The sequence below is a fragment of the Burkholderia savannae genome (assembly GCF_001524445.2).
Taxonomy (GTDB): Bacteria; Pseudomonadota; Gammaproteobacteria; order Burkholderiales; family Burkholderiaceae; genus Burkholderia; species Burkholderia savannae.
Genome location: NZ_CP013417.1, coordinates 3,601,739 through 3,659,409, shown reverse-complemented (window position 1 = coordinate 3,659,409; position 57,671 = coordinate 3,601,739). Strand labels below are relative to the sequence as shown.

The window sequence follows — 57,671 nt, the reverse complement described above, 5'->3', positions numbered from 1 at the left end:
GGCGTGCGGCAATGACATAGCCCAGTAGACTCGCGCCGATGAAGTACGGATAGGCGACGGAAAACGGGAGCAGCGCCAACGGCGTGACCATGAGCAGATACGTGGGCGGATACAGCCAAGCGATGAAATTCTCGCGTTGAAAATCCGAAAGCCGCGTCAGCACGAGGTCCGCGAGAAGATGAAGGTCGTACGCTTGCCAGGGCGAGCCGTGCAGCGCGAGGTACGACGCGGACCAGAACACGGCGAAGTCCGGGCCCGGCCGCACCACGTCGAACTCGGGGAAGCGGCGGTTGATGCCGGTCCAGGCGACGAAGAACAGCCCGTAAAGCGCGAGCGTCACGCTACTGTAGAGAACGATCCGCCGCTGCGTCAGCCACGCGTTCACGGGAGGGCGGCTCACGGGCATGCGCGGGCGCGGAACGTACATGATCCGGGCGGCGCGCTATTCGGTGAACTGGTGCGTGGGGACTGGGCGCGCCGAGCCGGGTGCGCCCGCCCGACGTCTTGCCGCGGCGGCGCGCTTGGCCGGCGAATCGATCCGCGCGGAAGGCGGATGCGCATGATCGTGCAGCACGAATGCCGCGCTATCGCGGCTTTCCGCGCGATACCGCTGCCTGATCAGATAGATCGGGCGTTGCTTCGATTCATGGTAAATGCGCCCGATGTACTCCCCGACGACGCCGATGCCGACCAACTCGATCCCGCTCATGAAAAGGATGATGGAAATGAGCGATGCATATCCCGGCACTGGATTTCCGAACAGAAGGGTGCGGAAGACGATGAACGCGCCGTACGCAAACGCGAATAATGCGATGGCGAGCCCGACGTAGGTCCAGCTGCGAAGCGGAATGGTGCTGAAGCTCGTGATGCCCTCGAGCGCGAAATTCCACAGCCGCCATCCGGAGAATTTCGAGCGGCCGGCCCGACGGGGCGCGCGCTGATATTCGATGATCACGGTCCGGAAGCCCACCCATGCGAACAGGCCTTTCATGAAACGCCGGCGCTCCGGCAGCCTTCGCAGCGCATCGATGACTTGCCGGTCCATCAGGCGGAAATCCCCGACGTTCGCCGGCATTTCGACTTCGGAAAGCGCGTTGTGCACGCGATAGTAGAGCGCCGATGCGATGCGCTGGGCGAACGAATCGCACGTCCTGTCGGTTCGCCGTGCCGCCACGACCTCGGCGCCGCGTCGCCAGTGATCGATCATTTGCGGAATCAGGCCGGGAGGATCTTGCAAGTCGGCGTCGATCGGAATGACGGCGGCGCCCGTCGCCTCGTCCATGCCGGCCGTCAGCGCGGCTTCCTTGCCGAAATGGCGCGTCAGATCGACGACGCGTATGCGCGAATCGCGGGAACTTGCGGCGATCAGCTTGTCGAGGGTGCCGTCGCTGCTGCCGTCGTTGACGCACACGATCTCGAAACGAGCCGAGTCAACCGAATCGAGAACCGGAATCGTCTCGGCGAAGAACAGGTCGACGGTGTCGTGTTCGTTGTAGAAAGGTACGACGAGCGAAATCAAAGGTTTTCTGCTTCGCATGAACGCGCTCCACTCGCCAATGTGGCGGAAGTTATAGCGCAGGCTGAAGCGCGCAGTTGAATAATGTAATTGGTTTTGATGAGTGGATTGTGCGTGCGATCATGGCGATAAAATGAATTAAATTCCTATCTTATAAATTGTAGGTCATTATCCGCGATGGAAAATGAATTTTGATTTTCCTGTTTGTCGGAGGGCCAATGAAGGCGTGGCCGTCGCGGGAGCGGCGCGCTGCATCGCCGAGGCGACGCAACGCGGGCGGCGCATGTCGAAGCGGCAATGCGCCGTGTGGATTGCGCCGTGACGCAGGAGCGGGCGCCGACGGGCCTGGCCGATTGCCGGCCGTTCGTCGCGGAACGCCGGTCCGATGGCCGGAAAACCGATGTGCGGAGAGCGCGAATGACGCATCGGCATACGCTTCGATTCGTGACTTATCTGGGCGTCGGCGTATCGGGAACCGCCGCGCAATATGTCATTTTATGGACGCTGGTTTCGACTGCGATCGCGGCCCCGGTATTTGCGTCGGCGGCCGGAGCGGTGGTTGGCACGCTATTGAATTATGTTCTCAATTATCACATTACGTTCAAGCGTTCCCGGCCCCATGATCAAGCGGTTCCACGCTTTTTCTCCGTGGCGTTCGCCGGCATCGTCATCAACGTCATGGCGATGTTCGCGCTGATATGCTTGCATGTCCCGTTCATGCCGGCTCAAGTCGTTGCGACCGGATGCGTGTTGGGAGCGACTTACCTCGCCAACTCCGCGTGGTCGTTCAAGCGGTAGTTTGCGAGCGAGCCCTTTCTGCGGCGCCATACGAGGATTGATGATTTTTCTCGGGCGCAACCGGTGTCCGCCATGCGGCGAGATCGTACTTTTCGTCGAAGCGTTGTCATGCGTTGCGTTGCGTTGCGTTGCGTTGCGGTGCGGTGCGGCTGCGGGCAAGCTACGCACGCGCGGAATACGTCGCGGAATACGTCGACCCCGTCGACCCCGTCGACGCATCGGTCGCGCCGCCGCACCGTGGCCGGTGCCGATGTCTCGCTGCGCTTTCACGATATCGGGGCGAGCCCGTCAGCCGGCTCGCCGGCGATTTTGCCGGATCTCCAGGAACGGTTTCGCCGCTCGCCCCCGGATTTGCATTCGAATCGGAAGTGGGGCGCGCGGCGTGGCGGAGTATCGGCGAATCCCGGCCAACGCATTTCAGCAGCCGGAGCGAAGCGGCACTCCGCTCACCGCCTCGAACCTGCCGGACCGCTCGACCGCTCGACCGCCCGACCGCCCGACCGCCCGACCGCCCGACCGCCCGACCGCTCGACCGCTCGACCGCTCGACCGCTCGACCGCTCGACCGCTCGACCGCTCGACCGCTCGACCGCTCGATCACTCGATCACTCGATCGCCGCCCGCCGAACGTTCAACCCCGCCAGAGCCAAATCAGCATTCGTGCATCGCTATCCACGACGGATTGGCTCGCGTCGCGACGATCGCCGCTAGAATCGTCGCTTGCGAAAACCTGACGAATCACCTCGAACCACCAGCGGAGCACCAACGATGAAGCACAACCAAGGGATCGGCCGCCGGCTCGCCGCCGGCATCGCAGCGGCGCTGCTCGCAACGGCCGCGCATGCCGACACGTCGCTGCTGAACGTGTCCTACGACGTCACGCGCGAACTGTACAAGGACATCAACGCGAGCTTCGCCGCCGCCTACAAGCAGAAGACGGGCGAGACGGTGTCGATCCGGCAATCGCACGGCGCGTCGAGCGCGCAGGCGCTGTCGGTGCTGCAGGGGCTGCAGGCCGACGTCGTGACGATGAACCAGCCGAACGATATCGATCTGCTCGCCGAGCGCGGCCAACTGCTGCCGAAGGACTGGCGCACGCGCTTGCCGAACAACAGCTCGCCGTACTCGACGACGATGGTGTTCCTCGTGCGCCACGGCAACCCGAAGGGGATCAAGGACTGGAGCGATCTCGCGAAGCCGGGCGTGCAGGTGATCATCGCGAATCCGAAGACGTCGGGCAACGGCCGCTATGCGTATCTCGCCGCATGGGGGTATCAGAAGCTGAAGGGCGCGACCGATCAGCAGGCGCTCGACTTCGAGAAGGCGATCTTCCGCAACGTGCCGGTGCTCGACTCCGGCGGCCGAGGCGCGACGACGACGTTCACGCAGCGCGGCATCGGCGACGTGCTCGTCACGTTCGAGAACGAGGTCGCGCTGATCGACACGGGCGCGGCGGGCGCGAGCTTCGACGCCGTCTATCCGTCGGCGAGCATTCTCGCGGAGCCGCCCGTGGCGATCGTCGACAAGGTCGTCGACAAGAAGGGCACGCGCCGCGCGGCGCAGGCGTATCTCGAGTACCTGTACTCGCCCGCCGCGCAGGAGATCGTCGCGCAGCACCATCTGCGCCCGCGCGACGCGAACGTGCTGAAGAAGCATGCGAGCGAGTTCAAGCCGCTCAAGACGTTCAGCGTCGAGCAGATCTTCGGCAACTGGGCGAACGCGCAGAAGACGCATTTCGCGGACGGCGGCACGTTCGACAAGATCATCGTCGATCGAAAGTAAGCGCCGGCCCGGCGGCGAAGCGAGCGCGCCGCCGGGCATCCGTGCGGGCCGTCGTCGCCGGGCGGCCGGGGCATGCTTCGCCGGCCGCGCGAACCTTACATTTTCCGTTCGCGGATTCGCGGGCGTATTCCATCGAACCGGAATGCGCCCGTTTTCGTTTTCTTTATCCGATTCGGATGCCGAATTCATTCGCGATTTTCGGCATTTCCGGGTGTGTTCCGGCTTCACCCGATCGCGTTCCCGTCGCAATCCGCCGGTTTGTTGCGCGCGCAACAAATGTTCACATTCTGGGCATCCTGTATGCACGCGGAGCCTATCGGGCCGCGTGATTGCTTTCGGCGGCGAGGCAAAAGCGGCCGTATCACGTGCATTGTCGATCGATTAATGAATGGATAGGCCGGGTGGTTGACGCGCCATTTTTTCATTATTAGGATGCGCGGAAATTGAATAAATCAATTGAGACATTATCGAGGAAGGCATTGCACTGCAATACCTTACGTCTTTGAAATAAATAGAAAGCGAAAATGAATAAATCGATGGATGGAGGGAACGCCGGATCGGCGGGATGGCGCGGCCGGCTCTCGGCGGCGGCGGTCGTCGCGACGATGCTGGCCCTGGCAGGGTGCGGCGACGATCTGCAGAGCAGCACGACGCCCGCGCAGCTCAATCAGCCGTACACGGACACGGCCGCCTACTCGCCGAACGCGGGCGACGGGCTCGCCGCGTCGCAGGTGTCCGAACGCGCCGCGGTGATGAGCCACCAGTGGTCGTCGAACGGCGCGACGCTCGATTACCTGAGCACGACCGGGCATCTGACGGCCTACGATTCGAACGGCAACGCGGAAGCGACGATGTCGTATGTCGCGTACACCGTGCCGACGCAGGACGGCTCGCCGCGGCCCGTCACGTTCTTCTACAACGGCGGCCCCGGCTCGTCGTCGGTGTGGCTGCGGCTCGGCTCGTTCGCGCCGACGCGCGTCGCGACGCCCGATCCGCTGATGACGAACTGGCCGAATTTCCCGCTCGTCGACAATCCGGACAGCCTGATCGCGACCACCGACATGGTGTTCATCGATCCGCCCGGCACCGGCCTGTCGGAAGCCATCCAGCCGAACACGAACCAGACGTTCTGGGGCGCGGACGCCGACGTGAAGGTGATGCGCGATTTCATCCGCCGCTATCTGTCGGTCAACGGCCGCGGCGGATCGCCGATCTACCTGTACGGCGAATCGTACGGCACGCCGCGCACGGACATGCTCGCGCTCGCGCTCGAATCGGCGGGCGTGCAGCTGACTGGCATCGTGCTGCAGTCGTCGATCCTGAACTACATGGCGGCGAACGGGGATCAGGCGGTCGGCACCTTCCCGTCGTATGCGCAGGTGGCGGCGTATTACAACCTGGTGTCGCCGTCGCCGACGAATCTCGGCGCGTACGCGCAGCGCATTCAGGATTTCACGACCGCGCAGTACACGCCGATCGTCCATTACGCGACGGCCTCGTCGCCCGTGTCGCCGGACGCCGCGACGCTCGCCGCCTGGTCGACGCAGACGAGCATGACGACGGCGTCGCTCGGCGCGTACTTCCAGTACTTCTACGACACCGAAGCCTCCCCCGGCCAGACGACGCTCGTGCCCGGCTATACGATCGGCCGCTACGACGGCCGCGTGTCGCTGCCGAACGGCGATTCGCGTCTCGCGAGCGACGACGATCCGTCCGACATCCTGATCTCGCAGCCGTTCACGAAGGCGCTCGCTTCGCAGATGCCGAACTATCTCGGCTACACGGCGCCGAACGCGACGTATCAGACGCTGAACCCGAACATCATCGGCGTGTGGAACTTCAGCCATGCGGGCCAGCCGTATCCGGACACGATCCCGGATCTGCTCGCCGCGCTGCAGCTCAATCCGAAGCTGAAGGTGCTGTCTTCGAACGGCTACCATGACCTCGCGACGCCGTACTTCGAGACGGAAAAAGAGCTCGCGCGGCTGCAGACGGTGTCCGGCCTCAATCCGAACCTGCAGGTCACGTTCTATCAGGGCGGCCACATGATCTATCTCGACGACGTCGCGAGGCCGCAGATGAAGTCGGATCTCGTCGCGTTCTATCAGAACCAGCCGGTGGCGAACGCGCTGACGCTCGCGGCGCTGCCGCCCGCGTGGCCCGACGAAAGCCCGGCGAACACGCCGACGGCGAAGATCGCGCGGGCCGCCGCGGCCCGCTGAGATTGCGGCGAGCGGGCCGCGCGATGAGCGGCCCGCTCCGTTGAACCCCGATATTGCGAGTTACGTCATGTCCCAGATTTTTCAGTTGCGACGCATCATTCCGGCGATCGCGTTCGCGGTTGCCGCGGCGTTCACGATCGGCGCATCCGCCGAGACCTTGCAGGCCGTTTCGTCCGCTGCGCCGCAGCACGGCGGCGTCGACGGCCCGTTCTTCCCGAAGGCCGCCTCCGCCGCGCCCGCGTCGGCTTCGGCGACGACGGGCGCGCAGTTGCAGCAGCAGGCGCAAAGCCGGCTCGCCGCGAGCCTCGGCGCGAGCGGCGCGCTCGGCAACGGCGCGGCGCTCACGAAAGCGCAGGCGCAAGCGAGCGGCCTCGGCTACGTCGCGCAGCATTTCGACGAAATCGACACCGCGCACACCGGCAAGGTCACGCTCAAGCAGGTTCAGCAGTTCATCGAGCAGCAGCGTCAGTGACGGACTGACGCGAGCGCGGCGCGCGGCCCGCCGAGGGTTGGGCGCGCCGCGCGGATCGCGCGCGGCGCGCGGGCCCGGCCGCGCGACGAACGCATCGCAAGTGCCGCGTGCTACGCTCGCCGCACCGACTCCGGCGAGACTGCGATGAACGTCGATTCCTCTTCCCCGCACCCCCCCGATCCTTTCGCGGACGGCGGCGCCCGCGCGCGCAAGCCGCCGCGCGGCGGCCGCCGGATCTGGTCCGGCACGCGCGAGGTGATCGCGTACGGCATGCCGGCGTCCGTGTGGCGCGATCTCTATTACTGGGCGCTCAAGGTGAGCTGGCCCGTATTCTTCGCGACGCTCGCCGCGCTGTTCGTCGTCAACAACACGCTGTTCGCGCTGCTGTACCTGCTCGGCCGCACGCCGATCGCGAACCAGTCGCCGCCCGGCTTCATGGGCGCGTTCTTCTTCAGCGTCGAGACGCTCGCGACGGTCGGCTACGGCGACATGCATCCGCAGACCATCTACGCGCACGCGGTCGCGACGCTCGAGATCTTCGTCGGGATGTCGGGGATCGCGCTGTCGACAGGGCTCGTGTTCGCGCGCTTCGCGCGGCCGCGCTCGAAGATCATGTTCGCGCGCCACGCGATCGTGCGCTCGCTCAACGGCCGGATGACGCTGATGGTGCGCGCGGCGAACGCGCGGCAGAACGTGATCGCCGAGGCGCGCGCGAAGATGCGGCTGATGCGGCGCGAGCATTCGTCGGAGGGATATTCGCTGATGAAGATCCACGATCTGAAGCTCGTGCGCAGCGAGCACCCGATCTTCCTGCTCGGCTGGAACATGATGCACGTGATCGACGAATCGAGCCCGCTGTTCGGCGAGACGCCGGAGTCGCTCGCGCAGCGCAGCGCGATGCTGCTCGTGATGATCGAAGGCTCCGACGAAACCACCGCGCAGGTGATGCAGGCGCGCCATGCGTGGGAGCACGGCGACATCCGCTGGCATTACCGCTACGTCGACCTGATGAGCGAGGTCGACGGCATGACGCACATCGACTACACGCGTTTCAACGACGTCGAGCCGGTCGAGCCGCAGCCGGCGGCCGACGGGGGCGATTCGCCCGACGGGCCCGACGCGAGCGGCCCGGCCGCCACGCCGAATCCGCCGCCCGCCTGAGGCGGCGCGCGGCCCATCCGGCGAGCCGAGCGGGCCGGGAGTGAAATCTCTCTCAAATTGCAAGCAAAGCTTCAGCAGTCTTTCGCTGAAACGCTGATCGATATCAAGATAAGCAAAAAATTCTTCTATTGGCGTAAAAAAATAAAGTTCATTGAGTTGCGCGTCGAAACGCAGGGCCGCGCCTTGCCGGCGCGGGGCGACGCCGCAACGTCGAACAGCACATCGAGGAGACGACAATGAACGTACGCCTGCCGGTCGGCGGCCCGCCCGCGTTGGCCGACTATCGCCTGACCGACAACCTCCGCGCGACGCGCGGCCGCATATTCCTGACGGGCACGCAGGCGCTCGTGCGCCTGCTGCTGATGCAGCGCGCGCTGGACGACGCGCAGGGCCTGAACACCGCGGGCTTCGTCAGCGGCTATCGCGGCTCGCCGCTCGGGATGGTCGACCAGCAGCTGTGGAAGGCGAAGAAGCAGCTCGACGCGAGCGGCGTGCGCTTCCTGCCCGCGATCAACGAAGAGCTCGGCTGCACCGCGGTGCTCGGCACGCAGCGCGTCGAGGCCGATCCGGAGCGCACCGTCGACGGCGTGTTCGCGATGTGGTACGGCAAGGGGCCGGGCGTCGATCGCGCGGGCGACGCGCTCAAGCACGGCAACGCGTACGGCTCGTCGCCGCACGGCGGCGTGCTCGTGGTGGCGGGCGACGATCACGGCTGCGTGTCGTCGTCGATGCCGCATCAGAGCGACTTCGCGATGATCGCGTGGCATATGCCGGTCGTGAATCCGTCGAACATCGCCGACATGCTCGAGTTCGGCGTGTACGGCTGGGCGCTGTCGCGCTTCTCCGGCGCGTGGGTCGGCTTCAAGGCGATTTCGGAGACGGTCGAATCCGGCTCGAGCGTCGATCTCGATGCGCTGACGACGCGCTGGCCCGCGCCCGAAGGCTTCGCGCCGCCCGCAGACGGCCTGCACAACCGCTGGCCGGACCTGCCGAGCCTCGCGATCGAGGCGCGCCTCGCCGCGAAGCTCGACGCGGTGCGCCACTTCGCGCGCGCGAACAGCATCGACAAGTGGATCGCGAAGAGCGCGCACGCGAACGTCGGCATCGTCACGTGCGGCAAGGCGCATCTGGACCTGATGGAGGCGCTGCGCCGGCTCGATCTGACGGTCGCCGATCTCGACGCGGCCGGCGTGCGGATCTACAAGGTCGGCCTGTCGTTCCCGCTCGAGATGACGCGCATCGACACGTTCGTCGAAGGCCTGACCGAAGTGCTCGTGATCGAGGAGAAGGGCCCCATGATCGAGCAGCAGATCAAGGATCATCTTTACAACCGCGCGTCGGGCGCGCGGCCCGTCGTGCTCGGCAAGCACGACGCGGCGCACGCGCCGCTGTTGTCCGAGCTCGGCGAGCTGCGCCCGTCGCGCATCCTGCCCGTGTTCGCCGACTGGCTCGCGCGGCACAAGCGCGCGCTCGACCGCCGCGCGCGCGTCGTCGATCTCGTCGCGCCGACGATCCTGTCGAACGAGGCGGACGCGGTGCGGCGCACGCCGTACTTCTGCTCGGGCTGCCCGCACAACACGTCGACGAAGGTGCCGCAAGGCTCGATCGCGCAGGCGGGAATCGGCTGCCACTTCATGGCGTCGTGGATGGAGCGCGACACGACGGGCCTGATCCAGATGGGCGGCGAGGGCGTCGACTGGGCCGCGCACGCGATGTTCACGAGCACGCGCCACGTGTTCCAGAATCTCGGCGACGGCACCTACTTTCATTCGGGAATCCTGGCGATCCGGCAGGCGGTGGCCGCGCGCGCGAACATCACCTACAAGATCCTCTACAACGACGCGGTCGCGATGACGGGCGGGCAGCCCGTCGACGGCAGCATCTCGGTGCCGCAGATCGCGCGGCAGGTCGAGGCGGAAGGCGTGTCGCGCTTCGTCGTCGTGTCCGACGAGCCCGAGAAGTACGACGGCCATCATGCGCTGTTCCCGACGGGCACCACGTTCCATCACCGCCGCGAGCTCGATGCGGTGCAGCGCGAGCTGCGCGACACGCCGGGCGTCACCGTGCTGATCTACGACCAGACGTGCGCGGCCGAGAAGCGCCGCCGCCGCAAGAAGGGCGAATTCCCCGATCCGGACAAGCGGCTGTTCATCAACGAAGCGGTCTGCGAAGGCTGCGGCGATTGCGGCGTGCAGTCGAACTGCCTGTCGGTCGAGCCCGTCGAGACCGCGCTCGGCCGCAAGCGGCGCATCGATCAATCGTCGTGCAACAAGGATTTTTCGTGCGTGAACGGCTTTTGCCCGAGCTTCGTGACGGTCGAGGGCGCGAAGCTGAAGAAGGCGGCGGGCGCCGCGTTCGACGAGGCCGCGCTCGCCGCGCGCGTCGACGCGCTGCCGCGCCCGGCGACGCATCTGGCCGACGCGCCGTACGACATGCTGGTGACGGGCGTCGGCGGCACGGGCGTCGTGACGGTGGGCGCGCTCGTCAGCATGGCCGCGCATCTGGAGGGCAAGAGCGCATCGGTGCTCGACTTCATGGGCTTCGCGCAGAAGGGCGGCTCGGTGCTGTCGTTCGTGCGGGTCGCGTCGTCGGACGCGTGGCTCAATCAGGTGCGCATCGACACGCAGCAGGCCGACTTGCTGCTCGCGTGCGACATGGTCGTCGGCGCGAGCGCCGACGCGCTGCAGACGGTGCGCCGCGAGCGCACGCGCATCGTCGTGAACACGCACGCGATTCCGAACGCCGCGTTCGTGCGCGATCCGGACGCGAGCCTGCACGCGGACGCGCTCGTCGAGAAGATGCGGCACGCGGCGGGCGACGGCTTCCTGTCGCGTTGCGACGCGCAGGCGCTCGCGACGAAGTTTCTCGGCGACACGATCGGCGCGAACATCCTGATGCTCGGCTTCGCATGGCAGCAGGGGCTCGTGCCCGTGTCGCTCGACGCGTTGATGCGCGCGATCGAGCTGAACGACGTCGCGGTGCCGATGAACAAGCTCGCATTCGCGATCGGCCGGATGGCGGCCGCCGACGCGGCGGGGCTCGACGCGCTGTGGGACGCGCGCCATCCGGCGCACGCGCCGCTGCCGCCGCAGACGCTCGACGCGGTCGTCGCCGATCGCGAGGCGCGGCTCGCCGAATATGGCGGCGCGCGCTACGTCGAGCGCTATCGCGCGCTCGTCGGCGCGGCGCGCAAGGCGGGCGACGAACGCGTCGCGCGCGCGGTCGCGACGACGTTCTACCGGCTGCTCGCGGTGAAGGACGAATACGAAGTGGCGCGGCTCCACACGCACGGCGCATTCCGCGCGGCGCTCGAAGCGCAGTTCGAGGGCACCGCGGGCAAGGACTTCCGCGTGAAGTTCAACCTCGCGCCGCCCGCGACCGCGAAGGCGGGCAGGGACGGCTCGGCGCCGGGAAAGCAGGTGTTCGGGCAGTGGCTGTGGCCGGTGCTCGGCGTGCTCGCGCGCGTGCGCGGCCTGCGCGGCACGCGGCTCGATCCGTTCGGCGGCACCGTCGAGCGCAAGATGGAGCGCGCGCTCGCCGACGACTACGAGGCGACGATGCGCCGCGCGCTCGCGGCGTTGACGCCCGGGACGGCCGACGCGGTCGCGCGGCTCGCCGAGCTGCACGCGAAGGCGCGCGGCTACGGGCACGTGAAGCTCGCGAACGTCGCGAGCGTGAAGCGCGCCGAGCGCGAGCTCGCCGCGCGTATCGCGATCGATGCGGCGACGAGCGCGGCCGTGCAGCGCGCGCTCGACGAGATGAAGGGCGCGGGCGCGTTGCGCGGGATTCCGGTCGTCGTCGCGAAATCGTGAGCGCGGCGCGAGCGCCGGACGTCGAATGACGAGCAGTGGGCAGTGGGCAGCGGGCAGTGGGCAGCGGGCGGCGAGCGGCGAGCGACGGGCAGCGGCCGGTTGCGCGCGGCATGGCGCAGCGGTCCTCCGCCGTCGCGTTCCAGCGTTGCGCGCGCTGCGTGTCTGTCGCGTGCTGCGTACGTCGTGAGCGCCTCGAGTGTCTCGCGCGACGCCCGCCCGTCACTGCGCCGCCCGCTCGCCGAGCGCCGAGAACGCGCACCGGCGAGCGCGCGTCGTCAGACGATGCCCTTCTTGCGCGTCGACAGCGCCGTCTCCGACAGATCGACTTCGCGCATCAGCTTCGCGAGCGTCTCGTCGTTGATCTTCTGCTCGCCGCGCAGCCGGTAGAGCACCGCGCGCTCCGCGCGGATCGCCGCGATCTTCAGCGCCAGTTCCATCTTCTCGGTCTGCCGCGCTTCTTCGCGCGGCGTCGCGCCGTCGGCGGCGAGGCCCGCGAGCCGGCGGCGGTACAGGTCCATCACGCGCGCCGTCACGTCCGCGCAGCGCGCGGCGGCCGTCTCGTCGAGATCGACGGCAAGCGCGTCGTGCGCCGCGTCGACCGCGCGGATCGCCGCTTGCGCCGCCGCCGCGCGCGCGATGCGCTCTTCCTCCGCGTGCGGATTGCGCATCGGGCGCATGCCGCGCAGCAGGAGCGGCAAGCCGATCACCGCGACGACGAGCGAGCCGAGAATCACGCCCGACGCAACGAAGATCGCCGTGTCGCGGCCCGCGAGCGGCGTGCCGTCGCCGAGCGCGACCGGAATCGACAGCACGCCCGCGAGCGTGACCGCGCCGCGCACGCCGCCCACCGTCATCACGGCGATCGTGCGCACGCCCGCCATCGTGCCGACGAGACCCTGCCTCGCCGCGCGGCGGCTCGCGATCCAGCGCAGCAGCCAGACCCACGCGAAGCGGATCGCGTAGAGCGCGGCGAGCATCGCGGCGATGTAGCCGAGCATCGCGCCGACGAGCGCGTCGCTCGTATGGTGTGCGTCGAGGAGCGCGCGGCCGATGATGTGCGGCAGCTGCAGGCCGAGCATGATGAACACCATGCCGTTGAACACGAACTCGATCATCGCCCACGTGCTTTCCGCGCGCACTCGCGCGGCGACCGTGCTGCTCTTCGAGAAGCTCGTGTAGTTCATCATCATCCCGGACGCGACGGCCGACAGGATTCCTGACAATCCCAAATGCTCGGCGATCAGGTACGACGCGAACGGCACGAGCAGCGTCATCACGATGCCGGGCGCGGGATCGCCTTCCTGCGAGGCGTTCAGGAAGCGCGTCGACAGCGCGCTGAACAGCCACGCGAGAGCCGCGCCCGCCACGAGGCCGCCCGATGCGACGATCACGAAGCTGATCGACGCGTCGCGCAGCGAGAACATGCCGGTCAGCGCGGCGGCGATCGCGAACTTGAGCGCGACGAGGCCCGATGCGTCGTTCATCAGCGCCTCGCCCTCGAGGATGTGCATCAGCTGCGGCGGGATGCGACCCTTGCCCGCGATGCCGGACAGTGCGACCGCATCGGTCGGCGACAGCACGGCGGCGAGCGCGAACGCGATGGGCAGCGGCAGGCCGGGAATCAACCAATGCGCGAAGTAGCCGACCGCGAGTACCGTCATGAACACGAGGCCGAACGCGAGCATCAGGATCGCGCGCCGTTGCAGATACAGCTCGCGCTTCGGAATGCGCCAGCCGTCCGCGAACAGCAGCGGCGGGATGAACAGCAGCATGAAGATTTCGGGATCGAACGTGACGTGCAGATTGAACTTCGGCCACGCAAGCACGGCGCCGATCGCGATCTGCATCAGCGGCAACGGCAGGCGCAGCGGCAGCACGCGCGTCGCGACGCCCGACAGCGCGACCGCGAGCAACAAAATCAAAACAGTGAAGACGATTGCCATCGATGATTGAAACGGGGAAGAAACGACGGTACGCAGTGTAGCGTGCGCGCGAAATGCGCGACGGGAAGCGACGTGCGAGCATCGGCGCACTGTGATGGTGCGCACAATCCCCATCGCCATGCATGCGCGGCGCGGCGCGATCGACGCATCCGCACCGGGGATGGCGCGACTGGGCGTGGTGTCGTGCGAGTGAGCACGGAGCTTGCTTGAGGCTTGCAGACAACTACGATCGAACAACCGAGGACCACCGATGAAAACCCGCGAGCCGCACGTTTCGCCTGCCGACGTTTTCGTCATGAGGAGGGCCGCCGCATGACCACGACCGTTCAGCAGGAGCGTCCCGTCGCCGCGTCGCCGTATCGCTTCGAGCCGGAGATGACGTCCGGCCTCGAGCGCGTCGCCGCGCATCACCACGATCTCACCCTGACGACGGTGTTTCAGCCGATCTTCAGCCTGTCGCACATGCGCGCGGTCGGCTACGAGGCGCTGTTGCGCGCGCACGATGCGCTCGACCGCCCGGTGTCGCCGCTCGACGTGTTCGGTGAAGCCGCGCGCCACGGCGAGGCGACGCAGGTCGACCGCCTCGCGCAGGCGCTGCATCTCGAAAACTTCGCGCGATTCGGCGCGGAGCGCGAATGGCTGTTTCTCAACGTGCACCCCGGTGTGCTCACCGATCCGTTTCAGGCCGCCGCGCTGTTCGCGAACCTGAAGCGGCTCGACATCCCGCCGCGGCGCATCGTGCTCGAGGTGCTCGAGCAGCGCGCCGACGACATCGAGCGGCTCGCCGACGCGGTGCGCGAATTCCGCGAGCAGGGCTTTCTGATCGCGCTCGACGATTTCGGCGCGGGTCATTCGAACATCGAACGAATCTGGCAACTGAGCCCGGACATCGTGAAGCTCGACCGGATCATGCTGTCGCATGCGCAGCATCGCACCGGACTCACCGCGATCCTGCACGGGCTCGTCACGCTGCTGCACGAGGCGGGCAAGCTCGTGCTGATCGAAGGGATCGAGACCGAGCACGAGGCGCAGATCGCGCTGTCGTGCGATGCGGATTTCGTGCAGGGCTATTTCTTCGGACGTCCGGCGCCGGGGCTGCCCGACAGCGCCGCGGCGTCCGCCTGCATCGGCGAGCTCACCGAGCGCTATCGCAAGCAGACCGAAGCGGCCGAGCGGCGCGACGCGCAGCGGCTCGCGCCGTACCAGCGCGCGTTCGAGCGCGCGGCCGAGCGCCTCGCGGCGGGCGAGCCGCTCGACGAGGTCTGCTGGAACTTCCTCGCGCTCGATCACGCGGCGCGCTGCTTCCTGCTCGACGAGCGCGGGCGGCAGGCGGGCCGCAACGTCGTGCTGCGTGCGGACCGCGCGTCGCACGAGACGCGCTTTCTGCCGCTCGCCGACGCGCAGGGCGCGAACTGGCTGCGGCGTCCGTATTTCCGCTCGGCGATCGCCGAGCCGGAGCGCGTGCAGGTGACGCGGCCGTATCTGTCGATCAACGAGGCGCTGCCGTGCGTGACGTTGTCGATCGCGGTGCGCGTGAACGATGCGCTGTGCGTGCTCTGCGGCGACATCGACTGGATCGACGGCGAGACGCCGCCCGGCGCTTGATCGTCGGCGGGCCCGCGGGCCGCTCTGTTGAGTGGCGGTGCGCGCGGGCGTTGCTGCGGCACACGCGGGTTCGCTATGTGTCCGCGGAATTAACTGCAATCTTGGTTGAGTTTTTGATTCGATGCGAATGCATCGCGCGTTGCGTGCAGTTGCGCCTCGCGATACGCGGCGAGCACGTTGCCTTGCCTCGGTTCGTGCGTACGGCTTTCCAAGGCCGCGAGCGGTGCGCGTACGGCCGCGGGTTCCTGCGCGCGTCGCCGCGGGCGCGATTGGCGACGGCGCGCGTTGCATTTTGCGAACGCGAGGCCGAGAATGCTCCGAGGATTGCGGCGCCGGGCCGGCTTCGCGCGATCCCGCCATCGGCACTACGCGAAGAAAATCATGAAAAGACCGCTTTCGCTGACTGTCCTAGCGTGGTTCGTCATCGTCTCGAACCTGATCGGGCTGATCTCGCTGCCGTTTTCTCTTCACGATCCCCTTTCGCTCGCCGTCCTGCGCCGCTCGCCGCTGCCGATCGAGGCGACCGTCGCGATCGCCGTCGCCAGCGAGGCGCTGCATCTCGTCGCCGGCGTCGCGATCCTGAAGCGGAAAATCTGGGGGCGCACCCTGTACGCGGTCGTTGCGCTCGTCGGATTCGCGATCTCCGCATTCACGACGCCGTTCAAGGGCATGCTGATCGTCGTCGCCGCGCTGATCGCGCTGTTCCTGTTCATCCTGTATCGCCCGGCCGCAACCGCATACTTCAGACGGGCAGCCGCATGAACGCGCTGCGCAACGTGGTTGCGGTGCTGTTCCATGTGCTCGGCAGCTTCGTCGCGGTCGGCACGATGGCGTGCGTCGTCTGGTTGCGGCCGGCGACGCCGCGGCGGCTCGCGTGCGGCGCGGCGCTGCTCGTCGGCGCGGGCGCGCCGTATGCGGTCGGCGCGGCGATCGGCGCGTTTCGGCCGCGGCTGCGGCCGGTCGGCGCCGCGCTTGTCGTGTCGTCCGGGCTCGTGCTGCTCGACGTGTTCGCGATGGTCGGACTGCGGCCGTCGCCGGATCTGCTCGCGATGGCGATCGCGCGGCGCCCCGGGGCTCGCGTTCCCGCTCGAAGGGCTCGCGTGGGCTGAGCTCGTCGCGCTCGCGATCGGCGTCGCGGGGTGACGGTTCGCCGCGCACGGCGCGGATTGACGGGCGCTCGCCGGGCGGCGGACATTTGTCTTGCGACGGCTTTGCCGCGGCTACTGCCGGGGCAGGACTTCGAGGCCAAGATCGCCGCCAACGCCGCCAACGCCGCCAACGCCAACGACGCCAACGACGCCAACGACGCCAACGACGCCAACGACGCCAACGACGCCAACGACGCCAACGACGCCAACAACGCCAACAACGCCAACAACGCCAACGACGCCAACAACGCCAACAACGCCAACAACGCCAACAACGCCAACAATCCCGACGCACGACCAAGATCCCGACATGGCCGGCCAAACGGTCCGACACGTCGGCAAGCGACGCCGCCCGCCTCCGCCCCCGCCCCCGCTTCCGCTTCGCTCATCCATTCGATTTCCATTCCATAAACTTTCAAAAGCATTCACATTCGCGTCATATCGCCCTCGTATCTTTCTTGCGTTTTTGAAAGAAACCACATCAACGGGAAGCCGAAAACATGAAGCGAGTGAGACTGGCGGCGCTCCTTTGCGCGAGCGTTTTCGCGGCGGCGGGCTGCGGCAGCGACGAGCCGAAGACCCCCGCCGCAACGGACGACGGCGCGCAAACCACCGCCGCGCGCAACGTGATCTTCTTTCTGGGCGACGGAATGGGGATGACGACGCTGACGGCCGCGCGGATCTACGCGGTCGGCGAGGACGGCGCGCTCACGCTCGACACGCTGCCCGAAACCGCGTTCGTGAAAACCTATTCGAACGACGCGCAGGTGACGGACAGCGCGCCGTCGATGTCCGCGTACATGACGGGCGTGAAGACGAACAACGAAGTGATCTCGATGACGCCCGACACGAAGGCGATCGAGCCGACCGCGAACCTCACCGGCAATTGCGGCGCGGACAACGGCAAATCGGTGCCCACGCTGCTCGAGATCGCGAAGGCGAAGGGGCTCGCGACGGGCGTCGTGACGACCACCCGCGTCACGCACGCGACGCCCGCGGCCACCTACGCGCACGTGTGCCATCGCGACGCCGAGAACGACATCGCCGCGCAGCTCGTGCCGGGCGGCGCGGGCTACAACGCGGCGCTCGGCAGCGGCGTCGACGTCGTGTTCGGTGGCGGCACGCAATTCTTCGTACCGAAGGACGCGGGCGGCAAGCGCGCGGACGGCCGCAATCTCGTGAACGAGCTGAAGGCGAAGGGCTACGCGATCGCGCAGAACCGCGACGAGCTCCTCGCCGCCGACGCGACGAAGAGCGGCAAGCTCGCCGGCCTCTTCGCGTCGAGCCACATGAGCTACGACCTCGATCGCGGCGCGACGAAGGAGCCGAGCCTGGCCGACATGGCGACGCGCGCGCTCGACGTGCTGCAGAGGAATCCGAACGGCTACTTCCTGATGATCGAGGGCGGCCGCATCGATCACGCGCTGCACGACACGAATGCGAAGCGCGCGCTGCAGGACACGCTCGCATTCGACAACGCGATCAAGGCGACGCTCGACAAGGTTCGCCAGAGCGATCCGGATCTGAAGAACACGCTCGTCGTCGTGACGGCCGATCACGATCACACGCTCGTGCTGAACGGCTACGCGGCGCGCACGGGCAAGACGGAGGCGGGCAAGCCGGGCGTGCTCGGCGTGCTGCGCAACTATCAGACGGGCGCGATCGCGAAGGACGCCGACGGCGCGCCGTACACGATCATCGGCTTCGGCAACGGCGAGAACCGCGTGCAGGGCAGCCGCGCGGGCACGGGCCTCACCGACGCGGTGACGGGCGCGGACGATTACCGGCAGGAAGCGGTCGTGCGGATGGCGAAGGGCGGCGAGACGCACGGCGGCACCGACGTGTTTCTCGGCGCGATCGGCCGCGGCGCGGACGGCTTTCACGGCGTGATCGAGAACAACAAGGTGTTCGAGCTCGTGCGCAGCGCGGCGCAGCTTTGAGCGCGGCCTTGACGGAACAGGGGAATACAGGATGTCGACTATGAAGCGCATCGCGGCGGCGACGCTCGCCGCGGCGGCCCTCTCGGGCGGGTTCGGCCACGCGGCGCACGCCGCGGGCCAGGCGAAGAACGTGATTTTCTTCCTCGGCGACGGAATGGGGCCGACCACCGTGACCGCGAGCCGCATCTACAAGGTCGGCGAGGCCGGCCAGCTCACGATGGAGAAGCTGCCGCGCACCGCGCGCATCAAGACCTTCTCGAACGACGCGCAGACGACGGACAGCGCGCCGTCGATGGCCGCGTACATGACGGGCGTGAAGATGAACAACGAGGTGCTGTCGATGTCGTCCGACACGCGCGCGTTCGCGCCGGGCTCCGACGCGAACGGCAACAAGACGGTGAACAATTGCGGCGCGACCAACGGCAAGGCCGTGCCGACGCTGCTCGAGCTCGCGAAGGCGCGCGGCAAGGCGGTGGGCGCGATCACGACGACCGAGCTCACGCACGCGACGCCCGCCGCGACTTACTCGCACATCTGCCATCGCGACGCGCAATACGACATCGCCGCGCAAGCGGTGCCGGGCGGCGCGGGCTACAACGCGGCGCTCGGCGACGGCGTCGACGTGCTGATGGGCGGCGGGCGCAATCACTGGACGCCGTTCGATCCGGTCGCGAACAGGCGCGGCCGCGCGGACGGGCGCAACCTGCTCGCCGAGCTGCAGGCGAAGGGCTACGCGCTCGCCGCGACGAAGGATCAGCTCGCACAGGCGGGCGGCGGCAAGCTGATCGGACTCTTCAGCACGACGAGCCATCTCGAGTATGAACTCGATCGCGTCGCCGGCAAGGGCGAAGGAGCGACGCAGCCGAGCCTCGCGGAGATGACGGCCAAGGCGATCGATGTGTTGTCGAAGAATCCAAACGGCTATTTCCTGATGGTCGAAGGCGGGCGCATCGATCACGCGCTGCACGGCACGAACGCCAAGCGCGCGCTCGAGGATACCGTCGCGTTCGACGAGGCGATCCGCACGGCGCTCGCGAAAGTGGATCTGTCGAACACGCTCGTCGTCGTGACGGCCGACCACGACCACACGATGACGATCAACGGCTATTCGAAGCGCGGCAATCCGATTCTCGACATCAGCCGCGGCTATCGCGACGGCCAGCCGAACAAGGATGCGGACGGCAACACGTACACGACGCTCGTGTTCGGCAACGGCGCGAACCGGCCGAACGCGCGGGCCTCGGTGGATTCGGCGAGCGCGACGAACGAAGCGTACTTGCAGGAAGTGGGCGTGCGGATGGGCGGTGCGGGCTCCGAGACGCACGGCGGCGGCGACGTGATGCTGTTCGCCGACGGCGCCGATGCGAAGGCATTCAAGGGCACGCTCGACAACACGAAGGTGTTCGGCCTCGTGAAGTCGGCGTTCGGGTTCTGAGCGGGAGGGTTGCGATGCGCACCTTCGCGATGCAAACGCGCGGGGAAAGACGCGCCGGAAGGCTCGTCGCGCGGCGCGTGCGCGCGGCGCTCGGCGCGACGGCCATGTTCGCCGCCGCGCCAGCGTTCGCCGCGCCCGATCTCGACGCGGTGCTGTTGCACGAGAGCGCGTCGGTGAGCGCGGACGGCGTGACGCGCACCGTCACGTATCGCGAGCGGATGGTGCGCCGCGACGGGCACGTGTGGATCGAGCGCGTGCTGCCCGCGAGCGCGAAGCACGGGCAAGCGAGCGACGGACACGCGCACGACGCCGCGCACGCACCGCAGTCGCGCGGCGGCGTGCGCGCGGCCGCCGCTTCGACGGACGCGCACGCAGGCCACAAGCACTTCGACTTCGATGCGGCCGCGCGGCACGTGACGAACGAAGGCGGGAAGGTTCGCATCGAGTACGTCGATGCGGCGCAGCGTACCGTCGTCGCGGTGCCGCCCGCCGAGTACGAGACGACGGGCTTCGACGGCTCGTGGGACAACGCGTTCTACATCACGCCGCCGTCGCGGTTGAAGCGGCTCGCGGCGAAGTCGACGCCCGGGCCTGTGTCCGGCACGCGCTGGTACGAGCAGACGGTCGGCGCGCAGGGCGTCAATCGCATTCTCTGGAGCGACACGCTGCAGGCGCCGCTCGTCGTCGAATATCGCAGCGCGGACGGCCATGCGTCGCGCAAGCTGACGCTCACGCCGGCGTCGCGCGCGAAGGTGCCGCCCTGGCAGCAATTGCAGCCGTATGCGCGCAAGGAGTATGCGGACTATCTCGATTGACGCGTGATGCGTGATGCGTGGCGCGTTCGCGCCCGCGTGCGATGCCGGGACAAGCCGAGCAACGCAACGCAACGTAACGCGAGACGGCGCGGAGCAACACAAGCGAAGCGATGCGATGCGGGCGATGGCCGCACGGAGCAACGTCGCGCGCGGCGCAGCGAGCAAACGCAGGCAAGCAAGGCGAAGGCGGCGCAAGGCCGGGCGACATGGCGCAGCGCGTTGCCCGTCGTCCGTCATCCATTGTCCGTCGCCGCCCGCATTCCGCCCGCCATGCGCGCGCGTTCGCGCCGTCGGTTACGATGCGGGCTGGTTCAACTCGACCCGAGCCGCCTCCATGCCAGCTTCCTCGATCCTTCTCGAAGTCATCGCGACGACGATCGGCGATGCGAAAGCCGCCGCCCGCGCGGGCGCCGATCGCCTCGAACTCGTGACCGCCATCAGCGAAGGCGGATTGACGCCGAGCGTCGGCGTGATCGAAGCCGTTGTCGCCGCGGTGCCGATTCCCGTCAACGTGATCGTGCGGCCGCACAGCCGCTCGTTCCATTACGACGCGAGCGAGCTCGCGGCGATCGCGCGCGACGTGCGCGCGGCTGTCGCCGCGGGCGCGAACGGCGTCGTGTTCGGGATGCTCGACGCGCACGGCGACGTCGATCTTGCCGCGTTGCAGCGCGTCGCCGACGCGGCCGACGGACGCGATCTCACGTTCCATCGCGCATTCGACGTCGCGCGCGATCTGAATACCGCGCTCGATACGCTGCTGCGCGTGCCGTCGGTCACGTCGGTGCTGACGTCGGGCGGGCATGCGTCGGTGCTCGACGCGCGCGACGTGGTCGCGCGGATGGTGCGCCGCGCCGAGGGCTCGACGTGCGCGGTGCTCGCGGGCGCGGGGCTCACCGTCGACGCGGTCGGCGATTTCGTGCGCGCGACAGGCGTGCGGGCCGTGCATTTCGGCTCGGGCGTGCGCGAGCGCGGCGAGGTGCTCGCGCCGATCGACGAGCGGCTCGTCGCGAAGGCGCGCGCGACGCTCGATGCGGCGGCGCGAGGGTAGCGCGTCGAAGGCATGTGCTCGCACGCGTGGGCAGGTGCTGCGCGACGATAAAAAAGCCGGGACATCGTCCCGGCTTTTTGCTTGACTATTGAAGGCGTTCGGCGTTCGGCGTTCGGCGTTCGGCGTTCGGCGTTCGGCGTTCGGCGTTCGGCGTTCGGCGTTCGGCGTTCGGCGTTCGGCACCGATTGTTTGATATTCGACAACCCGACACCCGACACCCGACATCGCACATCGCACATCGCGCATTCGACACCCGACGTTACCCGCCGAACCTCGGACGTCCGGCGTTCGACGCCCGACGTTCGAAATCCGACATCCGACGCCCGGCTTCTCTTTCAGCGCTCGAGCTTCAAACGAAAAGCATCGCGCCGGGAGCGCTCGGCCGTCACCGGCGAATGTTCGCGAGCGCGCGGCCGCCGTTCGCCACGCGCGGCGGCGCGCTCAGGCACTCAAGCGTTCAAGCGTTCAAGCACTCAATTGCGTCGCTTCGCTCGCCGACATCCCGAGCCGCGCCAGCAGCTTGCGGTCGGCTTCCGCGCGCGGATTGCCGGTCGTGAGCAGCACGTCGCCGTAGAACATCGAGTTCGCGCCGGCGAGGAAGCACAGCGCCTGCATCGAATCGTCGAGCTGCTCGCGGCCCGCCGACAAGCGCACCATCGCCTTCGGCATCGTGATTCGAGCGATCGCGATCGTGCGCACGAATTCGAACGGATCGAGCGCCTGCGCGTTCTCGAGCGGCGTGCCTTCGATCGCGACGAGATTGTTGATCGGCACCGACTCCGGATACGGGTTCATGTTCGCGAGCTGCGCGATGAGGCCCGCGCGCTCGCGGCGCGATTCGCCCATGCCGATGATCCCGCCGCAGCACACGTTGATGCCCGCCTCGCGCACGCGCTCGAGCGTGTCGAGCCGATCCTGGTACGTGCGCGTCGAAATGACCTGGCCGTAAAACTCGGGTGACGTATCGAGGTTGTGGTTGTAGTAGTCGAGGCCCGCTTCGGCGAGCGCCTTCGCCTGATGCTCCTCGAGCATGCCGAGCGTCACGCACGTTTCGAGGCCCATTTCCTTCACGCCGCGGATCATGTCCTTGATCGGTTCGATGTGCCGATCTTTCGGGCTGCGCCACGCCGCGCCCATGCAGAAGCGCGTCGCGCCGTTTTCCTTCGCGGTGCGCGCGGCGGCGAGCACCGCGTCCACTTCCATCAGCTTCTCCGCCTTCAGGCCGGTCTCGTGATGCGCGGATTGCGAGCAGTAGCCGCAATCCTCCTCGCAGCCGCCCGTCTTGATCGACAGCAGCGTCGACAGCTGGATCGCGTTCGCGTCGAAGTGCTCGCGATGCACCTGCTGCGCGCGGAACAGCAGATCGTTGAACGGCAGCTCGTAGAGCGCGATCACGTCGGCGACGCGCCAGCGCGGCGCGACGGGCGCGGTCACCGGCGTTTCGGTCGTCGCGCGAGCGGTTTGGGCTTGAGTCATGTCGGTCATCCTTCGGAACGGGGATCGATTCGGAAATGCTTCGATAAGCGGGTAAAACGTCAGCGCGGCGCGGCGGCGCGCAACGCTTTCAGCAACAGGTTCACGTCGAGCGCCGCCGACGCCGCCTCGGGCGACGGCGGGCTCATGTGCGCGACGTCGCCGACGAGCGGCGCGCCGTGCTCGCGGTCGAGCCACGCGCGCAGCGTGTCGACGTTTTCGTCGGCGAAGTTCATCGCGGCGTCGATGCGGTTCGCGACCCAGCCGGCGATGCTCAGGCCGCGCGCGGCAATCGCGTCGGCGGTGAGCAGCGCGTGGCTGATGCAGCCGAGCCGCACGCCGACGACGAGCACGACGGGCAGGCCCAGCGCGACCGCGAGATCGGCGGTGTCGCGCGTGCCGGTCAGCGGCACGCGAAAGCCGCCGACGCCTTCGACGACGACGACGTCCGCCGCCTCGCATGCACGGCGATGCGCGGCGACGATCGCGTCGATGTCGAGCGCGACGCCTTCGCGCGCGGCGGCGATGTGCGGCGCGGCGGGCGCCTTCAGCAGGAACGGCGTGCGGATCTCGGCGGGCAGCGCGACGTTCGCGGCGGCGTCGAGCTGGTCCGCGTCGTCGTTGCGCCACATGCCGTCGCGCTCGTATGCGCCCGCGGCGATCGGCTTCATCGCCGCCGCGCGCAGCCCCGCGCGCGCGAAGCCGCGCAGCAGCGCGGCCGACACGAAGGTCTTGCCGATCTCGGTGTCGGTGCCCGTCACGAACAGCGAAAGCGGCGCGCTCATGCGGCGGCCTCGGCCCGCGTGACGAGCGCCGCTTCGAGGCGCGCGAGGTCGTCGAACGAATGCGCGGCCGACAGCGAGATCCGCAGCCGCGACGTGCCGGCCGGCACCGTCGGCGGCCGGATCGCGGGCACCCAGAGGTTCTGCGCGTCGAGCGCGGCCATGGCGGCGAGCGTCGCTTCGTTGCTGCCGATCACGAGCGGCTGCACGGCCGTGTGCGAATCGACGGGCCGCCACGGCGTCGCGCGCAGGATCGCGCGCGTGCGCTCGATCAGCGCGGCGAGATGCGCGCGTCGCGCGTCGCCTTCGTCGCTCGCGATCACGCCGAGGCTCGCGGACACCGCGCACGCGACGGACGGCGGCGCGGCCGTCGTGAAGATGTAGCTGCGCGCGCGCTGCACGAGCCATTCGATCACGGTCTCGTGCGCGACGACGAACGCGCCCGCGACGCCCGCCGCCTTGCCGAGCGTGCCGACATAGACGAGGTTCGGCGAGCGCAGCCCGTGCGCGGCGAGCGCGCCGCGGCCTTGCGGGCCGAGCACGCCGAAGCCGTGCGCGTCGTCGACGACGAGCCATGCGCCGTGCGCTTGCGCGAGCGCGACGAGGCGAGCGAGCGGCGCGACGTCGCCGTCCATGCTGAACACGGTGTCGGAGACGATCAGCTTCGTCGGCGCGTCGGACGCGGCGAGGAGCGCTTCGAGCGCGTCGGCGTCGGCGTGCGGATAGATGCGCACGTCGGCGCGCGACAGCCGCGCGCCGTCGATCAGCGAAGCGTGGTTCAGCGCGTCGGAGAAGATCGTCGCGCCGCGGCCCGCGAGCGCCGTCAGCGCGGCGAGATTCGCCATGTAGCCGGTGCTGAAGTAGAGCGCGCGCGGCGCGTCGCAGAAGCCGCCGGAGAATGCCGCGAGCTCGTCTTCGAGCGCCGCGTGCGCGCGCGAATGGCCGCCGAGCAGATGCGAGCCGCCGCTGCCGGAGCCGTAGCGGCGCGCGCCTTCGGCGAACGCTTCGATCAATCGCGGATGCGCGGCGAGGCCGAGATAGTCGTTGCTCGCGAAGCCGACGATCTCGCGGCCGTCGACCGTCATGTGCGCGCCGCATGCGGTGTCCGCGATGCGGCGGCGGCGGCGCAGCCCTTGCGCGTCGATGTCGGCGAGGCCGCGTTCGAGCGTGGCGAGCAGGTTCATGCGCGTGCCTCCGTGAGCGTTGCGTCGAGCGTCGCGCGCGTGCGCGACGCGAGCCATTCGATTTCGCCGTCGTCGAGGATGTACGGCGGCATCAGGTAGACCGTCGTGCCGATCGGGCGCAGCAGCGTCTCGCGTGCAAGCGCGTGCTCGAAGAAGCGGCGCGGGAATGTGCGGGCCGCGTCGCCTTCGAGCGCGACGTCGAACGCGAAGATCGTGCCGCGCTCGCGCAGGTGGCGCACCTGCGGATGCGATGCGAGCGGCGCGAGCGCGGCGCGCATCAGCGCGGACTTGCGCGCGTTCTCGGCGAGCACGTCGTCGGTGTCGAACAGATCGAGCGTCGCGACGGCCGCGCGGCACGCGAGCGGATTGCCCGTGTACGAATGCGAATGCAGGAAGCCGCGCGTCACGTCGTCGTCGTAGAACGCCTCGAAGATCGCGTCGCGCGACAGCACGAGCGACAGCGGCAGATAGCCGCCGCTGATGCCCTTCGACAGGCACAGGAAATCGGGCCACACGTTCGCCTGCTCGCACGCGAAGAACGTGCCGGTGCGCCCGCATCCCACCGCGATCTCGTCGGCGATCAGATGCACGTCGTGCGCGTCGCACAGCGCGCGCAGGCCGCGCACGTACGACGGATCGTGCATCGCGAAGCCGGCCGCGCACTGCACGAGCGGCTCGACGATCAGCGCGGCGATTTTCTCGCCGCGCTCGGCGAACAGGCGCTTCACGTCGTCGAGCGCGCGCGCGGCGACGTCGGCGGCGCTCTCGCCGGGTTGCGCGCCGCGCGCGTCCGGCGACGCGACGACGTGCGCCGTGCGAATCAGCGGATCGTATGCGTCCTTGAACAGCGCGACGTCGGTCACGCCGAGCGCGCCGATCGTCTCGCCGTGATAACCGTTCGCGATGCAGACGAATTCGCGTTTGTCGCCGCGGCCGCGGTTGCGCCACGCGTGGAAGCTCATCTTCAGCGCGATCTCGACGGCCGACGCGCCGTCCGACGCGAAGAACGCGTGGCCGAGCGTGTGCCGCGTGCGCGCGGCGAGCCGCTCGGCGAGCTCGATCGCGCTTTCGTGCGTGCAGCCGGCGAGCATCGCGTGCTCGAGCGTGTCGAGCTGCTGCTTGAGCGCCGCGTTGATGCGCGGGTTCGCGTGGCCGAACAGGTTCACCCACCACGAGCTGATCGCGTCGAGATAACGGTTGCCCGCGCGATCGAAGAGCCACGCGCGTTCGCCGCGCGCGACCGGGATGAGCGGCAGCCGCTCGTGGTGCTTCATCTGCGTGCAAGGATGCCAGACCGCGCGAAGGCTGCGCGCGACCCAATCGTCGGTTGCGTGTGTGCTCAAGACTGCTCCGGGACCAAAACGCGTCGAGGGCGTGCGAAGCGCCGCTTGCTCATGCGGGATCGATGGCGGAGAAAGCGCTCGATCGGATGGCGAAAAACGCGTGTGCAAAATCAAAACCGGGGCTGAGATTAGCGTGTTTTGCGCTTCGTTGCAGTACCCGTTACAAAACGCCGGAGCCTTTACGGACGCGGAGTTCGGCGCATTTCGCGGCCGCTCGCGACGGTTTGGGCCCGTTCGTTCGCATACGGCGCAGAAGACGACGGCAAAGAGCGGCTACCCGTCGGGCGGAAATCGGGCGGCGCGCGGCCGAAACAGCGCGAGCGCCGAAAAAAGGGCGCTTTCAGGCGAGATCGAATGGCTGCCCGCGTGCGTCGCCCGCGCCGGCAGGCGACGCGCGCGGACGGCGTGCGGTCATCGATGTGAGGAAAACGCAAGAACGCGGAAGAGGAGCCGGCCGCAGCGGTGCGCCGGCGTGCGGCCGAGAACGGCCAAGCGCGGGACGGATCGATTGCTCGGCGATCAGCGGCTTGCGAGTGCGCGCGCGGCGTTCGGCGAATCGTCAGCCGTTTGCGCGATCGCGTCGCGCCACACGACGCGATCGTCGACCGCGTACAGCTGGCACTGCCCCGCGCTCTGCTTGCGGCAGCCATCGAGCGCGAGCGCCATCGGATCGTCGCCGCCTTCGGCCCACGACCACGCGCCTTCGCTCGACACCGCGAACGCGCGGCTCGGATGCTGCGCGAGGAAGCGGCGATACGCGGCGCGCCCGGCCTCGTCGATGAACGGCACCGCTTCGACCGCGTCGATCGCCGCATAGCCGCTCGCTTTCGGCTCGTGCGGATTCGCGACCGCGTAGCGGACCGACGTCGGCAGATTCAGCTGCGCGAGGAACGACGCGACGGGCGGCCACCAGATCGGCACGCCGTCGCGATCGACGATGATCCGGTGCGCGTCGTCCTTATAGCGGCCGAAATCGACGAAGAGCGTGCTCGCGCCGTGCGACACGTACGCGTCGCGCAGTTGCGCGACGAGCGCGGGCGACCATACGGAATCGTTGTCGCCGTACAGCCACAGCGACGGCACATGCGTGCGCGAGCCGTACGTGTCGAACGCGTCGACGAGATTCTTCTGCCAGCCTTCGCAGAGATCCTGGCGCAGCCCGCCCGAGAAGTTGATGATCCCGCGCACGCCGCGCGCGGCCTCGGCGCCGTATGCGAGCGATACGAGCCCGCCGTGCGACGTGCCCGCGACGACGACGTGCTTCGCATCGACGTAAGGCAGCCTCGACATGTAGCCGATCGTCGCGGCGACGTCGCGCGCCTGCGCGACGCCGTTTCGCTCGACGTCGCAGCCTTCCTGGGCATACGCGCCGCCCGAGCCCGCGAAGCCTTCGCGGTTCGGCGCGACCACCGCATAGCCGCGCCGCACGAACTCGCGCGCGAACGACAGCGGCCGGCTGCGCGGCTGCGCGCGCAGGTCGCCGGGGTTCTTGCCGTGATTGAAGACGACGAGCGGGAAGGGGCCGGGGCCGTCCGGCTTGAACACCGTCGCCTCGAGCGTGATCGCGCCGGCCGCGTCGACCGGAATGCGGATGATCGTTTCGTTGAGATTCGCGGCGACGGGCGGCAGGCCCGAATTGCCGTAGTCGAAGCGCTCGGCGTTCGCGAGCGCGCCGGGGCGGGCGTTCGCGGCGGCAGGCGCGGACGGAATGTCGGGCGGCAGCGGGCCGGCCTGAGCGGCCGACAGCACGCATGCCGCGATCCATCCCGTCATCACCTTGCCGAATGCCATGCCAGAGCCCACCGACGCGAATTGCACCAAACGTCGGCCATCCTAGCCTGACAAATTCCGGTTGTGCAATGCCGGAATTACCCGGCATGGCGAGCTGCATCGCCAACCCGCGGTATCGGCTTGGGCCGCGTGGACTCAGCGCTCGCTTACATCGCCGTCGACGTAGCGCCACGCGCCTTGCGCGTCGCGCGTGAAACGGCTCGTTTCGTGCATCCGGTGCGCGCGGCCGCCGACTTTGTAGCGTGCGACGAATTCCACTTCGGCGTGCGTATCGTCGAGCTGCGCATGGCGCTTGATCGCAAGGCCGAGCCAGCGCGGCGCGTCCGCGCGGGCGGCGTCGGCGCCGAGATCGGGCGGGCAGGTGCGCGGGTCCCAGGTCGCGCGCAGATAATCGGTCGCGCCGAGCACGTACGCGCTATAGCGCGAACGCATCAGCTCGAGCGCCGTCGCGGCGCGCGCGTGCCCGTCGATCAGGCGCGCGCAGCAATCCGCGTAGCGCGGCGCGCGCGCGTTCGCCAACGCGCCGGGCGCGGCGCCGCCGCACGGACAGTCGAGCGGGCGCTCGGAGGCGGGCTTCGTGGCTTGCATCGTGATTCGAAAAAAAGGGGGCGGCTCGCCGGCTCACCAGCCGAGCTCGACGCCGTCGTATTGGAAGAAGCGGCCGTTCGCCTGCTCGCGGTCGCCCGCCGCCTGCGCGATCACGCGCCGCATGCCGGCGACGCTTGCCTGCGGCTCGAGCGCGGCCTGCGCGCCGCCCATGTCGGTGCGCACCCAGCCCGGGTGCAGCGCGATGCAGGCCGCATGCCGCGCCTGCAGCGACGCGATCCGCAGCGCGTCGTTCACCGCCGCCTTGCTCGCGCGATAGAGCCAGCCCGTCGTGCCGGTCGCCTCGCTGATGCTGCCCATCTTGCTCGACAGCACCGCGAGAACGCCGCGGCTCTCCTCGACGAGCGGCAGCAGGATCGGCATGAGCAGCATCGGGCCGAGCACGTTCGTGTGCATCACGTCGTCGAAGTCCTCCGCGCTGACGGGCTCGACGCCCGCCGTGCGCGGACCGTACACGCCCGACACGACGACGGCCGCGTCGAGCGCGACGTCGCCCAGTTGCCGGTCGAACGCCGCGACGTCGCCCGGCCGCGCGACGTCGAGCGCGATCGCGCGCGCGCCCGCCGACGCAAGCGACGCGAGCGATGCCTCGTCGCGCGCGGTGGCGATCACGCGCCAGCCGTCGTGCAGATATTGGCGCGCGAACTCGCGGCCGATGCCGCGCGATGCGCCGACGATCAATACGGTCTTCATCGGAGGACTCCTGTTCGAGTGCGCGTCGAATCGATCAGATCAGCTCGATGCCCATCGCGGTCGCCTCGCCGCCGCCGATGCACAGGCTCGCGACGCCGCGCTTGGCCGCGCGCGCGCGCAGCGCGCCGATCAGCGTGACGAGGATGCGGGCGCCCGACGCGCCGATCGGATGGCCGAGCGCGCACGCGCCGCCGTTCACGTTGACTTTGTCGTGCGGCAGGTCGTGCTCCTTCATCGCCGCCATCGCGACGACCGCGAACGCCTCGTTGATCTCGTACAGATCGACTTCGGCCGCGCGCCAGCCGTTCTTGTCGAAGAGGCGCCGGATCGCGCCGACGGGCGCCGTCGTGAACTTCGACGGCTGTTGCGCGAACGTCGAATGGCCGACGACGCGCGCGAGCGGCGTGACGCCGAGCCTGCTCGCCGTCGATGCGCGCATCATCACGAGCGCGGCCGCGCCGTCGGAGATCGACGACGAATTCGCGGCGGTCACGGTGCCCGTCTTGCTGAACGCCGGTTTGAGCGTCGGGATCTTCTCGGGGCTCGCCTTGAACGGCTGCTCGTCGCGCGCGATCACCGTCTCGCCCTTCTTGCCGGCCACCGTCACGGGCGCGATTTCCCACGCGAACGAGCCGTCTTCGTTCGCCCGCTTCGCGCGCGCGAGCGATTCGATCGCGAACGCGTCCTGCGCCTCGCGCGAAAACGCGTATTCGCCCGCGCATTCCTCGGCGAACGTGCCCATCAGGCGGCCCTTGTCGTATGCGTCCTCGAGGCCGTCGAGGAACATGTGGTCGAGCACCTGGCCGTGGCCCATGCGCATCCCCGCGCGCGCCTTCGGCAGCAGGTACGGCGCGTTCGTCATGCTTTCCATGCCGCCCGCGACGATCACGTCGGCCGAGCCCGCGACGAGCATGTCGTGCGCGAACATCGCCGCGCGCATGCCCGAGCCGCACATCTTGTTGATCGTCGTGCAGCCGACCGAAAGCGGCAGCTTCGCGCCGAGCGCCGCCTGCCGCGCCGGGGCCTGTCCCTGCCCCGCCGGCAGCACGCAGCCCATCACCGCTTCGTCGATCTGCTCGGGTTTCAGGCCCGCGCGCTCGAGCGCCGCGGCGATCGCGACCGCGCCGAGCTGCGGCGCGGCGAGCGACGCGAAATCGCCCTGGAAGCCCGCGATCGGCGTGCGCGCCGCCGATGCGATGACGATCGGGTCCTGATCAACAGCCGTCATGTTTCGTCTCCTTGATGGTTTGGGCAATGAGATCGACCGCGCCGGCGAGCTGCGCCGCGTCGGCCGCCACGACGTCATTGTCCGCCGAATGCGCGCCTCCTGCCGAGAGCGCGCCGACCGCGCGGCGGTACGTCGCATCGAGCTGTTCGGAGTGCGACACGGCCATTCCGAGATCGCGCATCCGGCCGTCGTGCACGCCGTAGACGAGCGCGTGCACGGTGAGCGGCTGGCCGCGCGCCCACGCGTCGTTGACGATCGTCGTGCGGCACACGTTGACGACCTGCTCGATCGCGTTGAGCTCGATCAGGCGCCGGTAGCGCGCTTCGCCGAGCGGCCATTCGTCGAGCAGCGCCGCGTGCTTCTCGCGCACGTCCTGCACGTGGTGCAGCCAGTTGTCCGCGAGCCCGACGCGGCGGTTGTGCAGCGCCGCGTTCACGCCCGAGCAGCCGTAGTGGCCGACGACCATGATGTGCTTGACCTTCAGCAGGTCGACCGCGAACTGGATCACCGACAGACAGTTCAGATCGGTGTGCACGACGACGTTCGCGATGTTGCGGTGGACGAACACTTCGCCGGGCGGCAGGCCGATGATCTGGTTCGCGGGCACGCGCGAATCGGAGCAGCCGATCCACAGATACTCGGGCGCCTGCTGGTCGGCGAGGCGCGAGAAGTATTGCGGGTCGCCGGCGAGCTTGCGCTTGACCCAGGCGTCGTTGTTGTCGAACAGATGGGAGAGCGGATGGTCGTTCGTGTTCATCTCAAGTGAGTTCCGTGGGATGAAAAAAAAGGGCTCACGCGGCGGCGCGCTTGCCGTCGTCGGCCGCGTCGCTCGGCGCGAAGCGCTCCGGATAGCGGATGCAAAAGCGCAGCGCCGGCTCGTACGCGTAGAAGTCGGGCAGCTCGCCGCGCAGCAGGCGGTCCTTGCTGTCCTGCCAGAGCTGCGGATCGAAGAAATCCGCGTGATGCCTGATGAAATGCTCGCGCACGCGCGGATCGCCGAGCAGGAACGGCGCGTAGGTTTCGGGGAAGATGTCGTGCGGGCCGACCGTGTACCACGGCTCGCCCGACATCTCGTCTTCCTCGTTGCGCGGCGGCGGCACGCGGCGCACGTTGCAGTCGGTCAGATATTCGATCTCGTCGTAGTCGTAGAACACGACGCGCCCGTGGCGCGTCACGCCGAAGTTCTTGTACAGCATGTCGCCGGGGAAGATGTTCGCCTGGATCAGCTCCTTCACCGCGTTGCCGTATTCGCGCACGCCGTGCTCGATCTCCGCGTCGCTGCCGTTCTGCAGGTACAGATTGAGCGGCACCATCCGGCGCTCGATGTACAGGTGCTTGATGACGAGGTTGCCGCCCTCGTATTCGATGAGCGACGGCACTTCCTTTTCGAGCTCGCGCACGAGCGCGTCGTCGAGCCGCGCGAGCGGCAGCGCGACGCTCGAGTATTCGAGCGTGTCGGCCATCCGGCCGAGACGGTCGTGACGCTTGACGAGCAGGTACTTGTCCATGATCTGCTCGCGCGTCGTTTCCTTCGGCGGCGGGAAGTGGTCCTTGATCATCTTGAACACGTACGGGAACGACGGCAGCGTGAACACGAGCATCACGAGCCCCTTGATGCCGGGCGCGACGATGAAGCGGTCGCTCGAATGCGACAGGTGATGCAGCAGATCGCGATAGAACAGGTTCTTGCCCTGCTTCTGCAGGCCCACCGACGTGTAGATCTCCGCCTTCGGCTTGCCCGGCATGATCGAGCGCAGGAACTGCACGTACGCGGACGGCACGTTCATGTCGACGAGGAAGTACGAGTGCGAGAAGCTGAAGATGATCTTCAGCTGGTCGCGCCGCAGCAGCACCGTGTCGAGCGCGAGGACGCCCGCGCGCGCGTGGCGGATCGGCACCGCGAACGGCAGCACGCGATCGCCGTTGATGATGCGGCCGACCACGTACGCGGTCTTGTTCCGGTAGAACAGCGACGAGAGCACGTGGATCTGGAAATTCACCGCTTCGTCGAATGCGCCGAACTCGTCGTGAATCGCCTGCATGATGCACGCGATGTCGCGCTCGAGATCCTCGAACGGCGGGTTCAGCTGGAAGTTCGTGACGATCCGCTCGAGCGTCGCCGCGAGCCCTTCGCTGCCCGGATAGTACGCGCGGTACGTCGGCTTCGCGGCGGGCTCGTCGTTCTCGATGTATTCGGTCGAGATCGCCGGGCGCACGAAGATGAAATCGTTGTTGAAGTACGCGCGGTGCAGGATCTTGCAGCACACCGAATTGAAGAACGTCTCCGCGCACTCGGGTTGACGGTGCGACGTCAGGAGACCGATGTAATGCAGCTTGATCTGCGGCCAGACTTCGCTGCCGATGTTCTCCGCGTCGTACTCGTCCTCGAGCAGCTCGACGCATTCGCGCACGCGATCGTCGTACGACGTGATGCGCTCGCGCGCGAGCCGCTGCAGCGCGTGCCAGTCCTCGCGCTCGAACAGGTCCTTCGCCTCGACGGCCGCTTCGCGGAAGATCCGGTAGTGGCGGTCGAAGTTCTCGAGGATCGTCTGCGCGACGTCGAAGCCGATCTGCGAGGACAGCAGTTTGGGAAAATGATTCATCGTGCGCGGGCTCACGGGCGGGAAGCTCACGCCATTTTAGCGCCCGGCGGGCGCGCTTTAGGCAACGCGGGGCGATTCGGCGCAGGCGGCCCGCGCGAACGGTTCAGCGACGTTCGCCGACGTTTCGCGGATCTTCCCGCAACGCTCGGGGTTCGCGCGGGATCGTGGCGCGATCTTTTTTTCAGGGGCGCGAAGGCTCGCGGCGCGCGGTTTCGCGTTGAGCGATAGAATCGGTTCCGGTTCGCGCCGCACCGCGGGCCCGACGACAACGCAACGAGACACCCCCGATGAACGCACTGGAACACCAACTCGATTATCCGTTCGCCGACACGCTGCCCGAGCCGGGCGGCTTCGTCGAGGTCGCGCCGGGCGTGCGCTGGCTGCGCATGCCGCTGCCGTTCGCGCTCGATCACATCAATCTTTGGCTGTTGCGCGACGAGATCGACGGGCAGGCGGGCTGGACGATCGTCGACTGCGGGATCGCGTCGGCGGACATCAAGGCGCACTGGGAGCGGATCTTCGACGCGCATCTGGACGGCCTGCCCGTGCTGCGCGTGATCGTCACGCACTGTCATCCGGATCATCTCGGACTCGCGAACTGGCTGTGCGAGGGCGGCGAGCGCGCGCGCTGGAACGTGCGGCTGTGGATGACGCTCGGCGAATACCTGTTCGGCTGCCTGATGGCGGCGGGCAACGGTTCGAACGCGGGCGGACCGGGCGCCGCCGACCATTTCGCGCGGCACGGCCTGACCGATCCGGCCTCGCTCGACAAGCTGCGCAGCCGCCGCAGCTACTTCTCGGATCTCGTGCCCGCGGTGCCGCCGCGCTACCGGCGGCTGCGCGAGAGCGACGCGGTCGCGATCGGCGGGCGCGAATGGCGCGTCGTCACGGGCTACGGCCATTCTCCAGAGCATTGCGCGCTCCACTGCGCGGCGGACGGCGTGCTGATCTCCGGCGACATGGTGTTGCCGCGGATCTCGACGAACGTGTCGGTATTCGATCTCGAGCCGGAGGCAAACCCGCTCGCGCTTTATCTGGGCTCGTTCGGCCGCTACGAAGCGATGGCGGCCGACACGCTCGTGCTGCCGTCGCACGGCAAGCCGTTTCGCGGGCTGCGCACGCGCATCGCGCAACTGCGCGCGCATCACGACGCTCGGCTCGCCGAGGTGCGCGCCGCGTGCCGCGAGCGGCCGATGAGCGCGGCCGACATCGTGCCGATCATGTTCAAGCGGGGCGGGCTCGACATTCATCAGATGACTTTCGCGCTCGGCGAAGCGATCGCTCACCTGAATCTGCTGTGGCTCGCGGGCGAGCTCGCGCGCGAGACGGGCGCGGACGGCGTGATCCGGTTCCGGCACGCGGGCTGAGGCGCGCGGGCTCGATTCCGCATTCGACATCCGATCCCCGCCGTCGCGCCGGCCGCGCCCGCCGGCGATCCGGCGTCACGCCGAGGGCTCGAAGCGCCATCCCTCGCCCGTCCAACGCATCGAATGCGTGAGCGCGAGCGCGTCGATGAACGCCGCGTCGTGCGACACCGCGACGATCGCCCCCGGAAAATCCGCGAGCGCCGCCTCGAACGCGCGCACCGATTCGAGGTCGAGGTGGTTCGTCGGCTCGTCGACGACGAGCAGCTCCGCGCCCGACAGCAGCGCGCCGATCATCGCGACGCGCGCGTGCTGGCCGCCGCTCAGCGCATGCGCGGGCGTGCCGGCGTCGATCGGCAGGCCGGCGTCGTCGAGCGCCGCGCGCCAGCGCTCGGCGAGGTCCCAGCGCCCGTCGAGCGTGCCGACGTCGTCTTCTCGCGCGTCGCCGCGCGCGATGCGCTCGAGCGCCGCGAGCGGCGCGTCGAGATGCGCGACGGCGGTGGCCGTGCAACGTGGGTCGTGTGTCGCGCCGGCGTCGTGCTGCGCGACGAACGCGATCGACGCATGCCGGTCGATCGCACCCGCCGTCGGCGCGAGCCCGCCCGCGATCAGGTGCGCGAGCACGCTCTTGCCGACGCCGTTGCGGCCGACGATCGCGGTCGGCGTGCGATCGAACGTGAGGTCGAGCGAATCGAACAGCGTGACGCCGTCGTCGAAGCGGAAGGAAACGCGATGGAGCGCGACGAGCGCGGTAGCGGGTGCGGTCCGAGCCACGAGCACCTCCGAAAATGGGTGGCGACTTTCGCGCGGCGCGCACGGGATGCACGAAGTGCAACGCGCGGCGGCGAAACCATTCGGGGAAGGCTCAGTTGTTCACTTGGCGGCTCGGAATTCGTCGGAGGAAAGATGCGCGGAGTTTAGCAAGCTCCGCGCGAAGCGGACAAGGGCGGCCCGGCGCGCGTCGTTGCGCGCGGGCCGCGGCGGCGGCGTCGCAGCGCTACTGCACCGACACCGCGTCGAAGTGCTGCCGCCCGAACGGGCTCACGCGATAGCCGGCGACGTTCGGACGCGTGATCGCCGCGGCGGTCGGATAGCCGAGCGGAATCCACAGCGCCTCGTCGTGGATGATCTTCTGCGCGGCTTCGTAGAGCTTCGCGCGCTTCGCCTGATCGGCCGTTTCCTTGCCGTCGGCGATCAGCCTGTCGAGCTTCGGATCGCAGTAGCGCGCGAAGTTGAGCCCCGACTTCACCGAGTTGCAGCTGAATTGCGGCGTGAGGATGTTGTCCGGATCGCCGTTGTCGCCGGCAAAGCCCATGAACAGCAGGTCGTGCTGGCCGAGCTTCGCCTGCTTGATCAGCTCGCCCCATTCGATCACCTTCACGTCGGCCTTCACGCCGATCTTCGCGAGGTCGGCCTGCAGCAGCTCGGCGCCCGCCTTCGGGTTCGGGTTCAGCACGCTGCCCGTCGGGCGCACCCAGATCGTCGTCGAGAAGCCGTTCGGAAAGCCCGCGGCCGCGAGTAGTTGCTTCGCCTTCGCCGGATCGTGCGGATACGGCGCGATCGATTTCGCGTAGCTCCACGTGTTCGGCGGGTACGGGTTCGTCGCGGGCGTCGCGGTGTTGTCGAACACGACCTTCAGGTACGTCGTGCGATCGAACGCGAGATTGAGCGCCTCGCGAACCTTGTCGTTGTCGAGCGGCTTCTTCTGCGTGTTGAGCGCGACGAACGCGGTCATGAACGCGGGCGTCTCGACGACCTTCAGCGCGCGGTCGGCCTTCGCCGCCGCGACGTCCTGCGGCTTCGGCGACAGCGCGATCTGGCATTCGCCCGCCTTCACCTTCTGCGCGCGCACCGAAGGATCGGGCGTGATCGCGTAGATGAGGCGCTCGACCTTCGGCTTCGGCCCCCAGTACGTCGGGTTCGCCTCGTAGCGGATCACCGCGTCCTTCGTGTAGCTCTTCAGCACGAACGGGCCGGTGCCGACCGGCTTCGCGTTCAGGTCGGTCTGCTTGCCCGCCTTCAGCAATTGATCCGCGTATTCGGCCGAATAGATCGACGCGAAGCCCATCGTCAGGATCGGCACGAACGTCGCGTTCGGCTCGTTCAGCTCGAACTTCACGGTCGAGTCGTCGACTTTCGTCACCGCCTTCACGAGCTTCACGAGCCCCATCGATTGCGCATGCGGAAAGCCGCTCGCGCCCGCGACCTTGTGCCACGGATTCGCGTCGTCGAGCATCCGGCTGAACGTGAAGACGACGTCGTCGGCATCGAGCGCGCGCGTCGGCTTGAAGTAGTCGGTGGTCTGGAACGCGACGTTCGGGCGCAAATGGAACGTGTACGCGAGGCCGTCGGCGCTGACGTCCCATTTGTCCGCGAGCGCGGGCACGACCTTCTTCGATGCTTCGTCGTACGACACGAGCGTGTTGAACACGACGTCGGCGGACGCGTTCGTCGTGACGAGCGAGTTGTACTGGACGACGTCGAAGCCGTCCGGGCTCGACTCGGTGCAGACCGTCAACGGTTTCGCGGCGGCGACGGCGGGGGCGGCGGCGACGAGCGCGGCGGCGGCGATGAGCGTGAAGCGCATGAGATCTCCCACGTGGCGTAATTCTGATGACGGCGGGCGGCAACGCCGCAGCGGCCGCACGCCAGCGGGATAGCATACCGTCAATATGCGCCCGATGTTAATCGGCGCCGGAACGCACCATGCCGCGGCGCCGGAACCGACGCCGTGGCGGCGCGCCGCCGCGGAGCAGCGGCGTTACGTCAGCTCGATCGCCAGCGCGGTGGCTTCGCCGCCGCCGATGCACAGGCTCGCCGCGCCGCGCCGCGCGCCGCGCTCGCGCAGCACGCCGAGCAGCGTGACGACGATGCGCGCGCCCGACGCGCCGATCGGATGGCCGATCGCGCACGCGCCGCCGTGCGCGTTCACGCGTGCGCGCGGCAGGCCGAATTCGCGCATCACCGCCATCGGCACGACCGCGAACGCCTCGTTGATCTCGTAATAGTCGACGTCCACGTCCGACGGCTGCCAGCCGGTGCGCGCGAACAGCTTGCGCAGCGCGCCGATCGGCGCCGTCGTGAACCATTCGGGCTCCTGCGCATGCGCGGAGTGCGCGCGGATCGTCGCGAGCGGTTGCACGCCGAGCGTCTCGGCGACCGACGCGCGCGCGAGCACGAGCGCCGCCGCGCCGTCCGACAGCGGGCTCGAATTCGCGGGCGTGATCGTGCCGTCGGCGCGAAACGCGGGCTTGAGCGTCGGGATTTTCGCGGCGTCGACGGTTTGCGGCTGCTCGTCGATCGAAATGGTTTGCGCGCCTTGACGCTTGCCGATGTCGACGGGCGCGATCTCCCAGTCGAGCGCGCCGCTTCGCTGCGCATGCTGCGCCCATTGCAGCGATTCGGTCGCGTACGCGTCTTGCGCCGCGCGCGTGAAATCGTAGCGCGCCGCGCAGCGCTCGCCGAATTCGCCCATCGGCGTGCCGCGATCGTACGCGTCCTCGAGGCCGTCGAGCGCGACGTGGTCGTAGAAGCTCGCGTGGCCCGAGCGGTAGCCGCCGCGCGCGCCGAGCGCGAGATACGGCCCGTTCGACATGCTCTCCATGCCGCCCGCGACGACGACGTCGGCGCTGCCGTTCGCGAGCGCGTCGAATGCGTAGCGGATCGCCTGCATGCCGGAGCCGCACACCTTGTTGACGGTCGCGCACGCGACCGAGCGCGGCAGCCCCGCGCCGAGCACGGCCTGCCGCGCGGGCGCCTGCCCGAGCCCCGCGCTCAGCACGCAGCCGACGTACGCTTCGTCGACGCGCGCCGGATCGATGCGCGCACGCTCGACGGCCGCGCGGATCGCGACGCTGCCGAGCTCGGTTGCACGCTTCGACGAGAGGTTGCCCAGATAGCGGCCGACAGGCGTGCGCGCCGCGGAAAGAATCACGATCGGATCGGCTGACATGATGCGCTCCATGCGTGGGGAAAAGACGGCCTGGCATTTGAATGCATATGCATATATTATGGTCGGGCGCGTTGCCGATGCAAGGTGCGGCGCTCATGGGAGGAGTACGGCTGGGGAACGGCGAATGAGGCCGCGGGTACGACGGGTACGACGTGTGCGCGTGTCGCGCGGCGGCGGGTCGCGTCGCGCGGAGGAAAGCGCCGCGCGCGAAACGCGCTCGGAAGGACGGCGAACCGCGAGGCTCAGTCCGACAGCGCCTCGGCGAGCGCGAAAATCTCGGCGTCGAGCGCCTGCATGTTGCGCTTGCCGACGCGCCGATACACGTCGTTTTGCGCGGCTTCCCAATCGGCGCGCGACGCCTTGTACAGCGCGGCGCCCTTCGGCGTGAGGCTCCAGAGCCGTACGCGCTGGTCGTCGCCGGATTCGGCGCGCACGAGCCGATTCGACTGCAGCGTCGCGAGCGTGCGGCTCAGCGTGGTCTGATCCAGCAGCAGGCGCGTCGCCAGCTCGCCCGTCGGCAGCGTGCCGCAGCCGTGCAGGGCCGCGAGGATCGTAAACTGCGTGACGCGGATGCCGTGCTTCGCGAGGTGCGCGTCGTAGAGCGACGTGATGGCGCGCGTGGCCTGGCGCAGCGTGCCGCAGTGGCACAGGAGTCTCATTGGAGCGTCGCTCATCGTGGGTCCTTCGGAATCGTTCGTCGACAGTGAACATTCTATGACTTACAAAATGCATATGCATGATTTTGCGTCGATCGGCGGTGGCGCATCGGTGCCGTGGATCGCCGTTTTGATGGATGAACCGATGTGCATGCATCGGTTGAGCGGAAAGTTGTGCTCGCCGATCGGGGCGAGGCGGCTTCGTTCGGGGTGTGGCGGCACCGCGTGCGCTCGCGTGCGCGGCGGCGGCCGTGCGTAACCGTGGTCTTGTCAGCGAGAATCGAAATGAAACTGGATGATGCTGTCGTACTGGTGACGGGGGCGAATCGCGGCCTGGGGCGCGCGTTCGTCGAGGGGCTGAAGGCGGCCGGCGCGAAGAAGATCTACGCGGCCGCGCGCGATCCGGCGCGCGTGACGACGCCCGGCGTGCAGCCGGTGCGGCTCGACGTCACGCGTGCGGACGACGTCGCCGCCGCCGCGCGTGACCTGCGCGACGTCAATCTGCTCGTCAACAACGCGGGCATCTACCGGACGGGCTCGCTCGTCGCGGATGCGGACGGCGGCGCGCTGCAGGCGCAACTCGATACGAATTTCTTCGGGCTGCTCGCGATGGCGCGCGCGTTCGCGCCGGTGCTGCGCGAGAACGGCGGCGGCGCGATCGTCAACGTGCTGTCGGTGCTGTCGTGGCTCGGCGTGCCGAACGCCGGCGCGTACGGCATTTCGAAGGCCGCCGCGTGGGCCGCGACGAACGCGATCCGCAACGAGCTGCGCGAGCAGGGCACGCGGGTTCTCGCGCTGCATTCCGCGTACATCGACACCGACATGGTCGCGCAGGCGCAGGGCGTGCCGAAGAACCGTCCGGAGGACGTCGTCCGGCAGACGCTCGACGCGCTCGCCGCCGGCCGCGACGAGGTGCTCGTCGACGATTTGACGCGCGGCGTCAAGGCGGGATTGTCGGCCGATCCGGCGGTCTACACGCAGCCGCCGACAGGCGCATGAAGGCTCGTTGAAGCGCCGCTGAAGCGCCCGTGCGACGGCTGCGCGAGAGATGCGTGACGGATGGGTGAAAGGCGCGGCGCAAGATGTGTCGCCGTTGGCGTTGCCGCCTTCGCCTTCGCCTTCACGTTCGTCGTTGCCGTCGACGTCGACGTTGGTGCTGCCGTCGCCACCGTCGCCACCGTCGCCATTGCCGCCATTGCCGCCATTGCCGCCGCCGTCAGCGGCGGCGCGCTCAGCCCGCCTTCGCCCGCGGTTTGCGCGGCGCTTTCTCGAAGAGGCGGTCGTACAGCCAGCGCGGCATCACGTGCAGCAGCTTCGCGACGACGCCCATCTGCCACGGAATCACGCGAAACGCCGTCTTCTGCGAAATGGCGAGCGCCGCGCGCTTCGCGAAGCGGTCCGCGTCCATCAGGAACGGCATCGGATACGGATTGTGCTCGGTCATCGGCGTGCGGATGTAGCCGGGCGCGATCGTCACGACCGCGACCTGCGCGGGCCGCAGCTCGACCCGCAGCGCCTCGAGATATTTGATCGCCGCTGCTTTCGACGCGCTGTACGCGCCCGAGCCCGGCAGCCCGCGCACGCCGGCGACGCTCGCGACGCCGACGAGCGTGCCGTGTCGAGCGGCCGTCATCGGTGCGATGAACGGCTCGAACGTTGCGATCATTCCGTAATAGTTGACGTCCATGATCTCGCGGAACGCGGCGAGATCGCCCTCGCCCGTGATCGCGCCCTTGCTGATGCCGGCGTTCGCGATCACGATGTCGGGACACCCGTGCGCGGCGACGAAGCGCGATGCGGCGAGCGCCAGCGCGTCGGCGTCGCGCACGTCGGCCGGGTAGATCGAGATCGCGGCTTTGGGAAAGCGCTGCGCGAACTCGGCGAGCGCGTTGGCGCGCCGGGCAACGAGGCCGAGCGTCGCGCCTTGCCGCGCGTATTCGGCGGCGAGCGCGAGGCCGAGTCCGCTGGACGCGCCGGTGATGAAGACCTTGAGCGGGAGAGGGGCGTTCATGCCGGCGCGGGGCGGGGGGTTACAGCTTCTTGTCCTGCACTTGCTTGACGAGGTAGTCGAGCACCTGCGCCGTGCCTTCCAGGCTGTTCGTGTACGCCGGGCCCGTCTTGTACTTGCCCTGCACGACGATCGTCGGCACGCCGTCGATGTTGTAGCTCTTCAGCAGCTCGGCCGATTGCTTCACCTGGCCCTGCACGCTGAACGAGTTGTACGCGTCGAGGAACTTCTTCTTGTCGACGCCTTGCGTCGCGAGGAAGTCGGCCTGCGCCTGCGGCGTCAGCAGATAGTTCTTCTCCTTGTGGATCGCGTTGAACACGGCGGGCGTGACTTTCTCGGAGATGCCGAGCGCCGCCAGCGCGTAGAACAGCTTCGAGTGCGGAATGAAATCGTCACGGAACGCCACCGGCACGCGCTTGAACGCGATCTTGTCGCCTTGCTTCTTCACCCATGCCTCGACCGTCGGCTCGAACTCGTAGCAGTGCGGGCAGCCGTACCAGAAGAACTCGATCACCTCGACCTTGCCGGCCGGCGCGGACACCGGCTGCGGCGACTTCATCACTTCGAAGTCCTTGCCGGCGACGGGCGCGGCCGGCGACGCCTGCGCGAAACCCGCGACGAGGCTCAGGGACAGGAACAGCGTGCTAAGCAGTTTTTTCATGTTCGAACGTTCAATCGGTTGCGTGGGTAACGATGTCGGACGGCAGCGCGGCTTACTGCTTCGTAAAGCGGATCACGGCGGTATCGACTCCCGCATCGGACAGCCGCTGGCGCGCGGAGTTCATGTCGTCGAATTTCGAGAACGGTCCGATCCGCACACGGAAGTAGGTGACGCCGCTCACGTCGCGCTTGGACACCTTCGATTCGAACCCCTGGAAGCCGAGGCGCGCGCGCTGCTGCTCGGCGTCCGCTTCGGTCTTGTACGCGCCCACTTGCAGGAAGTAGCCGGTGTTCGCGTCGGCGCCCGACGTCGGCTTCGCGGCGGCGGTCGTCGCCGACGACGCGCCCTTCGGCGCCTGCGCGGCCTTAGGCGGCGTCGCGGCGCTCGCCTGCGCGTTGTTGTTCGCGACGTGCGGCGCCGAGCTGCCGTTCGCGGCCGTCTGCGGCTTCTTCGCGGGCGGCGGCGTGATGTCGGCGGGCTTCGGCGCGACCGCGACGCCGTTGTCGGCGGCGTTGTTCGATTCGCTCGACGAGCCGTTGCCGTTGTTGTTCGACGACGGCACTTCGACGATCTGCGGCTCCGGCAGCAGCGGCGGCTGGCTCGGATTCGCGGCCTGGCCGGGCGCCGTGTTGGGCGGCGCGGGCTGCGCGGCCTGCGGCGTGACCGGCTGGCCCGGCGTCTTGCCCTGCAGCGCGCGGTTCGGATCGAACTGCTGCGGCTGGCTCGCGTTGCTGTCGGCGGGCGGCGCGACCTTCGACACGAACGGCGACGGCGCGCGGGTGATATAGAGCGCCACCACTACCGCGATGGCCAGGCCGACGATGAGGCCCAGCACGATTCCAAGAAACGTTCCTCCGGCTTGTTTCGATTGCTTCGACGTGCGGCGTGGTTTTGCCATTGCTTGAGTCACCTGCGAAAAATTTCGTGAAACAGCCGCGGCGCGCTGCGCCGCGGCGCTTGGCCGATGGTCCCGGCGTTACATCTTGCTGGGCGCGGACACGCCCAGCATCGCGAGACCGTTTTCGAGCACCTGGCGCGTCGCCGCGAGGAGCGCGACGCGCGCGGTGCGCGGCGCTTCTTCGTCGACGAGAACGCGCTCCGCATTGTAGAACGAGTGAAACTCGCTCGCGAGGTCGCGCAGGTAGAACGCGACCGCGTGCGGCGCGAGCTCGTGCGCCGCGTGCGCGAGCACGTCCGGATACTCGGCGAGCTTCTGCATCAGCGCCGCCGCCTGCTTGCTGCCGAGCGGCGACAGGTCGGCGCCCGGCAGCAGCGCGTCGGTGGCGCCATAGCGTGATTTCCACTCGTTGAGCACCGAGCAGATCCGCGCGTGCGCGTACTGCACGTAATAGACCGGGTTTTCGTCGTTCTGTTTCAGCGCGAGATCGATGTCGAACACGAATTCCGTGTCCGCCTTGCGGGAAATCAGGAAGAAGCGCACCGCGTCGCGGCCGCGCGTGATCGTCGCCTCGTCGAGCAGGTCGGGCGAGACTTCCGAGCCCGGCGTCGCGCCGCCCGACCATTCGATCAGGTCGCGCACCGTCACATAGCTGCCCGCGCGCTTCGAGATCTTCACTTCCTGGCCGTCGCGCATCACCGTGACCATCTTGTGCAGCACGTAGTCGGGATAGCCCTTCGGAATCCCGACGTGCAGGCCCTGCAGGCCCGCGCGCACGCGCGCGATCGTGCCGTGGTGGTCCGAGCCCTGGATGTTGATGACCTTCGTGAAGCCGCGCTCCCACTTCGTCACGTGGTACGCGACGTCCGGCACGAAGTACGTGTAGGTGCCGTCCGACTTGCGCATCACGCGATCCTTGTCGTCGCCCTCGTCGGTCGTGCGCAGCCACAGCGCGCCTTCCTGCTCGTAGGTCATGCCGGCCCGGATCAGCGCATCGACCGTCTTCTCGACGCGGCCTTCCGTGTAGAGCGACGACTCCAGATAGTACTGGTCGAACTTCACGCCGAACGCCTTCAGGTCCATGTCCTGTTCGCGGCGCAGGTACGTGACCGCGAACTTGCGGATCGCCTCGAGATCCTCGACGTCGCGCTTGCCCGTCACCGGCTCGCCGTCGCTCGCCGCGACGGTCTCGCCGTTCAGGTAGTCGCGCGCGATGTCGGCGATGTACTCGCCGTTGTACGCGGCCTCCGGCCAGAGCGCGTCGCCCGGCTTGAGGCCGCGGGCGCGCGCCTGCGTCGAGATCGCGAGATTGCCGATCTGCACGCCCGCGTCGTTGTAGTAGAACTCGCGATGCACCGCGTAGCCCTGGCTCGCGAGCACGTTCGCGAGCGCGTCGCCGAGCGCCGCCTGGCGGCCGTGGCCGACGTGCAGCGGGCCCGTCGGGTTCGCGGACACGAATTCGACCAGCACGCGCTTGCCGTGGTTGCGCTCGGACGCGCCGAACGCGCGGCCTTCGGCGAACACCGCGCCGATCACCGCCTGCTTCGACGCGGGCGAGAGGCGCAGGTTGATGAAGCCGGGGCCGGCGATTTCGGCCGCGTCGACGAGGCCCGCCGCTTCGGGCTGCGCGGTGAGCGCGGCGACGATCTTCTCGGCGAGCTGGCGCGGATTCGCGGAAAGCGGCTTCGCGAGCTGCAGCGCGACGTTGCACGCGATGTCGCCGTGCGCGGCGACCTTCGGGCGCTCGAGCGCGATCGCGGGGAGGACGAACGTGGCGTCGGCGTCGCCTTTGGACGCCTGGACGACCTGCTTCACGCTGTTTTCGAGCAGGGTTTCGAGAGTATGTTTTTGAGCAGGCAGCATGCTGGTCGAAGATATCGTTGGCGGCGTCCCGCCTGGCCGGGCCGCCGTCGCGCCACACGGCGCGCGTTTCAGGGATCGCTGAATTTTAACAGGTGCTAATATGTCCCTCAGGTGCTGAGCGCCCCCGACGTTTGTTCAGCGCGCCGGCCGGGCGTCCGTCGCGGACGTACGGCGAGCACGACAAGATGAAAAGGGAGTTGTCATGATTACGTTCAAAAGCAAGGCGGCACAGGATCTGGATGTGCTGAAGGATTTCGCGGTCTATGTGCTCGGCGTCGTCGGCAAGCAGCTCGGCGAGCGCGGCGTGATCACGTCCGACGAGCTCGACGGCGCGATCGCGAAGCTCGAGGACGCCGTCAGCCAGGCCAAGCAGGCGCGGGCCGAGCATGCGGGCCATTTCCATGAAGACGAACCCGATCACCCGCACCACGAAGTCTCGCCGAGCCTCGCGCAACGCGTCGCGCCGTTTCTCGTGATGCTGCGCGAAGCGAAGGCGCAGAACGCCGACATCCACTGGGGCTTCTGAGCGCCGTTCGCCGGCCTTCCGATACCCGGAAAGCCCGCCTCGCGCGGGCTTTTTGCATGTTGGGGGCCGGGGCGCGCGGCGCGCTCCGGCCGCCGTCGGCCGGCCGTGCGACCGCGCCTGGCGCGGGCCGCCGCCGGCCGCGCGCGCGGCCCGCGGCCGAAACGCGCCGCCGGCCGCGGAGCCGACCGAATGCCCGCCGCCGTGCGCGGCGCCCGCGGCGGCCGTCAGAGCAGCGGCGCGAGCGCGCGCTCGGCGTCCGCCTTCGACAGCGCGGTGCGGCGCGCGAAATCCTCGAGCTGATCCTGCCCGATCTTGCCGACCGAGAAGTACTTGCTGTCCGGATGCGCGAGATAGAAGCCCGACACGCTCGCGGCCGGCAACATCGCGAGCGAATCGGTGATGCTCATCCCGATCTCGTCTGTATGAAGCGCTTCGAACATTGCGCGCTTCACGAGGTGATCCGGGCATGCCGGGTAGCCGGGCGCGGGGCGGATGCCCGAGTAGCGCTCGGCGATCAGCGCGTCATTGTCGAGCTGCTCGTTTGCCGCATAGCCCCATAGCTCGCGGCGCACGCGCGCGTGCATCGCCTCGGCGAACGCCTCCGCGAGGCGGTCGCCGAGCGCCTTCAGCATGATCGCGCTGTAGTCGTCGTGGTCGGCCAGGAACTGCTTTTCCTTCGCGTCGACGCCGATCCCGGCCGTCACCGCGAACATCCCGATGTAGTCGGCGACGCCCGACTCCTTCGGCGCGATGAAATCGGCGAGCGAGCGGTTCGGCCGCATCACGCCGTCGACCACCGGGCGCACGCTCTGCTGGCGCAGGTTGCGCCACGTGAGCAGCACTTCCGAGCGCGTGTCGTCCTTGTAGATCTCGATGTCGTCGTCGCCCACCGTGTTCGCGGGCAAGAGCGCGATCACGCCGTTCGCGGTCAGCCAGCGGCCCTGGATCAGGCGCGCGAGCATCGATTTCGCGTCGGAGAACACGCGGCGCGCCGATTCGCCGACGATCTCGTCGTTCAGGATCGCCGGATACGGGCCCGCGAGATCCCAGGTCTGGAAGAACGGGCCCCAGTCGATGTAGTTCGCGAGCTCGTTGAGGTCGTAGTTCTTGAACACGCGCCGGCCGATGAACTTCGGCTTGACGGGCGCGTGGTGCGCCCAGTCGATCCGCGTCTTGTTCGCGCGCGCCTCGTCGAGCGTGACGAGCGGCAGCGCCTTCTTGTTCGCGTGCTGCGCGCGGATGCGCTCGTAGTCGGACTTCAGCTCGTCGAGATACTTCGCCGCGCCTTCGTCGGACAGCAGGCTCGAGGCGACCGACACCGAGCGCGACGCGTCCGGCACGTAGACGACGGGGCCTTCGTAGTGCGGCGCGATCTTCACGGCCGTGTGCACGCGCGACGTGGTCGCGCCGCCGATCAGGAGCGGAATCTTCTTCACGCGGAAGTAGTCGTCGCGCTGCATTTCGGACGCGACGTACGCCATTTCCTCGAGGCTCGGCGTGATGAGGCCCGACAGCCCGATGATGTCCGCGCCCTCGACCTTCGCCTTCGCGAGGATCTCGTTGCACGGGACCATCACGCCCATGTTGACCACTTCGAAGTTGTTGCACTGGAGCACGACCGACACGATGTTCTTGCCGATGTCGTGCACGTCGCCCTTCACGGTCGCGATCACGATCTTGCCCTTCGCGCGCACGTCGCCGCCCGCTTCCGCGAGCAGCCGCTTTTCTTCCTCGATGAACGGGATCAGGTGCGCGACGGCCTGCTTCATCACGCGCGCCGATTTCACGACCTGCGGCAGGAACATCTTGCCCTGGCCGAACAGGTCGCCGACGATGTTCATCCCGTCCATCAGCGGGCCCTCGATCACGTTGATCGGGCGGCCGCCCGCCGCGTCGATCTTCGCGCGCACTTCCTCGGTATCCTCGACGATGAAGGTCGTGATGCCGTGCACGAGCGCATGCGAAAGCCGCTTCTCGACCGGCTGGTTGCGCCACTCGAGGTTTTCTTCCTTCTTCGCGCCGCCCGCCTTGAACTTGTCGGCGATCTCGAGCAGGCGGTCGGTCGAATCGTTGCGGCGGTTCAGGATCACGTCCTCGACGCGCTCGCGCAGCTCGGCGTCGAGATCGGCGTACACGCCGAGCTGGCCCGCGTTCACGATGCCCATGTCCATCCCGGCCTGGATCGCGTGATACAGGAACACGGTGTGGATCGCCTCGCGCACCGGGTCGTTGCCGCGAAACGAGAACGACACGTTCGACACGCCGCCGCTCACCTTCGCGTACGGCAGGTTCTGCTTGATCCAGCGGGTCGCCTCGATGAAGTCGACCGCGTAGTTGTTGTGTTCCTCGATGCCGGTCGCGACCGCGAAGATGTTCGGGTCGAAGATGATGTCTTCCGGCGGGAAGCCGACTTCGTTCACGAGGAAGTCGTACGAGCGCTTGCAGATCTCGGTCTTGCGCTCGTACGTGTCGGCCTGGCCGGTCTCGTCGAACGCCATCACGACGGCCGCCGCGCCGTAGCGGCGGATCAGGCTCGCGTGGTGGCGGAATGCTTCCTCGCCTTCCTTCAGCGAGATCGAGTTGACGATCGCCTTGCCCTGCACGCATTTCAGGCCGGCCTCGATCACGTCCCACTTCGACGAGTCGATCATGATCGGCACGCGCGCGATGTCCGGCTCCGACGCGATCAGATTCAGAAAGCGCACCATCGCCGCCTTCGAATCGAGCATCGCCTCGTCCATGTTGATGTCGATCACCTGCGCGCCGTTCTCGACCTGCTGGCGCGCGACGGCGAGCGCCTCGTCGAACTGGCCGTTGAGGATCATGCGCGCGAACGCCTTCGAGCCGGTGACGTTGGTGCGTTCGCCGACGTTGATGAAGAGCGTTCCGGGCGTGACGTTGAACGGCTCGAGGCCGGCTAGGCGCATCGTATGGTCGGTCATGGCGGTGCGTGCGTATTCGGGTTGGAGTGGGGGGGCGGCGGTGAGCGTCAGGCGGCTTCGCTGTACTGGTTCGGCCAGCGGCGCGGCTTGACTTCGGCGAGCGCCTTCGCGATCTCGGCGATGTGCTCGGGCGTCGTGCCGCAGCAGCCGCCCGCGAGGTTCACGAGGCCCGCCTGCGCGAATTCCTTCAGGAGCCCCGACGTGACGTCCGGCGTCTCGTCGAAGCCCGTCTCGGCCATCGGGTTCGGCAGGCCGGCGTTCGGGTAGCACGACACGTAGGTGTCGCACAGCTTCGCGAGCTCGGCGATGTACGGGCGCATCAGCGCCGCGCCGAGCGCGCAGTTCAGGCCGAAGGTGAGCGGCTTCGCGTGGCGCAGCGAATTCCAGAACGCCTCGACCGTCTGGCCGGACAGGATGCGGCCGGATGCATCGGTGACGGTGCCGGAGATCATGATCGGCAGCCGTTCGCCGGTGTCCTCGAACAGCTGGTCGAGCGCGAACAGCGCGGCCTTCGCGTTCAGCGTGTCGAAGATCGTCTCGACGAGGAACAGATCCACGCCGCCGTCGAGCAGCGCCTTCGCCTGCGCGTAGTACGCGTCGCGCAGCTCGTCGAACGTGACGTTGCGCGCGCCCGGATCGTTGACGTCCGGCGAGATGCTCGCCGTCTTCGGCGTCGGCCCGATCGCGCCCGCGACGAAGCGCGGCTTGGCCGGCGTCGTGTATTTCGCGGCCGATTCGCGCGCGAGCGCGGCCGACGCGACGTTCATCTCGACGACGAGGTCTTCCATCCCGTAATCGGCCTGCGCGACGGCCGTCGCGCCGAACGTGTTGGTCTCGACGATGTCGGCGCCCGCGGCGAAGTACTGGTCGTGGATCTCGCGAATGATCTGCGGCTGCGTGATCGACAGCAGCTCGTTGTTGCCCTTCACGTCGCGCGGGAAATCCTTGAAGCGCTCGCCGCGATACGCGGCTTCGTCGAGCTTGTAGCGCTGGATCATCGTGCCCATCGCGCCGTCGAGGATCAGGATGCGCTGCCGAAGCAGCGTCGGCAGCTCGGCGCCGCGCGTGTACGGCGCGGCGAGGGCGGCGGATTGGACGGAAGACGCGATCGGCGTGGGCTCGGACATGGCGGATTACCGGCGTATCGGAAAGCCGTCATTGTAGCCGCTGCTCCCGTCGTACGTGAGGCGGCCGTTCGCGGGCAAACAAAGCCCCCGCGCGGCGGACCGGGCGGGGGCGGGTTGGAGTGCGCCGGATCGCGTCGGGCGGCGGCGCTTTCGCGGACCCGCGGGTCCGGCAAGCGGCCGCGTCCGTGCGACGTTAGTGGAGAACCACGGGTTGCGTCATCAGGCTGTCGAACTGTCCGAGGAATTCGTCGACCTCGTCGAGCGACGGCTCGGCCTGGATCAACTGCTTCACGTGCTCGCGAAAGCGCGCGGCGAGTTCGCCGTCGATGAAGATTTCGCGTTGCGCGTTCTTGTCGACGATCTCGTAGCCACCCGAGTTCATCGCATGGTGGCCGTCCTGCGGCGGAAACTCGACGACGCAGTAGTTGGGGCTGTTGTAGATCATTTGCATGGCGGCACTCCTCTTTGCTGTGGCTTTCGGCCTCGTTGCCACCGTAGGTGGGGCAGACCGAGCCGGTTTCAAGGGGGTTGGCGCTGCACGCCGGTCGTTTTTACACGCGGCGTATCGGTTTGATGCCGATGACCTTAAAACGTTTCCGATTCTGCTCCAGTGGACGAAAGTTGTTGTCAAAGATTGTCAAGGTTGTTGCCGCTCGTGAACGGCGGGCGATTCGGCCGGCGTGCCGTCGGTCGTATTTACCGATTCGTCGGCGTTCAGCGGCGCGCCGGACGCCGGCGCCCGTGCGGCGTCCGCGCCGGCGCCTACGTTGGCGCTCGCGCCGCCGTTCGCGCCGGTGCGTTCGCCCGCCGCGTCGCGCGCATCCGAGCGACGGTGCAATAGCAACTCGATCTGCGCGCCGTTCGGTTCCGTCTGGACCATTCGCACGGGCAGCCAGCCGAGCGACGGCGCGAGCCAGATGTCGATGCGGCGCGTGTCGCCCTCGCGGCGCGGCAGCCGCATGAAATGCCGGGCGTCGAGCCTGCCCATGCCGGTCGAGATCGTCTCGTCGCCGATCGTCGTGATCGGCCAGGTCTCGCCGCTGTCGCGATCGACGACGAAGAACTCGCGCGTGACGCCCGGGCGGTACGCGTCGGGATCGCCGCCGACGAGGCCCGCGAGCTGCATCAGCATGCTGAAGCGGTCCTGCGCGCCGTCGGGCAGCGCGAGCGAATTCGGCGTGCCCGTGAACACGATCTGCCTCGTCTCGCGATTGAAGATCGCGAAGTCGGGCGGCCGCCTGCCGCGCGTCTCGACGTAGCGCTGCGGCGCGATGCCGAACGCGTCGACGCGGCCGCGGCTCTCGTACGTGTACGGGCCGACGAACGGCACGGGCATCGACACGTACAGCGAATAGGCGCGGCCGTCGGTCTGCCAGTGGATCGTGCCCGGCGTGTTCTGCATGCCGTTGTAGAACGTGTCGTATTGCAGCTCGCCCGAAGGCGGGAGCGTGAACTTCGAGCCGGGCTGCGCTTCGCCGGGCTGCGCGGTTGCGTCCGCGCCCGACGCGCCGCCCGCCGTGTTGCCTGATGCGCCGCTCGCCGGCTCGTCCGTTGCGGCTGTCGCCGCGCTCGCGGACTTGGCCGCGGAAGCGGCGGGCGCTACGACAGGCGCTACGACAGGCGCTGCGACGGGCGCTTCGGTAGGCGCTTCGGCGGGCGACTCCACGGCGCTCAACACGGGTTCCGCGCGACGCGGCGCGCGGACGCTCGGCTGCGGAGCGGGCATGGGCGTGGGCGCCGCATGCTTTGGGACGGCCCGTGGCCGAACGGCCGCGGGCTTCGCGGGCGCCGGCGCACGCTCGATCTGCTGCGGCTTCAGCAACTCGACCTGAACCGGCACGTTCTCGGGCTCGACAGGCTTGAACGGCTCGCGAAACCGCACGAGCCACAGCGCGGCGAGCCAGTGGAGCGCGAGCACGAGCGCGAGCACGAACGCCGCGCGCCGCACGCGGCGCGGCGCGATGCGCGGGTTCGACGAAACGGTGGACGACGGCGGCATCAGGGGCGGGCGAGCATCTCGAGCAGCGAGGAAGCGGGGGCGCGCGCCATGCGCGGCCGGGATGCGGCGGCGCCGGTCAGGCGTCGCGCGCCCCTTCACTATACCCAAGCTCGTAGGAGAGCTTCTGCGCGCAAGCGCGCAGCGCGACGTCGATCTCCCCGCCCCAGCGGATGTCGAACGCGCCTTCGTGGCCGAGCGCGATGATCGCGAGCGCGAGATCGCCGAGCGCGTCGAACACCGGCATGCCGAACGCGTTGATCGTCGGCAGCAGCATCCCTTCGACGCGGGCCGCGCGATGCGCGCGCACGTCGGCGAGCGCCGCGTCGACTTCGGCGAGCGTGCGCGGCCCGGTGTAGTGCGTCGCGCGCCGCGTGTCGGCGAGCTCGCGCTCGATCAACGCGGCCGTCTTGCCGCGCGGCAGGTACGCGGCGAACACGAGGCCCGTCGCCGAGCCGAGGAGCGGCATCACGTCGCCGAGCTTGAGCGACGCCTTCGCCGGATGGCTCGACTCCATCCAGTGGACGATCGTCGGCCCCTGGTTGCCCCATACCGCGATGCCGACCGTCTGGTCGAGCTGATCGCGCAGCGCGGTGAGCGCAATCCGCGCGAGCTTCACGCCGTCGACGCGCGCAAGCCGCGCCAGGCCCATTTGCAGCGCGAAGCCGCCGAGCTCGTAGCGGCCCGAGACCGGGTCCTGCGAGACGAGCCCGAGCCGCTGGAAGCTCACGAGATAGCGGTGCGCCTTCGCCGGGCTCATCGCCGCGCGCTGCGCGAGGTCGCGCAGCATCATCGCGCGGGGCTCGCTCGTCAGCACGTCGAGCAGGCGAAAGCCGACCTCGATCGACTGGATGCCCGAGCGGATCTTTTCCTCGGCGGTGTCGTGGTCGTCGGCGAGATCGTCGTCGGGCGAATCGGAGGCGTTTGAGGCGGACTTGTTCACGGCGTTGCGGGAAGAATGGGAATCGAACGGCGGCGCGGCTTGCGGCGCGCGCCGCCGCGCGGATTCACCATCGTAAAATAGATTCCTTCCATCGTCACTACAACGGCTCTCTTCCCTATGAAACTTGCTTCGCTCAAGGACGGCACGCGCGACGGCCAACTGATCGTCGTATCCCGCGACCTGCACACGGCGGCGATCGCCGACGCGATCGCGCCGACGCTGCAGCGCGTGCTCGACGACTGGGCGTTCTATGCGCCGCAGCTGCGCGATCTGTACGACGCGCTGAACCAGGGCCGCGCGCGCAATGCGTTTGCGTTCGAGCCCGCCGACTGCATGGCGCCGCTGCCGCGCGCGTTCCAGTGGGCGGACGGCTCCGCTTACGTGAACCACGTCGAGCTCGTGCGCCGCGCGCGCGGCGCGCAGATGCCGCCCGAGTTCTGGACCGATCCGCTGATGTACCAGGGCGGCAGCGACGACTTTCTCGGGCCGCGCGACGACATCGTCTGCGCGTCGGAGGAGTGGGGCATCGATTTCGAGGCGGAGGTCGCGGTGATCACGGCCGACGTGCCGATGGGCGCGACGCCCGACGAGGCGCTGAAGGCGGTGCGGCTCGTCACGCTCGTCAACGACGTGTCGCTGCGCAACCTGATTCCCGCCGAGCTCGCGAAGGGCTTCGGCTTCTTTCAGAGCAAGCCGGCGAGCGCGTTCGCGCCGGTGGCCGTGACGCCCGACGAGCTCGGCGAGCACTGGCGCGACGGCCGCGTGCATCGCCCGATGATCGTTCACTGGAACGGCAAGAAGGTCGGCCAGCCGGATGCGGGCGTCGACATGGTGTTTCACTTCGGTCAACTGATCGCGCACGCGGCGAAGACGCGCAACGTGCGCGCGGGCTCGATCGTCGGCTCGGGCACGGTGTCGAACCAGGATGCGAAGCGCGGCTACTGCTGCATCGCCGAGAAGCGCTGCGTCGAGACGATCGAGCACGGCGCGCCGCAGACCGAGTTCATGCGCTATGGCGACAAGGTCAAGATCGAGATGTTCGACGAAGCCGGGAAGTCGATCTTCGGGGCGATCGAGCAGGCGGTGGCGCCGGTGGACGGCGCTGCGTAATCGAGCGAAGGACACGAAGGGCGCGAAGCCGAAGCCCCGCGACGAGAGGCCGTGCGAGCAAGCCGCGTGAAACGCGCGCCGGCGCGGCGCGCGACGTGCACGTTCCGGCGTCGCGGTGCGCGCGGCGCTTCGCCGGTCCCGCGCCGGGTTTCGCCCGATGCCCGCCCGAACGGGCTTCGCTACACTGAATCGAAAGCGACGAAGAAGCCTCCCGATCACTCAATCCCAATCGAAGGAAGGTTCAGCATGTCCGATCTCGCTCCCTATGCCGGCTACGAAGCGCTGCGCATCCGGCGTCAGCCGCACGGCGTCGTCGAAATCGTGATGAGCGGCGAAGGCGCGAACCGCAGCGGCCTCGCGGTCGCGAGCGAAGCGATGCATCGCGAGCTCGCCGACATCTGGCGCGACGTCGATCGCGATCCCGATGCGCGCGTCGCCGTGATTCGCGGCGAAGGCAAAGGCTTCTCGGCGGGCGGCGATCTCGCGCTGGTCGAGCGGATGGCCGACGACCACGCGGTGCGCGAGCGCGTCTGGCGCGAGGCGCGCGATCTCGTCTACAACGTGATCAACTGCAGCAAGCCGATCGTGTCCGCGATGCACGGGCCCGCCGTCGGCGCGGGGCTCGTCGCGGGGCTGCTCGCCGACGTGTCGATCGCCGCGAAGAGCGCGCGGATCATCGACGGCCACACGCGCCTCGGCGTCGCCGCGGGCGATCACGCGGCGATCGCCTGGCCGCTTCTGTGCGGGATGGCGAAGGCGAAATACCACCTGCTCCTCTGCGAGCCCGTGAGCGGCGACGAGGCCGAGCGCATCGGGCTCGTGTCGCTCGCGGTCGACGATCACGATCTGCTGCCGAAGGCGTACGAGCTCGCCGAGCGGCTCGCGCACGGCTCGCCAAGCGCGATCCGCTGGACCAAGTACGCGCTCAACAACTGGCTGCGGCTCGCGGGGCCGACGTTCGACGCGTCGCTCGCGCTCGAATTCATGGGGTTTTCGGGGCCGGACGTGCGCGAAGGCATTCGCTCGCTGCGCGAGCGCCGCGCGCCGGATTTTTCGGGCGACGCGCCGTCGTGAGCGCCGCGCGCGCTATGATCGGCAATGGACGCCGCCGCGCGGCGTTCGCCCGTGACCCGCTTCAATCGTTTCGAAGGAATCGACGATGACCGATACCAACGGCACCAATCCGTTTTCCGGCTTCGGCGGCTTTCAGCCCGCCGGCTTCCTCGACAAGATGTGGGAGATGATGCGCCTCACGCCGTTCGGCGGGTTGGGCGCGTTTCCGGGCGCGTCGCAAGGGCTGCCGCCGTCGCTGTCGGCGATGTCGGACCTGATGGCGCCGCTCGCGAGCGTCGAGGAGCTCGACAAGCGGATCACCGATCTGCGCGCGGTCGAGCAGTGGCTGAAGCTCAACCTCGGCATGCTGCAGTCCGCGATCCAGGCGCTCGAGGTGCAGCGCGCGACGCTCGCGACGCTGCGCGCGTTCGGCGCGTTCGCGCAGACCTCGATGGCCGCCGCCGAAGCCGCGCTGACACCCGACGATTCGGCGCATCGCGAATCCGCTTCGACGCCGGCGTCGGCGCGCGAAGCCGGCGCGAGCGAGCGCGACGAAACGCGCGGCGGCGCGTTCGCGAGTGCCGATGCGGGCGCGGCGGCCGCGGCCGAAGGCGCGCAGCAGCCGCAAGCGGCGCCGGGCGCCGACGCGTTCGATCCGGCGGGCTGGTGGAACCTGCTGCAATCGCAATTCAATCAGCTCGCGCGTTTCGCGATGGCCCAGTCGGGCATGACGCCCGCGGGCGGCGCGTCCGAGCCGGGCGGCGACGCGGCGCCGAAGCCGTCCGCCGCGAAGAAGCCGGCGACGCGCCGCGCCGCCTCGCCGCGCGCGAGCGGCTCGGCGGCCGACCGCGCGCCCGGCGCGTCGAGCGCGGCCGACGACGCGAAGCCCGCCGCCGCGAAGAAACCGGCGAAGCGCAGCCCGTGACGCGCGCGGCGCCGATGAGGACACGCTGAGGCGGACATGCGGCTCGCGCTCGTGCTGATGGGAGGCGGCGCGCGCGCCGCGTATCAGGTCGGCGTGCTGAAGGGGCTCGCCGAGATCGCGCACGATGTCGATCCGAAGCGGCGCACATCGCCGTTCACGGTGATCTGCGGCTCGTCGGCGGGCGCGATCAACGCGACGTCGCTCGCGAGCCACGCCGACGATTTCGAGCACGGCGTGCGGCGTCTGCTCGAATTCTGGGAGCGGCTGCGCGCCGAGCACGTGTATCGAACCGACTGGCTCGGCATTGCCGCCGCGGGCGCGCGCTGGCTCGCCGCGATGAGCATCGGCTGGGCGGCGCGCCGCTCGCCGCGCGGGCTGCTCGACAACGCGCCGCTCGCGCACCTGCTGCGGCGCGAGCTCAACTTCCACCGGATCGAGCTGATGCTCGAGGCGCGCAAGCTGCATGCGCTGTCGGTGACGGCGCTCAGCTACACGAGCGGCCGCCATCTGACGTTCTATCAGGCGAGCGAGCCGATTCAGGCGTGGCGGCGCGCGGAGCGCACGGCCCGGATGGTCGATCTGTCCGCGGGGCATCTGATCGCGTCGTCGGCGATTCCGTTCGTGTTTCCCGCGGTGCCGCTCGTGCTCGACGGCCAGATCGAATATTTCGGCGACGGCTCGATCCGGCAGATCGCGCCGCTGTCGCCCGCGATCCATTTCGGCAGCGACCGGATCGTCGTGGTCGGCGCCGCCGACCCGCGGCCCGAGGTGCCCGCCGCGAACGGCAACGGGCGCGGCTACCCGTCGCTTGCGCAGATCGGCCAGCAGGTGCTCGCGAGCGTGTTCCTCGATTCGATCGGCGCCGACATCGAGCGGATCGATCACGTGAACCGGATGATCGAGCATCTGCCCGCCTACGTCGAGCCGGCGAGCGGCTGGCGGCACGTCGACGTGCTCGCGATCGCGCCGTCCGAGCGGATCGAGCTCATCGCGTCGAAGCATCTGAAGCGGCTGCCGCTCACGGTGCGCGGGCTGCTCGGCGCGGTGGGCGGCAACAAGCCGGCGGGCGCGTCGTTTGCGAGCTATCTGCTGTTCGAGGCGGAGTTCACGCGCGAGCTCGTCGAGCTCGGCTACCGCGACGCGCACGGGCAGCGCGAGCGGCTCGCGCAGTGGATCGCGTCCGCCGAGCGCACCGGCGCGGAAGCGGAAGGCGGCCCGGGTTCGGGCGTCGAGGCGGGCGCGAGCGTCGCGGGGACGGACGACGGCGTGGCGGGCAGCGGCGATGCGCGCACGTCCGGCCGGGCCGCCGGGCGCTGATGGCGCCGCAGCGGCGGCCCGCGTCCGGATTCGACGTGCCGCTCGCGACGAACGGGATCGTCCCGGACCGGATGAATCGCCCGCATGCGGCCCGATGCGGGCCGACGCGGCCCGTTGCCGCCTCGCGCCGTTCGCCCGCGTTGCGGCGGGGCGGCGCATTCGGGCGCGGCGATTCAGCGCCGTTCGCCCGTCGTTCAACGGCCGTTCGCCCGCCATTGCGGCTTGGGTTGCGTTTTCGCCACGCTAACGGAATGCTTTCGCTGCGACGCTTTGCCGCATGGGCGCGGCCCCGGCGCCCGCCGCCGTCTCGGAACGGTCACAGTCGCGTGCTATTATGGCCGCCGCCGAATACATCACATCGGGCCGCTCGGGCGCAGCCGTTCACCACGGCGCGCGGGGCCCGGCAACGAAGCCGGCGGTGCGCCGGCGCCTTTCAGGCATGCGCGACGCGGCTTTCGATCGTCGGGAGCGCTGAGTGCGGCCTTGCCCCACGGTGGAAGTGCGGCCGCCCGGCGTCCGGCGCGAAACCTGCGTCCGGGCCCGGATTAGCGCGTAAAATTATCGACTTGGTTGCGAAAACGCCTGCACTAGGCGTGTTTGCCGCAACAGTCACGTTTGGTTGTCGCATTGCGCAGAACAGGGGTGGGACCATGAACACCATGCTTTATCCGGAACTTTACAAGTCGCTCGAAGCCGTCCGCTGGGACATGGAGAAGGACATCCCTTGGGACAAGTTCGACGCATCGCTCCTGAGTGACGAGCAGGCGAGGACGATCAAGATGAACGCGATCACCGAGTGGTCGGCGTTGCCCGCGACGGAGATGTTCCTGCGCGACAATCACCACGACAGCGATTTCTCCGCGTTCATGAGCGTGTGGTTCTTCGAGGAGCAGAAGCACTCCCTCGTGCTGATGGAATATCTGCGCCGCTT

At 68.5% G+C, this 57,671-nt stretch carries 47 protein-coding genes and 2 pseudogenes (2 of these 49 running past the window's edge); 23 read left to right on the top strand and 26 right to left on the bottom strand.

Annotated features, from left to right (window positions below; genetic code table 11):
- Both WS78_RS17880 and WS78_RS17875 read right to left on the bottom strand, forming a co-directional pair.
- Nucleotides 1-406, bottom strand: partial view of a glycosyltransferase family 87 protein gene (locus WS78_RS17880; protein WP_226377162.1) — the 5' end (the start) only. The gene continues 827 nt to the left of window position 1, outside the view; 406 of the gene's 1,233 nt are visible here — the first part of the coding sequence; its start codon is at nt 404-406; its stop codon lies beyond the left edge, outside the window.
- 36 nt (nt 407-442) lie between these two features.
- Nucleotides 443-1,537 carry a glycosyltransferase family 2 protein gene (locus WS78_RS17875; RefSeq protein WP_038747039.1) on the bottom strand — a complete coding sequence of 365 codons (1,095 nt, stop codon included), beginning with the start codon at nt 1,535-1,537 and terminating at the stop codon, nt 443-445.
- 276 nt (nt 1,538-1,813) lie between these two features.
- Between WS78_RS17875 and WS78_RS17870 the strand changes: the two genes are divergently transcribed.
- The 6 genes from WS78_RS17870 to WS78_RS17845 all read left to right on the top strand — a co-directional run bounded on the left by WS78_RS17870 (nt 1,814) and on the right by WS78_RS17845 (nt 11,762).
- Nucleotides 1,814-2,314, top strand: a complete 501-nt coding sequence (locus WS78_RS17870; protein WP_082717686.1) for a GtrA family protein — start codon at nt 1,814-1,816, stop codon at nt 2,312-2,314.
- 767 nt (nt 2,315-3,081) lie between these two features.
- Complete coding sequence (locus tag WS78_RS17865; protein WP_038747042.1) at nt 3,082-4,095, top strand: sulfate ABC transporter substrate-binding protein; 1,014 nt, start codon at nt 3,082-3,084, stop codon at nt 4,093-4,095.
- Nucleotides 4,096-4,619: 524 nt separating this feature from the next.
- Nucleotides 4,620-6,317, top strand: a complete 1,698-nt coding sequence (locus WS78_RS17860; protein ID WP_059584256.1) for a S10 family serine carboxypeptidase-like protein — start codon at nt 4,620-4,622, stop codon at nt 6,315-6,317.
- Nucleotides 6,318-6,384: 67 nt separating this feature from the next.
- Nucleotides 6,385-6,789 (top strand): hypothetical protein, encoded by a 405-nt coding sequence (locus WS78_RS17855; protein ID WP_059584258.1) that lies wholly within the window; start codon nt 6,385-6,387, stop codon nt 6,787-6,789.
- Between the two features lie 144 nt (nt 6,790-6,933).
- Nucleotides 6,934-7,950 carry an ion channel gene (locus WS78_RS17850; protein WP_059584261.1) on the top strand — a complete coding sequence of 339 codons (1,017 nt, stop codon included), beginning with the start codon at nt 6,934-6,936 and terminating at the stop codon, nt 7,948-7,950.
- Between the two features lie 236 nt (nt 7,951-8,186).
- Nucleotides 8,187-11,762 (top strand): indolepyruvate ferredoxin oxidoreductase family protein, encoded by a 3,576-nt coding sequence (locus WS78_RS17845; RefSeq protein ID WP_059584264.1) that lies wholly within the window; start codon nt 8,187-8,189, stop codon nt 11,760-11,762.
- A 275-nt stretch (nt 11,763-12,037) separates the two neighbouring features.
- Here WS78_RS17845 and WS78_RS17840 read toward each other — a convergent pair whose 3' ends face one another.
- The gene (locus WS78_RS17840) at nt 12,038-13,705 is read right to left on the bottom strand and encodes a Na+/H+ antiporter (RefSeq protein ID WP_059584266.1); all 1,668 of its coding nucleotides are present in this window, start codon (nt 13,703-13,705) and stop codon (nt 12,038-12,040) included.
- A gap of 312 nt (nt 13,706-14,017) precedes the next feature.
- Between WS78_RS17840 and WS78_RS17835 the strand changes: the two genes are divergently transcribed.
- The 8 genes from WS78_RS17835 to WS78_RS17800 all read left to right on the top strand — a co-directional run bounded on the left by WS78_RS17835 (nt 14,018) and on the right by WS78_RS17800 (nt 21,696).
- Nucleotides 14,018-15,310, top strand: a complete 1,293-nt coding sequence (locus WS78_RS17835; RefSeq protein WP_038747058.1) for an EAL domain-containing protein — start codon at nt 14,018-14,020, stop codon at nt 15,308-15,310.
- 381 nt (nt 15,311-15,691) lie between these two features.
- Complete coding sequence (locus WS78_RS17830) at nt 15,692-16,072, top strand: hypothetical protein (protein WP_059584389.1); 381 nt, start codon at nt 15,692-15,694, stop codon at nt 16,070-16,072.
- A complete protein-coding gene (locus WS78_RS17825) occupies nt 16,069-16,419 on the top strand; it encodes a hypothetical protein (RefSeq protein ID WP_038747064.1) in 351 nt (116 codons plus the stop codon). The genes WS78_RS17830 and WS78_RS17825 overlap by 4 nt, the downstream gene beginning before the upstream one ends.
- 30 nt (nt 16,420-16,449) lie before the next feature.
- The gene (locus WS78_RS37120; RefSeq protein ID WP_197419477.1) at nt 16,450-16,869 is read left to right on the top strand and encodes a hypothetical protein; all 420 of its coding nucleotides are present in this window, start codon (nt 16,450-16,452) and stop codon (nt 16,867-16,869) included.
- Between the two features lie 89 nt (nt 16,870-16,958).
- A complete protein-coding gene (locus WS78_RS17815; protein WP_059584269.1) occupies nt 16,959-18,398 on the top strand; it encodes an alkaline phosphatase in 1,440 nt (479 codons plus the stop codon).
- Nucleotides 18,399-18,429: 31 nt separating this feature from the next.
- Nucleotides 18,430-19,833: an alkaline phosphatase gene (locus tag WS78_RS17810; protein ID WP_059584273.1), complete on the top strand. Its 1,404-nt coding sequence runs from the start codon at nt 18,430-18,432 to the stop codon at nt 19,831-19,833.
- Between the two features lie 14 nt (nt 19,834-19,847).
- Nucleotides 19,848-20,648 (top strand): hypothetical protein, encoded by an 801-nt coding sequence (locus tag WS78_RS17805; RefSeq protein WP_059584275.1) that lies wholly within the window; start codon nt 19,848-19,850, stop codon nt 20,646-20,648.
- Between the two features lie 334 nt (nt 20,649-20,982).
- Nucleotides 20,983-21,696: a copper homeostasis protein CutC gene (locus tag WS78_RS17800; RefSeq protein ID WP_059584277.1), complete on the top strand. Its 714-nt coding sequence runs from the start codon at nt 20,983-20,985 to the stop codon at nt 21,694-21,696.
- Nucleotides 21,697-22,161: 465 nt separating this feature from the next.
- Here the strand turns inward: WS78_RS17800 and bioB are convergent, their stop codons facing one another.
- The 10 genes from bioB to aceK form a co-directional block, all read right to left on the bottom strand.
- On the bottom strand, nt 22,162-23,172 hold the full coding sequence (gene bioB, locus WS78_RS17795) for a biotin synthase BioB (RefSeq protein WP_038747172.1): 1,011 nt from the start codon (nt 23,170-23,172) through the stop codon (nt 22,162-22,164).
- A 59-nt stretch (nt 23,173-23,231) separates the two neighbouring features.
- On the bottom strand, nt 23,232-23,954 hold the full coding sequence (gene bioD / locus WS78_RS17790; protein WP_038747075.1) for a dethiobiotin synthase: 723 nt from the start codon (nt 23,952-23,954) through the stop codon (nt 23,232-23,234).
- Nucleotides 23,951-25,135, bottom strand: a complete 1,185-nt coding sequence (bioF, locus tag WS78_RS17785; RefSeq protein ID WP_038747174.1) for an 8-amino-7-oxononanoate synthase — start codon at nt 25,133-25,135, stop codon at nt 23,951-23,953. Before bioF ends, bioD begins: the two co-directional genes overlap by 4 nt.
- Entirely contained in the window at nt 25,132-26,478 is a 1,347-nt protein-coding gene (gene bioA, locus WS78_RS17780) for an adenosylmethionine--8-amino-7-oxononanoate transaminase (RefSeq protein WP_059584282.1), read from the bottom strand. The genes bioF and bioA overlap by 4 nt, the downstream gene beginning before the upstream one ends.
- A gap of 519 nt (nt 26,479-26,997) precedes the next feature.
- Nucleotides 26,998-28,269, bottom strand: coding sequence for a dienelactone hydrolase family protein (locus tag WS78_RS17775; RefSeq protein ID WP_161788656.1), 1,272 nt, complete (start codon nt 28,267-28,269; stop codon nt 26,998-27,000).
- 135 nt (nt 28,270-28,404) lie between these two features.
- Nucleotides 28,405-28,857 carry a YchJ family protein gene (locus tag WS78_RS17770; protein WP_038747084.1) on the bottom strand — a complete coding sequence of 151 codons (453 nt, stop codon included), beginning with the start codon at nt 28,855-28,857 and terminating at the stop codon, nt 28,405-28,407.
- A 33-nt stretch (nt 28,858-28,890) separates the two neighbouring features.
- Nucleotides 28,891-29,568, bottom strand: coding sequence for an SDR family oxidoreductase (locus tag WS78_RS17765; protein WP_038747087.1), 678 nt, complete (start codon nt 29,566-29,568; stop codon nt 28,891-28,893).
- A 34-nt stretch (nt 29,569-29,602) separates the two neighbouring features.
- Nucleotides 29,603-30,796 carry an acetyl-CoA C-acetyltransferase gene (locus tag WS78_RS17760; RefSeq protein WP_038747090.1) on the bottom strand — a complete coding sequence of 398 codons (1,194 nt, stop codon included), beginning with the start codon at nt 30,794-30,796 and terminating at the stop codon, nt 29,603-29,605.
- Complete coding sequence (gene can, locus WS78_RS17755; protein ID WP_038747093.1) at nt 30,783-31,553, bottom strand: carbonate dehydratase; 771 nt, start codon at nt 31,551-31,553, stop codon at nt 30,783-30,785. The genes WS78_RS17760 and can overlap by 14 nt, the downstream gene beginning before the upstream one ends.
- Nucleotides 31,554-31,587: 34 nt before the next feature.
- Nucleotides 31,588-33,399 (bottom strand): bifunctional isocitrate dehydrogenase kinase/phosphatase, encoded by a 1,812-nt coding sequence (gene aceK / locus WS78_RS17750; RefSeq protein ID WP_038747094.1) that lies wholly within the window; start codon nt 33,397-33,399, stop codon nt 31,588-31,590.
- 287 nt (nt 33,400-33,686) lie between these two features.
- Here aceK and WS78_RS17740 point away from each other — a divergent pair, with 287 nt between their 5' ends.
- Nucleotides 33,687-34,766: an MBL fold metallo-hydrolase gene (locus WS78_RS17740; protein WP_059584284.1), complete on the top strand. Its 1,080-nt coding sequence runs from the start codon at nt 33,687-33,689 to the stop codon at nt 34,764-34,766.
- Nucleotides 34,767-34,910: 144 nt separating this feature from the next.
- Here WS78_RS17740 and WS78_RS38240 read toward each other — a convergent pair.
- From WS78_RS38240 to WS78_RS17720, 4 genes and pseudogenes are all read right to left on the bottom strand, one after another.
- Nucleotides 34,911-35,537 (bottom strand): annotated as a pseudogene (locus WS78_RS38240) (ATP-binding cassette domain-containing protein); the annotation flags it as partial.
- 223 nt (nt 35,538-35,760) lie between these two features.
- On the bottom strand, nt 35,761-37,350 hold the full coding sequence (locus tag WS78_RS17730; protein ID WP_038747101.1) for an ABC transporter substrate-binding protein: 1,590 nt from the start codon (nt 37,348-37,350) through the stop codon (nt 35,761-35,763).
- A 174-nt stretch (nt 37,351-37,524) separates the two neighbouring features.
- Nucleotides 37,525-38,715, bottom strand: coding sequence for an acetyl-CoA C-acyltransferase (locus WS78_RS17725; protein ID WP_059584392.1), 1,191 nt, complete (start codon nt 38,713-38,715; stop codon nt 37,525-37,527).
- A 242-nt stretch (nt 38,716-38,957) separates the two neighbouring features.
- Nucleotides 38,958-39,374, bottom strand: a complete 417-nt coding sequence (locus WS78_RS17720; RefSeq protein WP_038747104.1) for a MarR family winged helix-turn-helix transcriptional regulator — start codon at nt 39,372-39,374, stop codon at nt 38,958-38,960.
- Nucleotides 39,375-39,656: 282 nt separating this feature from the next.
- On the opposite strand from WS78_RS17720, the gene WS78_RS17715 reads away from it, so the two are divergent.
- Nucleotides 39,657-40,370: an SDR family oxidoreductase gene (locus WS78_RS17715; protein ID WP_059584289.1), complete on the top strand. Its 714-nt coding sequence runs from the start codon at nt 39,657-39,659 to the stop codon at nt 40,368-40,370.
- A 232-nt stretch (nt 40,371-40,602) separates the two neighbouring features.
- Here WS78_RS17715 and WS78_RS17710 read toward each other — a convergent pair whose 3' ends face one another.
- The 4 genes from WS78_RS17710 to argS all read right to left on the bottom strand — a co-directional run bounded on the left by WS78_RS17710 (nt 40,603) and on the right by argS (nt 44,801).
- Nucleotides 40,603-41,382: an SDR family oxidoreductase gene (locus WS78_RS17710; protein WP_059584292.1), complete on the bottom strand. Its 780-nt coding sequence runs from the start codon at nt 41,380-41,382 to the stop codon at nt 40,603-40,605.
- 19 nt (nt 41,383-41,401) lie between these two features.
- A complete protein-coding gene (dsbA, locus tag WS78_RS17705; protein ID WP_038747112.1) occupies nt 41,402-42,040 on the bottom strand; it encodes a thiol:disulfide interchange protein DsbA in 639 nt (212 codons plus the stop codon).
- Between the two features lie 52 nt (nt 42,041-42,092).
- Nucleotides 42,093-42,938: an SPOR domain-containing protein gene (locus tag WS78_RS17700; protein ID WP_038747115.1), complete on the bottom strand. Its 846-nt coding sequence runs from the start codon at nt 42,936-42,938 to the stop codon at nt 42,093-42,095.
- 78 nt (nt 42,939-43,016) lie between these two features.
- A complete protein-coding gene (argS, locus tag WS78_RS17695; RefSeq protein ID WP_059584294.1) occupies nt 43,017-44,801 on the bottom strand; it encodes an arginine--tRNA ligase in 1,785 nt (594 codons plus the stop codon).
- Between the two features lie 202 nt (nt 44,802-45,003).
- Between argS and WS78_RS17690 the strand changes: the two genes are divergently transcribed.
- Nucleotides 45,004-45,327, top strand: coding sequence for a DUF1840 domain-containing protein (locus WS78_RS17690; protein ID WP_059584296.1), 324 nt, complete (start codon nt 45,004-45,006; stop codon nt 45,325-45,327).
- Nucleotides 45,328-45,551: 224 nt separating this feature from the next.
- Here WS78_RS17690 and metH read toward each other — a convergent pair whose 3' ends face one another.
- From metH to WS78_RS17665, 5 genes are all read right to left on the bottom strand, one after another.
- On the bottom strand, nt 45,552-48,269 hold the full coding sequence (gene metH / locus WS78_RS17685) for a methionine synthase (RefSeq protein WP_059584298.1): 2,718 nt from the start codon (nt 48,267-48,269) through the stop codon (nt 45,552-45,554).
- 47 nt (nt 48,270-48,316) lie between these two features.
- Nucleotides 48,317-49,396 carry a homocysteine S-methyltransferase family protein gene (locus tag WS78_RS17680; protein WP_059584300.1) on the bottom strand — a complete coding sequence of 360 codons (1,080 nt, stop codon included), beginning with the start codon at nt 49,394-49,396 and terminating at the stop codon, nt 48,317-48,319.
- 193 nt (nt 49,397-49,589) lie between these two features.
- Nucleotides 49,590-49,847, bottom strand: coding sequence for a BTH_I0359 family protein (locus WS78_RS17675; protein WP_009893251.1), 258 nt, complete (start codon nt 49,845-49,847; stop codon nt 49,590-49,592).
- A 186-nt stretch (nt 49,848-50,033) separates the two neighbouring features.
- A complete protein-coding gene (locus WS78_RS17670; RefSeq protein ID WP_059584303.1) occupies nt 50,034-51,395 on the bottom strand; it encodes a DUF3108 domain-containing protein in 1,362 nt (453 codons plus the stop codon).
- A 76-nt stretch (nt 51,396-51,471) separates the two neighbouring features.
- Entirely contained in the window at nt 51,472-52,335 is an 864-nt protein-coding gene (locus WS78_RS17665; RefSeq protein WP_038747131.1) for an IclR family transcriptional regulator, read from the bottom strand.
- 117 nt (nt 52,336-52,452) lie between these two features.
- Here WS78_RS17665 and WS78_RS17660 point away from each other — a divergent pair, with 117 nt between their 5' ends.
- From WS78_RS17660 to WS78_RS17635, 6 genes and pseudogenes are all read left to right on the top strand, one after another.
- A complete protein-coding gene (locus tag WS78_RS17660) occupies nt 52,453-53,445 on the top strand; it encodes a fumarylacetoacetate hydrolase family protein (protein WP_038747134.1) in 993 nt (330 codons plus the stop codon).
- 246 nt (nt 53,446-53,691) lie between these two features.
- The gene (locus WS78_RS17655) at nt 53,692-54,519 is read left to right on the top strand and encodes an enoyl-CoA hydratase/isomerase family protein (RefSeq protein ID WP_059584306.1); all 828 of its coding nucleotides are present in this window, start codon (nt 53,692-53,694) and stop codon (nt 54,517-54,519) included.
- An 85-nt stretch (nt 54,520-54,604) separates the two neighbouring features.
- Nucleotides 54,605-55,423: a PhaM family polyhydroxyalkanoate granule multifunctional regulatory protein gene (locus WS78_RS17650; RefSeq protein WP_038747142.1), complete on the top strand. Its 819-nt coding sequence runs from the start codon at nt 54,605-54,607 to the stop codon at nt 55,421-55,423.
- Between the two features lie 36 nt (nt 55,424-55,459).
- Nucleotides 55,460-56,740, top strand: a complete 1,281-nt coding sequence (locus tag WS78_RS17645; protein ID WP_059584308.1) for a patatin-like phospholipase family protein — start codon at nt 55,460-55,462, stop codon at nt 56,738-56,740.
- A gap of 71 nt (nt 56,741-56,811) precedes the next feature.
- A pseudogene (locus WS78_RS38235) lies at nt 56,812-57,289 on the top strand (hypothetical protein).
- Nucleotides 57,290-57,390: 101 nt separating this feature from the next.
- Nucleotides 57,391-57,671, top strand: the 5' portion of a protein-coding gene (locus WS78_RS17635) for a ferritin family protein (RefSeq protein ID WP_038747145.1). The gene runs 595 nt beyond the window's last position; the window shows 281 of its 876 coding nt (coding positions 1-281); its start codon is at nt 57,391-57,393; the stop codon falls past the right edge of the window.

Bases quoted from the DNA above. Each gene is read 5' to 3' on its own strand.
- WS78_RS17875 (WP_038747039.1), bottom strand. From the start codon at position 1,537: ATGCGAAGCAGAAAACCTTTGATTTCGCTCGTCGTACCTTTCTACAAC.
- WS78_RS17870 (WP_082717686.1), top strand. From the start codon at position 1,814: ATGCGCCGTGTGGATTGCGCCGTGACGCAGGAGCGGGCGCCGACGGGC.
- WS78_RS17865 (WP_038747042.1), top strand. From the start codon at position 3,082: ATGAAGCACAACCAAGGGATCGGCCGCCGGCTCGCCGCCGGCATCGCA.
- WS78_RS17860 (WP_059584256.1), top strand. From the start codon at position 4,620: ATGAATAAATCGATGGATGGAGGGAACGCCGGATCGGCGGGATGGCGC.
- WS78_RS17855 (WP_059584258.1), top strand. From the start codon at position 6,385: ATGTCCCAGATTTTTCAGTTGCGACGCATCATTCCGGCGATCGCGTTC.
- WS78_RS17850 (WP_059584261.1), top strand. From the start codon at position 6,934: ATGAACGTCGATTCCTCTTCCCCGCACCCCCCCGATCCTTTCGCGGAC.
- WS78_RS17845 (WP_059584264.1), top strand. From the start codon at position 8,187: ATGAACGTACGCCTGCCGGTCGGCGGCCCGCCCGCGTTGGCCGACTAT.
- WS78_RS17840 (WP_059584266.1), bottom strand. From the start codon at position 13,705: ATGGCAATCGTCTTCACTGTTTTGATTTTGTTGCTCGCGGTCGCGCTG.
- WS78_RS17835 (WP_038747058.1), top strand. From the start codon at position 14,018: ATGACCACGACCGTTCAGCAGGAGCGTCCCGTCGCCGCGTCGCCGTAT.
- WS78_RS17830 (WP_059584389.1), top strand. From the start codon at position 15,692: ATGAAAAGACCGCTTTCGCTGACTGTCCTAGCGTGGTTCGTCATCGTC.
- WS78_RS17825 (WP_038747064.1), top strand. From the start codon at position 16,069: ATGAACGCGCTGCGCAACGTGGTTGCGGTGCTGTTCCATGTGCTCGGC.
- WS78_RS17815 (WP_059584269.1), top strand. From the start codon at position 16,959: ATGAAGCGAGTGAGACTGGCGGCGCTCCTTTGCGCGAGCGTTTTCGCG.
- WS78_RS17810 (WP_059584273.1), top strand. From the start codon at position 18,430: ATGTCGACTATGAAGCGCATCGCGGCGGCGACGCTCGCCGCGGCGGCC.
- WS78_RS17805 (WP_059584275.1), top strand. From the start codon at position 19,848: ATGCGCACCTTCGCGATGCAAACGCGCGGGGAAAGACGCGCCGGAAGG.
- WS78_RS17800 (WP_059584277.1), top strand. From the start codon at position 20,983: ATGCCAGCTTCCTCGATCCTTCTCGAAGTCATCGCGACGACGATCGGC.
- bioB (WP_038747172.1), bottom strand. From the start codon at position 23,172: ATGACTCAAGCCCAAACCGCTCGCGCGACGACCGAAACGCCGGTGACC.
- bioD (WP_038747075.1), bottom strand. From the start codon at position 23,954: ATGAGCGCGCCGCTTTCGCTGTTCGTGACGGGCACCGACACCGAGATC.
- bioF (WP_038747174.1), bottom strand. From the start codon at position 25,135: ATGAACCTGCTCGCCACGCTCGAACGCGGCCTCGCCGACATCGACGCG.
- WS78_RS17775 (WP_161788656.1), bottom strand. From the start codon at position 28,269: ATGGCATTCGGCAAGGTGATGACGGGATGGATCGCGGCATGCGTGCTG.
- WS78_RS17770 (WP_038747084.1), bottom strand. From the start codon at position 28,857: ATGCAAGCCACGAAGCCCGCCTCCGAGCGCCCGCTCGACTGTCCGTGC.
- WS78_RS17765 (WP_038747087.1), bottom strand. From the start codon at position 29,568: ATGAAGACCGTATTGATCGTCGGCGCATCGCGCGGCATCGGCCGCGAG.
- WS78_RS17760 (WP_038747090.1), bottom strand. From the start codon at position 30,796: ATGACGGCTGTTGATCAGGACCCGATCGTCATCGCATCGGCGGCGCGC.
- can (WP_038747093.1), bottom strand. From the start codon at position 31,553: ATGAACACGAACGACCATCCGCTCTCCCATCTGTTCGACAACAACGAC.
- aceK (WP_038747094.1), bottom strand. From the start codon at position 33,399: ATGAATCATTTTCCCAAACTGCTGTCCTCGCAGATCGGCTTCGACGTC.
- WS78_RS17740 (WP_059584284.1), top strand. From the start codon at position 33,687: ATGAACGCACTGGAACACCAACTCGATTATCCGTTCGCCGACACGCTG.
- WS78_RS17730 (WP_038747101.1), bottom strand. From the start codon at position 37,350: ATGCGCTTCACGCTCATCGCCGCCGCCGCGCTCGTCGCCGCCGCCCCC.
- WS78_RS17725 (WP_059584392.1), bottom strand. From the start codon at position 38,715: ATGTCAGCCGATCCGATCGTGATTCTTTCCGCGGCGCGCACGCCTGTC.
- WS78_RS17720 (WP_038747104.1), bottom strand. From the start codon at position 39,374: ATGAGACTCCTGTGCCACTGCGGCACGCTGCGCCAGGCCACGCGCGCC.
- WS78_RS17715 (WP_059584289.1), top strand. From the start codon at position 39,657: ATGAAACTGGATGATGCTGTCGTACTGGTGACGGGGGCGAATCGCGGC.
- WS78_RS17710 (WP_059584292.1), bottom strand. From the start codon at position 41,382: ATGAACGCCCCTCTCCCGCTCAAGGTCTTCATCACCGGCGCGTCCAGC.
- dsbA (WP_038747112.1), bottom strand. From the start codon at position 42,040: ATGAAAAAACTGCTTAGCACGCTGTTCCTGTCCCTGAGCCTCGTCGCG.
- WS78_RS17700 (WP_038747115.1), bottom strand. From the start codon at position 42,938: ATGGCAAAACCACGCCGCACGTCGAAGCAATCGAAACAAGCCGGAGGA.
- argS (WP_059584294.1), bottom strand. From the start codon at position 44,801: ATGCTGCCTGCTCAAAAACATACTCTCGAAACCCTGCTCGAAAACAGC.
- WS78_RS17690 (WP_059584296.1), top strand. From the start codon at position 45,004: ATGATTACGTTCAAAAGCAAGGCGGCACAGGATCTGGATGTGCTGAAG.
- metH (WP_059584298.1), bottom strand. From the start codon at position 48,269: ATGACCGACCATACGATGCGCCTAGCCGGCCTCGAGCCGTTCAACGTC.
- WS78_RS17680 (WP_059584300.1), bottom strand. From the start codon at position 49,396: ATGTCCGAGCCCACGCCGATCGCGTCTTCCGTCCAATCCGCCGCCCTC.
- WS78_RS17675 (WP_009893251.1), bottom strand. From the start codon at position 49,847: ATGCAAATGATCTACAACAGCCCCAACTACTGCGTCGTCGAGTTTCCG.
- WS78_RS17670 (WP_059584303.1), bottom strand. From the start codon at position 51,395: ATGCCGCCGTCGTCCACCGTTTCGTCGAACCCGCGCATCGCGCCGCGC.
- WS78_RS17660 (WP_038747134.1), top strand. From the start codon at position 52,453: ATGAAACTTGCTTCGCTCAAGGACGGCACGCGCGACGGCCAACTGATC.
- WS78_RS17655 (WP_059584306.1), top strand. From the start codon at position 53,692: ATGTCCGATCTCGCTCCCTATGCCGGCTACGAAGCGCTGCGCATCCGG.
- WS78_RS17650 (WP_038747142.1), top strand. From the start codon at position 54,605: ATGACCGATACCAACGGCACCAATCCGTTTTCCGGCTTCGGCGGCTTT.
- WS78_RS17645 (WP_059584308.1), top strand. From the start codon at position 55,460: ATGCGGCTCGCGCTCGTGCTGATGGGAGGCGGCGCGCGCGCCGCGTAT.